This window comes from Limosilactobacillus reuteri (genome assembly GCF_002254085.1).
GTDB lineage: Bacteria > Bacillota > Bacilli > Lactobacillales > Lactobacillaceae > Limosilactobacillus > Limosilactobacillus reuteri_K.
Genome location: NZ_NGPY01000022.1, coordinates 57,672 through 115,342, shown reverse-complemented (window position 1 = coordinate 115,342; position 57,671 = coordinate 57,672). Strand labels below are relative to the sequence as shown.

Here is a 57,671-nt window from a genome sequence, read left to right as displayed (position 1 = left end):
TATTACTGCTCATATTTTCCATTTGCGTTATTGGAAGACGATGCGCGCTATCCTTGATGAGATTGTCTTGGCATTTACTACAGCTAGTTCAGAAGTTACGTTACCTCGCTTGATGAAAAAGACACACGAGATGGGGGTAAGCAAGGGGATTACAGCTTTTGTTATCCCAACCGGTTATACTTTTAATCTTGATGGATCTGCAATCTACCAATCATTAGCAGCGATCTTCTTAGCACAAGCATATGGTCTTCACCTTAGTATTTCTCATCAGATCACGTTGTTAGTAGTTTTGATGATTACTAGTAAGGGGATGGCCGGGGTTCCAGGTGCCTCCTTTGTTGTATTGCTTGCCAGTGTTTCTACAATTGGTGTGCCAATGGCTGGTTTGACATTTATTGCTGGAATTGATCGTTTCGTTGATATGGGACGAACTGCCGTAAACGTGGTTGGTAATTCAATTGCCACACTTGTTATCGGTGAATCCGAAGGTGCGCTTGACCGTGAAAAATATAATGCATATTTAGATAATTACGGAAAAGAGAAGACGCCAACAGAAACGGACGCTGAAACTGAATAATAAACATAAAAGCGAAGATGGGAAAAGTACTCACCTTCGCTTTCATATTTAAACTTCTTCTGAATCGGCAGTATCTTTTGCTGGTGCTAACTTAACTCCCCGGTGGTCCACGCTTGTACTAAATACGATTTGTGTACTTGTTTTTCCAAACCGTTGTTGAATAGTATTAATGAAGTTATCTAGATTCGTGGTAGAAGGAAAAACAACTTCCATAATTTCAGAATAATCACCAGTTACACAGTTACATTCAATTACATTGGGAATTTGTTGGATGTAGGGATAAAATTCTTGCTTTTGTCGTGGCTCGAGTTGCACCTGAATAAAAGCTTTAACATGAAAGTTAATTTTTTCCATGTTAACACTTGTATGATAGCCAGTGATAATCCCATTTCGTTCAAGTTTATTGATTCGCGCCGCAATTGCTGGTGATGAGATAAAACATTCTTTAGAGAGTTCTTTCAAAGAAGCACGGGCGTTTTTTTGAAGAAGATTAATAATCTTCCTATCGATCTTGTCCATAAGATGCGGCCTCACTTTCAAATATTAAAGGTATATTGGATATATTAAGATTACTCTAATTAAAGATTAATGTATAGTATAAATTTTAGGAAATCTTGAATTAATTGAATTTTATCTGAAGTCAGTATTATTCTGGTTTCCTTCGCTTTATTCTTCAAAAAAATGGTATAATTTAAGTAAATATATCACTTGTTTGTTTGGAGGTTCAAACCTATGGATCAAGAATATCAAAACATCCTAGTTCCAGTTGATGGTTCTCAGGAATCAGAATTTGCATTGCACCGCGCAATTGCAATCGCAAAGCGTAATGGTGCCCATATAGATATTTTAAATGTAATCGATACACGAGCAATGGCTTATAATTTTGCTGGTATGTCAGATGGAAGTATTGCCTATCAATTAGTTGATAAATCAAAGCAATACCTTGATGAATTGTTGAAAAATGCCAAGGATAAGGATGGCTTTGATAATCTTGATATCCACATTCGTCTTGGTAATCCAAAGACAATTATTTCGTTTGACTTCCCTCGTGACCACCACAACGACATGATTATTATCGGTGCTAGTGGATTATCACGGATACAACGAGCCGTAATGGGTTCAGTTACGTCATACGTAAAGCGGAATGCGCCTGTTGATGTGCTGGTTGTTCGGACTGATGTAGATCAGGTTAAATAGTCATTGAATATTAGCAATGAGGGTTAGTGGTAGATGTTACCATTAACTCTTTTTTTATAAAAAATGAAGGATGTGTTAGCGTGGCGGATGAGATTACTAAGCGAGTTTCCTTGGTAGAATTATTTTACGATTTAGTGTTCGTTTGCTAATGTCGTAACTTTAACCTAGTTTAGAATAAAAGGAACCGCTCGAATCAGAGCAGTTCTTTTTTAACAGAGAAGATATTTAATTACTTTTTACTAACTTCCATGACGATATCAGTAGTAGTTACCTTTTCACCAGCATCCTTCAATAATTTAATATCAAAGTCTTTACTGTTAGTAACGGTTACCATGACAGTATCATCAAGACCAGCTTTTTTGATTGCCGGGTCCCAGAATTCCATTAATTCGTCACCTTTATCAAAGTGTTGATCCTTATCAAAGTAACTAATGAATCCAGTACCACGAAGCTTAACGGTATCAATACCAACGTGGATCAGTAACATAATACCATTATCGGATTCCAGCCCGATTGCGTGACGAGTAGAGAAGGTTGCTCGTACTGTTCCGCTAAATGGAGCGATTACTTTACCATCAGATGGGTTTATAGCGAATCCTTTACCCATGTTACCAGAAGCGAAGTTTTCATCGTTAACGTCCTTTAAGTTAACAAGTGTACCGGCAACTGGTGATGTAATATCAGTAACACCAGGTTGTGGGGTGGAAACAGATGCTGTTTGTGGGTTGTCGCTGTCAACATCTTCAAGGTGATCTCCCCAAGTCTTTTCAAGTTCAGCAACGATCTTGGCGTGCATCTTTTCATCAAGTTTAACCTTTTTTGCAAAGATAAATACACTAATGAGGATCAAGATAGCAGGGGCTAGGAACATTACTAGCTTAAACTTAGCAGCACCTGCAGCAGTAACTGTTGCTGCAGTCGCACCAGCAGTCATTCCAGCAATAATAGTAGTTGGTCCAATAATCCATCCAGAAACAGCACCAGCGAACTTATCTAGCAGTGGACGAACTGATAATGTAAGTGATTCGTCACGATGTCCTAATTTTAGTTGACCATATTCAACAGAATCAGTAATAGTCATTAAAACAACTAAAAATACTAATGGTTGTGGAATGAAGAATAATTCTGCACCAACTAAAACTAAAATGAGTGATTTACCAGCAAATGCAAAGATTAATAAGCCGAGGAAAAGTAATGAAACTGAACCGTAAAATAATTTACGCCGACTAATTTTACCAGTAAAGAGAGGGAAAGTAAGAACGGAAATAACACCAATAACAGTGTTTAATCCACCTAGAATAGAGAAAGCCCTTGAATCACCTAAAATATAAGTAAAGTAGTAAAGCTCCATACTGTTAACTAATGTAATTCCTGTTGTATAGAATAGGTATGAGAGAGCTATAGCGAATAATTGGTCATTTTTGACAAGAATTTTATAAACGTCTTTTAGTTTAGTTTGTTCTTTGTTTTCACGAAGCAATGACTTTTCTTCATGAGTACCAAGCCCGACACCAACAGCAGTAATAGCAGCAACAGCAGCGGCAATTGCGGCAAAAATAAACCAACCACGATCATCACCGGTACCGCCATTTTGATTTGCCGAGAAGAATAAAACCATTGGCATAATAACAAAACCAACAATATTTCCTCCAACAGTAGAACCAACCCGCGCAAAAGTAGCTATTTTATCACGTTCATGGGAATCGAATGATAGCGCAGGAATCATTGACCAAAAGGCAACATCATTAAATGAATAGAAGATATCCATAATGATATATAAAATAGCAAAGATCAATAGGTATAGGTAAGGATTAGAAAGACTTAAACCGCCCATTGGTGTGAATAAGATAGCTAAAATAATTGCTGAAATGATTCCACCACCGACAACCCACGGTTTAAATTTACCCCAACGTGTGTTAGTACGATCAATTGCGTTCCCAATTAATGGGTCAACTAGCAACTCCACAATTCGTAATACAGCGATAATTGATGTAACCCATAGAACCATGTGATTGTTGAATGCTTTGTTACTAGAATTGAATAAGTGTCCAGTAACATACATAATGAAATACGTTGAAAGTAAAGCATAAAAGACATCATGCCCGAAGGCTCCCATTGAATAGGCAAAACGGGAACGGGCAACATGCTGGTTACTTTTTGCAGTATCAATTTTTGTATCCATGTTAACTCCCCTTTTCTACAACAACATATAATATCTTACACGAATAATAGTAAGCGTTTTCATAGAAAAAGTCAATGCACTTTTAGTAAAGTTTTACGAAAAAAGAAGAAATATCAAAATAATTATTAATTGAAAGCAATTGCTATAACTTGGGCTTGGGCAGTTTCTAAGTCATCTGCATTTAAATTAATATATTTATTTACAAGGCGTTCATTTGCATGAAGATCGTTGACAAGAAAATCGTGGATCGATGTAATGTTTATTCCGGCATGGCGTAAATGGAGAATTGTCATTGTAATTGCTAACTGTTCTGTTTTAGCGGCTGAAAGGGTAGCAGGGGCTGTTTCGATGACCCCTTGGTAATAGCCGCTCATAAATGTTTTATTCATGATAATCACCTCTACTCTAATCAAACCACGTTTCTATGTTCATGTTAAGAAATTTAAAATAAAAAACGACCGAGAACAGATCTCAGTCGTTAAATCAAAATTTATTTGATTATTGTTCTTCGTACCAGCTGTAGTGGAAGTTACCAGGACGGTCAGTACGTTCGTAAGTGTGAGCACCGAAGTAGTCACGTTGAGCTTGAAGCAAGTTAGCAGGAAGCACTTCTGAACGGTATGAGTCGTAGTAACTAATAGCAGCGCTAAGTGAAGGAACAGGAATACCAGCCTTAACAGCAAGAGCAACAACGTCACGAGTTGCCTTTTGGTACTTCTTGGCAATGTCCTTGAAGTAATCATCAAGAAGCAAGTTCTTCAAGTCTGGGTTCTTAGTGAAGGCATCAGTAATGTTTTGTAAGAATTGTGCACGAATAATGCATCCTGCACGCCAGATTTGAGCTAGTTCACCATACTTAAGGTTCCAGTCGTAACGTTCGGAGTCGATCCGCATTTGTTCGAAACCTTGTGCATAACTCATAAGCTTACCGAAGTAAAGAGCTTGACGTACTTTTTCAATCATTTCCTTCTTATCGTCGATTGAAATAGCTTCAGTTTCAACAGGCAATTCCTTACTTGCTTGTACACGTTCGTCCTTCATCATTGAAATGTAACGAGCATAAACAGCTTCTGTAATAACTGATTGAGGAGCACCACCATCAAGAGCAGTCATTGAACTCCACTTACCAGTACCTTTGTTAGCACCACGGTCAAGGATCATGTCAACAATAGGCTTGTTCTTGTCGTCACCAAGGTCATCCTTACGAGTAAGGATATCAGCAGTAATGTCAACAAGGTAACTGCTTAATTCACCCTTGTTCCATTCAGCAAAAGTCTTAGCAATGTCATCAACAGGCATCTTTAATACATTACGCATGATGTTGTAACTTTCATCAATTAATTCTTCATCACCGTATTCGATACCGTTGTGAACCATCTTAACATAGTGACCAGCACCATTTGGTCCAATGTAAGCAACACATGGCTTGCTATCTTCTTCAGCCTTAGCAGCAATCTTAGTAAGGATTGGAGCAACTAAGTCATAAGCTTCCTTTTGACCACCTGGCATAAGTGATGGACCGTGGAGGGCACCTAATTCACCACCGGAAACACCCATTCCAATGAAGTTGATACCAGACTTGTCTAACTTAGCGTTACGAGCCATAGTATCGTGGAAGTTAGTGTTACCACCATCGATTAAAACATCACCCTTGTCAAGTAATGGCAATAATTCGTCGATAAGAGCATCAGTTGGCTTACCGGCTTTAACCATCATAAGAATCCGACGAGGCTTTTCTAATGAGTCTACGAATTCCTTAACAGTGTAGCTAGGTACTAACTTCTTATCGCTGTGGTCGCGCATCATATCGTCAGTACGGTTACGGTGACGGTTGTATACACCAACCGTGAAGCCACGACTTTCGATGTTTAGTGCAAGGTTCTTACCCATAACAGCTAAACCAACAACACCAATTTGTGCTTTTTGATCAGACATTAAAGTCACTCTCCTCAATACTTATGTAATATAATTCACAACCTCGATTATAACAAAAATTAAAGATAGTGCAAACGCTAAACATCAATTTTTATTATAAAAAAGTAATTTACAGCACGAATGCTATAAATTACTTTTAGTAACTAATGATTTAAACGATAAACCCACTTACGTCCATCGCGAGCCAGTAGTTCGTCAGAAGCAGCTGGACCCATGGAACCAGGAGTGTAGTTAGGGAATTGAGGCTTTTCAATATCCCAAAGTTTACGGATAACGTCAACGAACTTCCAGGCATAAGCAATTTCAGCCCATGAGGCAAAGTTTGTATGGTTGCCTTCAAGTGCATCATGGAAAAGACGTTCATATGGTTCTGGAGATTCCTTCTTATCAGAATCACTTTGTAAGAAGCGTAAATCAACAGGCTCTGTTGTGAAGCCTTGACCCGCACGCTTAGCATTTAATTGGATTGCAAAACCTGAGTTAGGTTCAACAAAAATAGTTAATACGTTTGAGTTAAGAGATTGATCACTTTCAGAACGTGGGTTAGCAAAGATATCGATTAATGGCTTCTTAAAGACAACATCAATACGAGTAAATTTGTCTGCTAACTTCTTACCAGTCCGAACGTAGAATGGTACACCAGACCAACGATAGTTATCAAACATTAACTTAGCAGCAACAAAGGTTTCAGTACCAGATTCTGGATCAACACCATCTTCATGACGGTAAGCGTTAGTTCCATCACCAGCATCGTATTGTCCACGGACAAAGTTGGCAGCTGCTTCTGATGGTGTGTAGAGGCGAAGACTACGAAGAGCCTTAATCTTTTCAACTCGAACATCAGCATCAGTAAATGCAACTGGTTGTTCCATTGCTAATTGAGCAACAATTTGCATGATGTGGTTTTGTACCATATCACGTAATGCACCAGATTGGTCATAGTAACCAGCACGTTCTTCAACCCCAAGCTTTTCACTTAATGTTACTTGGATGTTGTCAATGTAACGGTTATTCCAGAGTGATTCAATCATGGTGTTACCAAAACGTAATGCTTGAATGTTTTGAACCATTTCCTTACCAAGGTAGTGGTCAATCCGGAAAATTTGATTTTCACTAAATGTTTGTGATAATTCATCGTTAAGCTTCTTGGCAGATTCAAAATCACGACCAAATGGCTTTTCAATAACAAGACGGTTAAAGCCGTTATCAGTTAATAATCCTTGCTTCTTCAAGTTCAATGCAATGGTGCCGAAGAATTGTGGTGCCATTGACATGTAGAAGAGACGGTTGCCTTCAGCGCCAAATTGTTCATCTAATTCAGCAAGGCGTTGCTTAAGGATTTCGTAATGTTCTGGCTTAGTAACATCATGTGACTTGTAGAAAAAGTGTTTTGAGAATGCTTCTGCTTGGCCATCCTCAGTTTCTGGAATGTTGCTAATAGATTCACGAACGATTTGTTGGAATTCTTCGTCAGTTAATGGACGACGGGAAGTTCCTAGTAATGCAAAATGGTCAGCTAGGTAACCCTTTTGATATAACTTGAACAAAGCAGTATAAAGTTTACGCTTTGCAAGGTCACCAGTAGCACCAAATAATGTAATGACAGCCTTATTTTCTGTAGCCAAAATGTTCACTCCTTCTGAAATTTCAGAAAATTCTTATACCGTGACAATTATATACTCTTAAAGCATAATCTGCACTATCAAAGGAAACGTTTTCTGAGAAGATATCTTAGAAAACGGAAATGGACCATTAACGATAAATGGCTTATTGATTAGTCTTTGGCAAGCGCTTGTCAATTAATGGTCTAGATCAAAAAACTTTTAAAAGAAATTTGTAATTAATTAAAATTGGAACTTACAAAGTTAAACTAAATAAAAAAGCTGAGAAATTCCTCAGCCTTAAAACGTCTCTTACACAAACTGTTTCCGTTCTGCTATTGCACCACAGATTGTAAAAAAGATAGCGGCAATAGCAATTACGACTAAACTTGCGAACCAGTTATGTGTTTGTGAATAAAGGTTACCGACAATGATCGGACCTAATGCAGAAATTAAGTATCCTACTGATTGGACCATTCCAGAAAGATTTCGTGTATCAGCGGAACTCTTGGTCTTTAGTCCGAATAAAGTCATTGCAAGAACAAAAGTGGTAGTTGTACCAGCACCAAGAAATAGGGCAACAAATATATAGTAAACAAGGGAATTTACCGGGAAGAACATCATTCCAGTTCCGATTAAAGAAATGGTTCCCGCAAATAGCATAATTGGTTGCCGATTCTTCATCTTAGTGGCAATTACGGGGATTGCAAAGGCGAATGGCATTGATAATAGTTGTAGTAATCCAGCAACTAGACTCGCATTATCACTGCTTAATCCGGCATCCATGGCAATTGTAGGCAACCAGGCAACAATACTATAGAAGACGAAACATTGTCCCCCAAAGAATAAGAGTAACCACCATGCATTTGCGTTTTTCCACATGTTAGTTCCTCGATTAGTAGAACTACTTTCGTTAATGGCACGTTGATTATAGCGTAAGTTCGGTACCCAGATAATAGCTGTAATTAAAGCAACAATGCTAATAATGATAACAGCTGTTTGCCAACTAGTAGCGTGGGTAATTGGAGTAATTGCGTAAGCGCCAATTGCAGCAAATAAAGTCATTGCGACATTATACATCCCGGTTACACTTCCAATTTGATTTGGTAGTTTATCAGAAATAATCGCAGGTAATAAGACGTTAATGCAAGTGATGGCAGCCCCGACTAATATTGTTCCGATCATTAACGATGAGAAGTTTAAAATTCGTAAATAAGAACCAATAAACATTAAAATCATTGCTAACTCAATCGTTAATTCATTACCAATTCGTTGAGCGAGTGCTGAAACTACTGATGATAGTAATCCGAAACAAAGTAGTGGAATAGTTGTTAAAATTCCTAAGCTAGTAGTTTCAACATTAAAAGTTTGTGCAATGTCTTTAATGACAGATGGTATTGCTGTAATCGGCATACGCATACAAACTCCAAGGAAAAATAGTCCGAGAATTAGAAGTGGGCTATGCTTTTTAATTTTTTCCAAAAAATTCATCCTTTCATCATAAGATTAGCTTGATAATAGACTAGACAATTATATCATAATAGGTCCCTCGTTATGATTAATATCCGGTTAGAAGTGGCTAATCCAATTGGAAGCTAGTTTGACGGAAAGCGATTCAAAATATATAATCAACAATGAATATTTTTGGAGGAACACTATGACGGCTATATACCCATACCTAACATTTGAGAATGCGAAGGAAGCAATGGCTTATTACGAACAAGACTTTGGCGCTCAAATTACATATCACGAGGCTCTGACAAAAGAGCAGGCGGAAAGTCTTGGATTACCAGTTGATCAATTGGACCAGACAACAATGCGTGGTGAATTTATGATTGCTGGTCAAAAAATTATTTGTGCAGATGCAACGATGGGCAATCCCCAAACATCTACGCTAATTTCAATCTTACTTGATTTTGAAGAAGAGGAAGATAAAGCACGTGATTTGTTTAATCGTTTAGCAAAATCAGACAATCAACGTGTGACGGTACCATTTGGTGATTGGGTCCTAAATAATGTAATGGGACAGGTTGTGGATAAGTATGGGATAACATGGCTGATAAGTGCTAATAAACAAGGCTAAAATAAAAGCGACTTGGATTGGATTTTCCAAGTCGCTTTTATTGTTAGCAGTTAAGCGTTAATTTCGCTCCACCGTTTGGCTAAGATAGTATAAATTCGCTCAATATCTTGTGAAGTGCCCCGTAATTCATAATCTGCGAGAAATGGTGCGTCAAAATCTCGCGCATATTTACGAGCAGTTAAGCAATATTGTTCGTTAAAATTCTTATTACCACTGCCTACTACACCGATACATTGTTTGGCATTATCGTTGTAGGCAATGTATTCACCTAATGCATTTGTCATAATTTCAGTGAAACCAGAATCGATCCCGTTACCACCATTTAAATATGTGGGTACGAAAGCAAAGAAGGGTTCTGTCTCATCGGCAGGAAGAGTTTGGTCGCTAACTTCTTTTAATTCGAGAAGTGGACGATCTTCGCTAATACTGTGCTGTTGTTTAGCATATCCCTGCATCCGCGTTAAGAAGGAACGGGTATTTCCCTCAAGCGAGATATAAATAATATTCATTGGTGCCATGTGAATTTCTTCCTTCTAGTTTAGATTTATTTTAATATTACAGAATTATTTTAGTAGAATTAAGGGTTAAATAAAAGGATAATCTTCTTATTGTTGCCAAAATGTAAAGTTTTATTTTGATAAAGTAGTAACGATAAAGCTATCGATATATGAATGACGATAATCTTGAATTTTTAAATCAAGGTTGGCTAGTTTGATCGTTTCCCCTTCATGAATATTATGATAATTATCTAATACGTATCCTGACAAAGTAACCACATCGCTATCTTCAGAATCTTTAAGTTCAACATGGAAGAAGCGTTCAAAGTCATAAATGGTCGTTTTTCCATCAACCTGGTATTGATTTTCACCAATCTTAGAAATCATGTTATCTGAAACATTGTCGATCTCGTCTCTCACCGTTCCAAATAATTCTTCATAAATGTCCTTGTCAGTAATAATTCCGCTAGTACCCCCATACTCATCAACAACGACGACCATCGGCACCCGGGTACTAATCATTAACTTAAGAACTTCGGTGATTGGGGTGGTCTCAGGAGTAGTAGGCATATGACGAAGAACTTTTGCTAGAGAAACATCCCCGTTAATCTGTTTTTGCCGAATTAAGTCATAGTTAAAAACATAACCTAAAATTTTATCCTTATCATTATTAGCAACCACCGGTAAGCGGCTGTATTTCGTTTTAAGATATAGTTTAATCGCGTCATTCACAGTTTTATTGATATCAATAACTGTTAATTGCGTGCGATCAATCATAATATCTTTAGCAACTTTATCGTTAAAGTCAAATGCTCGTTCCATGTACAGCAAATCATTATGTTCAAGTTCACCGCCTTTGACAGCGTTTCGAGATAGGCTAATGATCTCACTTTGCGAAAGGACGTCTTGACTCTCATCAGCTGGCTTCATGCCTAACATTTTGACAATTCCGTTGGCAGAACTATTAAGCAACCAGACGAAAGGATAAAAAGTAATGTGAAAATAGTGCAGTGGGGTGGTAACAAACATCAAAGTCTTAATTGGAATATCAATACTGATGTTTTTAGGTACGATCTCGGTTAAGACCACTTCAAAATATGTTAGAAGAAGAACTCCCACAATGGCACTTACAACATGGATTACACTATTGTTTAGTGACCAGCTTGGCAGCGAAAGAGCATCAGTTAAGAGCTCTTCAATTGTCCCTTCGCCGACCCAACCGAGGATAATTCCACAAATTGAAACTCCTACTTGAGTGGTCGAAAGATATTCCGTTAGATTGGTGACCATTTTGATTGCACGGTTTATTTTCGCAGATGGTTTATCGCGCTTTGCTTGCATTTCTTCTAGGGCCGTTACCCGTGCTTGCACTAAGGCGAACTCGGCTGCTACAAAGAATGCTGCAAAGATAAACGTAATGATGATAATTATAAAATTTGTGAATAGTTGGCCCTCATTCAAAATAACATTCCTCATTTCGATTGGTAAGTACAATTTATGTATATTATTCTACCATTCAAATAAGGCGTTATAAATTAAAGCATGTTAAAAAGAAAGACATGTTTATTTCGTTCATTACCTAAAAAATGATAAGATTAATAAAGGTAGATAGCTTAGGAAAAGAGGTTATATAGTGAGTAGTATTACAATTAATGATTTAGTCTATGATGCTAAATCAGGAGACCAATTAGATAACGTTTCATTAGAACTAAAGTCACCACAAGTAATCGGAATTTGCAGTAACGATACAGGTGCAGCAACTGCATTAGAAGATTTATTATCTGTCCGTGGAAAAATTTTAAATGGGGATGTAACAATTAACGGGGTCCCATTCAAAAAGTATAAGCGTCAAAGCAAAAATGAAATCGGCCGAATTGACGATGTAGTTTTAAAAGGGAAGACAGTGGCGAAAGCTGTTGACCACGCATTACGTCATCGTAAAAATGCTTTGAAGCCAGAACAAGCACTCCAAATGCTTAAATCATTGAAATTTAAACCTGATCAAATGATTGCTGCATTAAGTGAGGCTCAACAACTAGAACTACGGATAGCACTCCTTCTTACTTGGCAATGTTCAATCGTTATTTTGAGTGATGCCTTTGACGGCTTGGAGGAAGATAAACGGCAAATGATTGGTCACCTTGTTAAAGACTATGCTCAAAAGGTCGATGCCTTAGTGCTTTTCACAAGTAAAAATATTTCAACATTGATGCGGTTTGCTCATACTCTTTATTACTTTAATGGCAGTCATTTGACTTCTGCACGTGATTTATCGATGAATGATGGAGTAGATTGTACTGTGACGGTAATGGGAACTGGTTTCCCAATCGACAATGCAGTAAAGCTAGGGGCACACATGTTAGAAGAGGCAGGTAATGAGACCCGTTTCCTTTTCACTGGAAATATTCAAACATTATTGCCACTACTAGAGCAAAGTACCATTACTGATGTCAGAATTGAAGATGCAACGATTGAAGATGAATTGATGGCTTACTAATAGATTTGGAGGTTGTGATGGGTCGAATAGTTTTTATTAGTCACCGGCATGACGATTTAGTACCAACGATTATCAAAAAGGTTCCAGAAGCGGTTGCGCTCACTAGTTTTAAATTTGAAATTCAACGTGGGGATGTGTTGTGTTGGCTTCCTACTGTTAATGAGTATGTAGATGATGAAGTGCAAGAGTTAGCTGAATTGATCGATCATTCACTGTTTTTACCATCAAAAATAGTAATGCTTTCGATTGCAGGAACAGCAGATGATGCGACCAATCAGCAACTACAGGAATGGTATGGACAACAGGCAACTCAGGCGGTCCTTGCTCATCAATATGCGGTTAAAATGATTGATGAATTTGAGTTACCATATACTATTATTAGGGCTTTGCCAATTACTAATGAAGAAACTTCCCTTAAGGTTGTTAGTGAAGGGGAGGCTTTAGAAGGCAAAGAGATTGGATTAGGACAAGTAGCACAGATAATTGAACAAGCAGTTACTACCGATGATTTTCGGAATCAATCGATTGGAATTGCCCCATAAGAAAGCAGGTTGTGATATGGATAAATTAGAAGAATATCAACGATGGCAAAATAATTTAGCACGGGTGCGATTTCCACGATGGAAAGAATTGCCTACACTAGGTTTGTATGTTGACCAGGTGGTGGCAATTGTAAATGAACAATTGAACCATTTGGGAATTGAACCACTTACAAAATCAATGGTAAATAATTATGTAAAAAAGAAAGTTATTCAAGCACCAATCAAGAAAAAGTATGCTGTTAACCAATTAGTAGATCTTTTACTTATTGGATTATTAAAATCAAATTTTTCACTAGATGATATCCGTGCAGGAATTGCCCAGGTTACTATGAATTCTTACCCGCAAGCTGCCTATGACCGCTTTGTTGAAATTTTGAACGCACTTTTAGCTGGAGAAGAAATTCCAAGCAATAACGTGATTAATCCGCAGAATGATCGATTAATGACATTAGCACTGAAATCAGTTTTAACGCGAATGGATGCTGCTCAATTATTAACAGCAATGCAAAAAGTTGCTCAGCCGGCGCCATTGGAAAATAATTAGCTTTGAATGTTTTGTTGCAATTACAACAAAAACGTTTTAATATTGTAGACAAGGAGAATTTTTATCAATGATTGATATTTTACGTGAAATAGGGATGATTGATCGAGCCCTCGATTCGATTGCCAACATTGAGTTCAAGCAAATCGATTTAGCACGTGGTCAATACCTATATGTTGTTCGTATTTATGAGCATCCAGGAATTATTTCAGAACAATTATCAAACTTGATAAAAGTAGACCGAACAACGATTGCCCGTGCTGTTAAAAAGCTTGAGAAAAGTGGCTTTATTGAAAGAAAAAGTGATCCGACGAATAAGAAAATTAAACGACTTTATGTTACTCAAAAGGGGAAAGAAATTTATCCTTTTATTATTCGTGAAAACCAATTTTCAAATAGTGAGGCATTGAAAGGCTTCTCGGAAAAAGAGGCTCAGCAGGTTCATGATTATCTAGTTCGTATCCGGCAAAATATTGATGGTGATTGGGATACCGTAAAGCATGGGGGCAAACGTCAATACTAATTTATAAAGAGGAGAGTATTTTTATGAAGCAAGTGACGATTGATCCAAGTTTTTGGGAACTTTTTCCAGATGCACAAATAAACATCTTGTTTGCAAATGGCATTGATAACCATGATACTGATAACAACTATGATGAACGGAAGAAGCTATTAGCAAATGCTACTCATGAGGCTGATAAGTTTTTAACTAATGAAACTTTTCGTTTGAATCTAGTTGTTGATCAATGGCGTCAAGCATTTCAACAGTTTAAGAAAAAGAAAGGTGCGCGCTCATCAATTGAGGCCTTATTGAAGCGTGCCAATCAAGGACGGAAATTTGAACCAATTGAACCTCTTGTTGATGTCTACAATAGTATTTCTTTGAGCTACGGTGTTCCAGTAGGCATTGAAGACCGAAATAAGATTGCTGGCAACCTTCATTTGGGTGTTGCAAAAGGTGGCGAAGCATTTCGGCCAGTCGGTGCTGAAGAAGATGAACCTGCTTTAGAGGGCGAAGTTATTTATTATGACGATGAAGGTGCTGTTTGTCGTTGTTTAAACTGGCGTGAAGCTCAACGAACAATGTTGACAGAAGATTCTCAAAATGTAGTTGCAGTTATGGAAGCAATTAATCCAGAACAAATTGAACGCGCTAATGAAGCGATGGAAGAATTGAGCAAGTTAATTAACCAGTACTTTGGTGTAAATACATCGCAAGTTTATCGCCTGACTAAGGATCAGCCTGTTGCAGAGGTTCCAGATAATTTATAAAAATGAAAAAATGAGTGAAAAATGCTACGGTTTTTCACTCATTTTTTTGAATTGTTATTCTGTTTCTTGAATCAGCACTTAATAATTTATAAAGGGCTGCAAATAAGGGAACAGTGAACATCATTCCAAGAATTCCGGAAATTCCCCCACCAATAATAACCGCGGCAAATACCCATACACTCGGTAGCCCAATTGATCTTCCAACAACTAGTGGATAGGTAATGCGGTTATCTAACTGTTGAAGGAGAATAATAAAGATCAAGAAAATACCAGCTTGAAGTGGAGAAACAGCAAAGATGATAACTACTCCGACACTAGCTCCAAGGATGGCGCCGATGATTGGGATTAAAGCACCAAATGCAGTTACAACTCCGATCATGGCAGCATAAGGCATTCGTAAGATCGTCATTCCAATAAAACACGAGATTCCAAGAATAGCAGCATCTTTACATTGCCCAACAATATAGTTACTGTAACTTTCATCAAAAACTTTCAGAATTCTAATTATTTGTGACTGGTATCGGCTAAAGTATGTTGAAAGTAATTTAGTAAACTGACGTTGCAACATTTCTTTATAAATCAAGAGGTAGATTGAGAAGAAAGACGCAATAATTGCAGTTGTGGCAGCCGAAAATACAGATGAGGCTGTTGAAATAACCGTCCGGAAAGTTCCACCAACGCCAGACGTAAGATATTTACCAAGTTTATCCCATTGAATTTTACTAGCATCAAGATTATTGATGAAGCCTTTAAAATCACTGCTATGTTCAAAGTAATCGATAAAATGGTTGATAATGTGACTATGATTTGCAATAAGCAGTTTTACACACGTAATAAGCTCGGGAATTACTAGGGCAAAAACGACGGCGATTATTAGGATGATTGTTAAGTAAGACATCACTATTCCAACCGGTCGCTTGAATTTTTGCGCACTTGGTTTCTTGAATAAAGATAGGTAGAGGTGTTCATATTGTTTTAATAGTAAGTTAACAATATAGGCAAGGATTGCTCCTATTAAAAGCGGCACGGTTGCAGAAAAAATTGTTTGGATAAATTTAGCGACAATTTCCCAATAGGTGATTGCTAAGTAGAGGACAAATAGGGCTAATACTAAAGAAATATGACGGCGATTGATATATTGCTTCACGATAACTCTCCTCTATTATTAAGCTTTTGATAAAGTTTAAGTAAATAGTTATGACTGTCGATTTGTTCACGACAATTATTTTGATCATGTAAGTTAATTTCATAAATACTAGTAGCAGCTGGGTTTAAGTGAGGCAGAACATTAGCCCAGTCAATTTTACCGGTGCCGAGAGTAAGACTATCATGAGTTTTGCCCATTGAATCAACTAGGTGATAGTGAACAGTACGATCTTTTAAGTGTTCTAGGGATGATGCTAATTTCTGGTTGTTCCCATGAAGCTCAATAAAACAATGGGATGTATCAAAGGCAAGTCGATAATCATGCGCAAGAATTTCATCTTCTTGAAGAGGATCGCCGTAAGCAAAGACTGGTGCAATTGAATTTTCAAACATGACATGATCACCGCCAGCATCTGCAAAACGATCCAATCGACGATAAACAGCATTTCGGGCGTCTTCTACACTAGGGTATAGTGAAACAAAGTAACGTGATTCAGGACCGGCATAACCACCGTGGACCAGAACTTGAACATCGAGGTCATCGGCTAAGTAAAGGAGTTTTTCAGTTGTAAATTCGATGAAGCGGTATAGGGCGGGGTACTGTTTTTCCGGGGCTACTACCTCTGAATGATGATCTTGAAATTGCATTGGGTGATGTAGAATAATATTTTTAATACCAGCGTCTTTAACGTATTGAATTGCATCATAGAGACGATGATAACCCTCATCAGTAAAGTCGTGAGCATCAGTGTAAAATTCATAAGTAGCAGGATTATATTGTAAGCGATCATCAATTTGGTTTAGTTGACTGCTTCCCTTCAATCCTAATTGCGGTAAAAACATATACCTTACCTCCTAAAAACTAACTACTATCTTTATCTTACCAGATTTTGAACAATTTCTTATGGTAAGATACCATATTAAGGAGGTGTTTCACATGGAACAATGGTTGCCACGTCAGCCATTAATCTTGACACCAACTATTCCATTGATGTGGACAGTGGGATGGCTTTGTACAATGTCAGCATATATTATTTTAGGTGGCCAACCACCATCCCCCAATCAGTTGCAGGACTCTGTTTTACTGGTTTCAGCTGTTATTTTAGTGATGAACATTTATAACCTAATACTAATTTATCAACGATTAGAAAAATATCGAAATCTTTCCACATATGCACCAAGGGCTTTGTTATTAGCTATTATTTTAATTATTTCAATTGTCTTAGCTTGGGGACAGCCTAAAGTAGTACTAATTCCTAGCTACTTAAATATATGGGTCATGATATTTATTGTTTTAAATTGCTTGCAAGCTCTTTTGGGACAATTTTTTGCTCTCCTAGAACGACCGCAATCACGCCGAAGATTTGCTTCAATGTATTGGCCAATAGTAGTTTTATGCGCTGCAGGGATTGTAACTCCACCAAGTTTAGAATTACATAATGGTTGGACTTTACCGTTCATTATTGGTGATTGCATTTTACTCATTTTCTTTATTGCAAGAAGTTGGCAAGAGATGCCAAGAATACTTGTTAAGGTTCCAGCTAATAACAGTATTATCTATGAACTGCTAGTTGGAATTAATCTTGCAACGATAATTTCAACAGTGGTGAGTGGAGTCCTTTTTATTATGTTTAGCTTTATTAATAATGAAATGAGCGGAGTGTCGGCGTCCTTTGCTCTTAGTCCAACAATAAATGGAATTAGTGGATTAATAATAGGAGCGATGCAACGGTATAATAATGATTATCGGTATGGACATGTAAAAGGACATCCACAAAGATATATTTACTGTGGGATTTTCTTGGTGATTATTTTCTTGGGACTAGGTTTTCTTTTAAAGAAAAGCTAATAATTTATGGTAAGGAACATGATTTTTTTGTGTATTAATTTGTAAAATATTGCCGCTATTGAACAGTTAATACAATAAAGACAATAAAATGCATAATTAATGTGTTAGCATTATATGTATAGAAAACGCATACAATTTGGAAATAATATAAAAAGGTTGGTGTTTAGACATGCATGGATTTATTGGCGAATTTTTTGGCACCATGGTTTTAATCCTATTAGGAGCAGGATGTTGTGCTGGTAATAGTTTGAATAAAACATATGGGAAACAAAGTGGCTGGTGGTTTATCTGTATTTCATGGGGCTTAGCAGTTACAATGGGAGTTTATGTTGCAGGATTTCTGGGCTCATTAGGGCACTTAAATCCCGCTGTAACAATTCCTTTTGCTATTTTTGGCTTATTCCCTTGGAGTAACGTTATACCTTACTTACTTGGTCAATTTCTTGGTGCGTTTGTTGGTGCAGTATTAGTAATTATTCAATTCTATCCACAATTTAAAGTAACTCCAAATGAAGAAGAAGGAAATAATGTTGGTATTTTTGCTACTCGTCCAGCGATAAATAGTCCAATTTTTAACTTTTTCTCAGAAGTGATTGCGACCTTTGCATTTATTTTCATCTTATTAAATCTTGGTAACTTTACACAGGGATTGAAGCCATTTATTGTAGGAATGGTTATTGCAGTTGTTGGTACATGTCTTGGGACAACCACTGGCTTTGCCTTGAATCCAGCCCGTGATTGGTCACCACGGTTAGCATATACCATTTTGCCGATTCCTAATAAGGGAGCTTCAGAATGGTGGTATGCATGGGTTCCAATGTGTGGCCCAATTGTTGGCGGCCTCCTTGCGTGTGCTTTACAAACAGCGCTAGTTTAGTAAATGAAAAAGCCCGATTATTAGTTCTATACTAATAGTCGAGCTTATTTAAAATTAAATTAAATTTTAACCAACTTTAACTGGTGTATCAGCTTCTTCACCATTAATTAATTCAAGATTATTATCAAAGGCATTAAGAACCATGTTGCGGACAGCATGAGTAGTATAGAAAGCGGTATGTGGAGTAACAAGGACATTTGAACGATCGATAAGGTCTTTAAGTCGCTTGTCAGGGAACTCCTTGCCACGCCAATCTTCGTTAAAGATTCCAACTTCATCTTCGTAAGTATCCATGATAAAGCCAAAGATCTTTCCACTATCAAGTCCTTCGATTACAGCATCAGTATCAACTAATGCGCCTCGTGAACAGTTAACAATTACAACATTGTCTTTCATTTTAGCAATTGCATCTTTATCAATCATATGGAAGTTCTCTTTGGTAGCCGGAACGTGAAGAGAAACCACATCAGCTTGAGCATATAGATCATCAAGGTTGTCAACGTAATATCCTTGTTTCTTTAATTCTGGATTTTCAAATGGGTCATATGCAATTACCTTAGCACCGAAGCCTTCCATAATTTGCATATAAACACGTCCAATATGGCCAGTTCCGATAACACCAACAGTTTGGTCACGCACTTCTCGACCAATTGTTGGGGCCCAACGTAAATCGCCATTAGCAATCTTTTCATCTAAGACCTTGGTTTGGCGAAGAATTCGGGCTGTTTGAATAGCAGCATGTTCGGCAATTGCGTTTGGTGAATAAACAGGAACATTGGTAATTTCAAAACCAAGTTCTTTAGCCTTAGCCATGTCAATGTTGTCAACACCAACATTACGTAGTGACATCTTTGTAATGCCTTCGTCAGCCAGTGCTTGTAGCGTTTCTGGTGTGTAATCAAGTTGTTGGTAAACGACTACCCCATCAGCTCCTTTAGCTTTTGCGGCAGTTTCAGGAGTTAAGAGTTCATCCGTATATTCTACTTCTACTTCGGGATGATCCTTAGCCCATTCTTTAACGTAAGGTTCTTCATCTTTTCGGATACTAAAAGCAAAAATTTTTTTAACCATAAATATCTATCTTCTTTCTGTATGTGCCAAAAGTGTGTAATTGCTTTCAAATAATATTCTATCTTATACAAAAGTGTTAATCAAAGGGATTATCAGAATAAAAGCTAATTTTTTAAAAAATCTGTATAATAGTTCAAGATGACTAAAAATGGATGAAGGAAGGATTGTTTTGATACGTATAGCACGAAAAAATTTAGCCTTATGGGCAACAATTGGTGCAGTTTTCTTTTTATTAATCCAAGTTTCGTGTGACCTATACTTGCCGACAGTTACCGCCGACCTTGTTAATCGGGGAATTGTGCAAAAGGATATGGGCGTAATTTGGAATGAGGGAATTAAGATGCTGATTGTGGCTGCGATTGGATTAGTGGCAGCTGGATTAAATGTTTATTTTGCGGCGACCCAATCAATGAAGGTGGGTGAAAAGCTACGAAGCCAGATCTATCATAAGGTTTTACGTTTCTCGAATCGTGAAATGGATGAGTTTGGCGATTCATCTTTAATTACGCGATCAACCAATGATATTGTGCAGATTCAAAATGTCATGGTGCAAATGCTTCGGATGATGCTTCAATCACCTGTGATGCTTGTTGCGGCCTGTGTTCTAGCTTATGTTCGAGAACCACAACTAACTAAAGTGTTTTTTATTAGTCTGCCGATTTTAGCAATTATTGTCATGGCGGTTATGTACTTTGCGGTTCCGCTATTCAAGAGCATTCAGAAAAAAACTGATCGCATTAACTTAATCTTCCGGGAAGGACTGACAGGGGTTCGAGTTATCCGTGCTTTTCGACAGGAAGAGCGGGAACAAAATCGCTTCAAAAAAGCAAACGAGGACTACACGCAAACCGGGATCAAGGCCTTTACAATTGTTTCGACATTATTCCCAGTAGTAACGCTTATTTTAGGGATGACAAATGTTGCCATTATTTTACTGGGTGGCCATCTTGTAGCTAATATGAGCATGCAAGTAGGGGATTTAATTGCCTTTATGACATATGCAACTCAGATTATGATTAGCTTTATGATGCTTTCGATGATCTTTGTCTTTGTTCCACGAGCATCGGCATCTGCTACCCGGGTTAATGCAGTTCTGGACCAGCCGATCAGTATTCATGATGCACCGGAAAAAGATCAAGAAAAGATTTCGATTAATCAACCAGCCTCGCTTGAATTTAAGAATGTTGATTTTCGTTTCCATGGGGCGGAAAGATTGGCTTTGCATGACTTGAACTTTAAAGTTACAGCAGGTCAGACTTTAGCGATTATTGGAGGGACCGGTTCAGGTAAATCAGCTTTGGTTAACTTAATTCCGCGGTTGTTTGATATTGAAAGCGGGGAGATTAAAGTTGATGGTGTCCCAGTTAAAAAGCTTAGTCAGCATAATCTGCATGAGGTTATTTCTATTACCCAACAGCAAGCAGTTCTTTTTAGTGGGACTATTCGTTCTAACCTTCAATTTGGGTATGAGGAAGCAACAGATAACGAAATGTGGCATGCGCTTGAAATTGCGCAAGCGGCAGATTTCGTCCGTGAAGAAGGGGGATTGGACGCAGTTGTTGAGCAAAACGGGAGTAACTTTTCTGGTGGTCAACGCCAACGGTTAGCGATTGCTCGAACAATTATTAAGCCAGCGTCGATTTATGTTTTTGATGACTCATTCTCGGCTTTGGATTTTGAAACTGATGCAAAACTCCGGGCGGCCTTAGCAAAAGACCCACAAATTCAACGTGCCGTAACGGTTATCGTGGCTCAGCGAATCTCTACTGTTGTTGATGCTGACCAAATTATTGTGCTTGATGAAGGACGGGTAGTTGGTCAAGGTACTCATCAAGAATTGAAAGCACATAATGAAACTTACCAACAAATAATTAAGTCACAAGTCGAGAAAGGGGATGTTGATCGTGCGTAGAGGACCACGAGTACCTGAACAAGCTCAACACTTTTGGCTAACCACAAAGCGATTAATTGCCTATTTACGACCATGGCGAGTGGGGGTTATTTTTTCAATTCTCTTAGCCGTTATTTCCGTTATTTTGTCAATCTTAGCACCAAAAATTCTTGGGGAAGCTACGACGATCATTTATGACGGAATGCTTAAAGGGTATGCAGAAATGAAAGCTGGTGCCCACTTAAGTACCCTTCCAATTAACTTTACTCGGATTTGGCAAATTGGAATTACCGTCATTTTGCTTTATTTATTTTCTGGACTATTTAGTTTCCTCCAGTTACAAATTATGACACGGGTATCGCAACGTGTTGTTTACAATTTGCGTCAAGATTTTGAAGAGAAAATGCGCCAGGTGCCAATTAAATATTATGATACCCATAATAATGGCGATATTATGAGCCGAATGGTTAATGATATGGATAATATTGCGGGAACCCTCCAGCAAAGTTTGATTCAAATCATCACGAGTTTGTTGACGCTTGTTGGTGTTTTCATTTTAATGCTTACAATTAGTTGGAAATTAACAATCATTGCCCTTGTCACAATTCCGCTTAGTGTTCTGGTAGTTGCTTTTGTTGCTCCTACTTCACAACGACTATTTGGCCGTCAGCAAGCCGCTTTGGGAAAAATTAATGACCAAGTAGAAGAAACGTACGCTGCTCATACGATTGTGCGGACATTTAACAAGGAACAAGATGAAGAAGAAAAGTTTAATAAAGAGAATCATCAGTACTACCAAGCAGCATGGAAAGCACAATTTTTCTCTAGCTTAATGATGCCAATGATGGTCTTTATTCGGAATCTTGGGTACCTTGTTGTAGTAGTGGTTGGAGCTATTCAAGTTATTCATGGTCAGATTACTCTTGGTAATGTGCAAGCATTTCTGCAATATACCAATCAGCTTTCTCAACCAATTGCCCAAATTGCGAATTTAAGTAACACCATCCAACAAACAATTGCTTCGGCAGAACGTATTTTTGCTGTTTTGGATGAACCAGAGATGAGTGATAAGGTTGAAGATATTCCATCCCTTACTGGAAAGGATATTCCGAAAGTTGAATTTAAAGATATTAAGTTTAGCTATACTGATGAACCGCTTATTCAAGACTTTAACCTTAAAGCACCGCGAGATGAGATGGTCGCCATTGTTGGCCCAACCGGAGCAGGGAAAACGACCATTATCAATCTTTTAGAGCGTTTTTATGATCCGCAAAGTGGCCATATCTATCTTGATGGGAAAGATACGCGTTCAATGACTCGTGATGCCTTACGTAAGCATATTGCGATTGTGCTTCAAGATACTTGGCTCTTTACTGGGACGATTTTTGAAAATATTAAGTATGGGAATGAGAATGCATCGGATAAAGAAGTCTACCATGCTGCTAAGATGGCCCGGGCAGATGCTTTCATTCGTGAACTGCCTGATGGTTACCAAACGGTCTTAGACGAGTCCGCTTCTAATATTTCACAGGGACAGCGACAATTATTAACGATTGCGCGGGCATTTTTAGCTGATCCGGAAATTTTAATTCTGGATGAAGCAACTAGTTCCGTTGATACCCGAACAGAAGTCTTGATTCAAGAAGCGATGAATGCTTTACAACAAGAACGAACTAGTTTTGTTGTTGCTCACCGTCTATCAACGATTCGGAAAGCTGACCAGATTGTCGTGGTTAACCATGGAAAAATTATCGAAACAGGTAATCATGAATCATTAATGAATAAAAAAGGTTTTTACGCTAATCTTTATAATAGTCAATTTGCCGGAAATAATTAAAGAAAAATGTGAGTGTAAAACAACCTTCTCGACAAGGCGGTGGGCTAAGCTAGAATGATGATTAGCACGGCACGGGCTGATTGTCGTTCGGACTTAGCCTCGAGCCTTGTGGTTGTTTTGCACGTTATCTTGTTATTGTTCATAAAAATAGTTGAGGCTGAGAGAAAACCAGAGGGCGAGGTTATAATGCCCTAAGTTTTCTCTCAGCCTCATTTTATTTTTACAAATTCTTATCGATTTGGAATGTTAACTTAGAAAGTTCGAGTCCATTCATTACTAACTCAGCCATTAAAGCTTTTGTTCGTTTAGCCATTTCGGCAACCATTTCATGTGTCTTTGAACTTAAGAAAGCACTGACTTCAGAAGAGGACATCCCCTTAACCTGTGGAGCAACTTCATTTACCCAGCGGTAGAGATATTCACGGGCATCTTTGAGATAATCCAAGTCAGCCTTAGAAAATTCTGCATGGTGTGATTCGACAATCATTGAAAGTGCCCGATACATCCAGTAAGCACTCTTTAAATCCATATTAAGTTTCTCTGGAGTTTCCCGATAGCTTACATCGATATCTTCAGCATTACCAAAGAATGGAACGTATGGGGTAAAGGTTGGAATACCAAAGCTCATCCACATAATCGTTGAAGCGGCTTCCGGTAAGTCATTGCGGACCTGAAGAACGTGGGAATTTTGTGTCCGGTTTAGTGAAATTGGTCGGAACATGTGCTTTTGCTGGTCGGTACCTTCATGACCTAATGGATCGTAAGGGGTTCCTTGGTAGTGGCTACTAAGAATCTTTTCCACGTCTTCAAGGGTAATTCGATGATCCGTTTGCATAATAAATGGAATATCAAAATCAAGCGGATCAAATTCAGTTTCCGGATTTAACACCTTATGGCCGTACCATTGGCGTGGAGTATTGTAGTGTTGATCAAAAATATCAGCAGTTCCGAAAATATGACGGAAATTCCATTCGTACTTGTCCGGGTTAAGGTGGTTCTTTGAAACAAATTCTTGAATTCCGTCAGACCACATAAAGTTAGCCTTATCATTAAAATCAACTTGTTGAATGGCAATTCGATTTCCAGTAACAGCGTATGCATCATCTGGAATCCGTTGTGCAACCCAGTGATGTCCGGTAACGATTTCCATGTACCAAACATCATCTTTATCACTGAAAATAACCCCGTTTCCTTCCGCAGAACCGTATTTAGCGATTAATTTACCGAGGTAAGCAACCCCATCGCGTGCACTATCGATGAAAGGGAGGGTAGCGGCGACGATAAGGTCTTCGTTAATTCCTGTTTCACTATTAAGCGGATCGCAGGCTAAAACCCGTGCATTAGCATAAACACTTTCTGTGGCGCTCATCCCAACGTTCTTTTCATTAAAACCACTTTCGTCAAAGACTCCTTCAGTTTTGTAGTCGACATTAGGTGTGCCTTGGTAACGATAGCCATCAGCAGGCCGGTCAATCACACACTTATTTAAATAAGCTTTAACTTGATTGGGATGATTATGGTATGCCGGATAAGTTACAAAACGTTGTGGTGTAAGTGGAGCGAAAGTATCATCGTTCCGTGCTGCCATGGTTGAACCGTCAATTGTGGCATTACGGCCTACAAGGACGGTTGTACAAGCAGATAGATTTTTCTTCATTTTTTCAGGACCTTTCTATAATGACCTTAAATAAAACTATAGTAATAAGTTTAGTCTTCACACCTAGGGAGGTCAATCAATGGAAAACTACTTTTGTTCTAAATCAGCAAAAGTTGCATGAACTAATCCAGCTAAGTCTTCAGCGTTTAGTTTAACCGATCGACCAATTTTTCCAGATGAAACATAAATTTCACCTTGTTCTTTTGCTTCATTATCAATAAAAATCGGATATTGAAATTTTTCATAGATTCCTACAGGCGTGTTAGCACCATGAACATACCCCGTTGTCTTTAACAAGTTTTTAAGCGGAACCATATTAACTTTTTTGTTGCCGGAAACCTTAGCTAATTTCTTTTCATCAAGGTGAGTATCGACGGGGATGACGCCAACTAAGGGACCAGTCACATTACCAGTAAGAACAAGGGTTTTATAAATAATATGTTCATCAATGCCGGTGTGGTCAACGCTCATTGAACGGACATCGCCATTTTGATGCGTCGGAAATTCAGCTTGCTCATATGGAATATTATTTTTATCTAAGATTTGTTCCACCTGCGTTTTTTTCATTTTACTTTTTTTATTCTTTTTACTCATAAGAAGATCATCTCCTAAATTTATCTGGGTCGCACCAATATTTTATAAAAAGATCCCAATTTAAAATAGGTCTGCTATACTTAAAGTGTATCATTAAAATTCGAATTAAATAAATCCGAGGAGTTAATTAGATGGCAGACTTAGTATATCGCTCAGTGATGCGTGATATAAAACAAAAAATTTTAGATAATGAATACCCCGGAATGCGATTGCCGGACGAACGAAGCTTAAGTGAGATTTACGAGGTAAGCCGTAGTTCAATCAAACGAGCACTAGGTGTATTGGCGCAAGAAGGAATTATCTTCAAAAAGCGCGGATCGGGAACCTTCATTAATCCGTTATACTTAAAAAATCAATCCTTATTCCATTATGAGGGGAGTAATTTGGGAGTTACGGATAGTTTCCGTGCTGATGGGAAGAAGCAAGGGATTAAATTGCTTGATTACCAGGTTGTTCCCGCAAATAAGGATGTACAAGAAGAGTTGTTCCTCAATGATAATGACTTTGTTTACCAAATCAAACGGTTACGACTAATTGATGATCAACCTTTTATGATTGAAACTGGTTTTATCCCGATTAAGATTACACCAACCTTATCTCCTGAAATTGTTAATGGCTCTATTTTTAATTATCTTGAGGATAAGATGGGAAAACGAGTTACCAAGTCATTCATGACCATTGGTGTATCACCGTCAGATAAACAAGACCAAAAATTATTAAAGTTAAGCTCGACAGAACCGGTGGGCATAATTGATGGAATCTTCTTTTTAGATGATGGAACCCCATTTGAAGTATCAAATATGCGGATTCACTATGAATACATGAAATATAGTACCTTTGTTAGTTTAGACCAGGAAGGTTAATATTAATTTAAGTTCATTAGATTATCATAAGTTTACGCAAGATAACCGTAAAATGTGGAAAATAGTGTTAGACTAAAGATGTTAGCCGGTTTGCAAAACTAAAGAGTGGCTTAAAATTATTAATTTTTTATAATTGGACCGTATCAATTTGTAAAAAGGTTGACTTTTTGAAAAAACAGTTTATCATTAACATTGTAAATTTAATGATTTACGTTATGTTGTTAGAAAGCACAGGACGTATTGATTTATATAGAAGGAGTGTTTATTAGATGGCAGTAGATTACGATTCCAAGAAATACTTGGAAAGTGTTGATGCTTACTGGCGTGCAGCTAACTACCTTTCAGTTGGTACATTGTACTTAATGGGTGATCCATTACTTCGCCAACCATTAAAGGCAGAAGATGTTAAGCCTAAGCCAATTGGTCACTGGGGTACTATTGTTCCTCAAAACTTCATTTACGCACACTTGAACCGTGTAATTAAGAAGTATGACCTTGATATGTTCTACATCGAAGGTTCAGGTCACGGTGGCCAAGTTATGGTTAACAACTCATACTTGGATGGTTCATACACTGAAATTTATCCTGAATATACACAAGATACTAAGGGAATGGCTAAGTTATTTAAGCACTTCTCATTCCCAGGCGGTACTGCATCACACGCTGCACCTGAAACACCAGGTTCAATCCACGAAGGTGGGGAACTTGGTTACTCACTTTCACACGGTGTTGGTGCTATCTTAGATAACCCAGAAGTTATTGCCGCTGTTGAAATCGGTGATGGTGAAGCTGAAACTGGTCCATTAATGGCATCATGGTTCTCTGACAAGTTCATCAACCCAATCAAGGATGGTGCGGTATTACCAATCATCCAAGTTAACGGATTCAAGATTTCTAACCCTACTATCCTTTCACGGATGAGCGACGAAGAACTTACTAAGTACTTCGAAGGTATGGGTTGGAAGCCATACTTTGTTTCAGCTTACAAAGAAGCTGACTGTGATGGTGAATTCAAGGGTTACAAGCCTCACATGGAAGTTCACGAAGAAATGGCTAAGACTTTGGACAAGGTTGTTGAAGAAATCAAGGCTATTCAAAAGAACGCTCGTGAAAACAATGATGATTCATTACCACAATGGCCAATGATTATCTTCCGTGCACCTAAGGGTTGGACTGGTCCTAAGACTGACCTTGATGGTAACCCAATTGAAAACTCATTCCGTGCACACCAAATTCCAGTTCCAGTATCCCAAGATGACATGGAACACAAGGACATCCTTGTTGACTGGATGAAGTCATACAAGCCAGAAGAATTATTCGACGAAGATGGTCACCCAGTTGCTCTTGTTGAAGAGAACACACCAGAAGGTAACCGTCGTATGGCTATGAACCCTATCACTAATGGTGGTATCGATCCTAAGCCACTTGTATTACCAAACTACCGTGATTTTGCTATTGATGTTCAAAATCCTGGTTCTGTTGTAAAGCAAGACATGCTTGAATGGGGTAAGTACCTCAACAAGATGGCTGAATTGAACCCAACTAACTTCCGTGGATTTGGTCCTGACGAATCTAAGTCGAACCGTCTTTACGCATTCCTTGATGGTCAAAAGCGTCAATGGATGGAAAGTGTCCACGAACCAAACGACGAAAATGTGGCTCCACAAGGTCGGATTATTGATTCACAACTTTCAGAACACCAAGCTGAAGGATTCCTTGAAGGTTACACATTAACTGGTCGTCACGGATTCTTCGCAACTTACGAAGCATTCGGTCGTGTTGTTGATTCAATGCTTACTCAACACATGAAGTGGTTACGTAAGGCTAAGGATCTTTACTGGCGTCACCAATACCCAGCATTGAACTTTGTTGATACTTCAACTGTATTCCAACAAGATCACAACGGTTACACTCACCAAGATCCAGGTCTATTGACTCACTTATTTGAAAAGGAACGTCCAGACCTCGTTAAGGAATACTTGCCGGCAGATACTAACTCATTAATGGCTGTATCTAATAAGGCATTCCGTAACCAAGAATGTATCAACCTCTTCGTAACTTCTAAGCACCCACGTGCACAATGGTTCTCTATTGATGAAGCTACTCAATTGGCTGACAATGGTCTTGGCTACATTGACTGGGCATCTACTGATCAAGGTGCTGAACCAGATGTTGTATTTGCATCTTCTGGTACTGAACCTACTGAAGAAGCTCTTGCAGCTATTGACATTCTTCATGACAACTTCCCTGAATTGAAGATTCGTTACATCAACATTATCGAAATTATGCGTTTGATGAACACTGACAAGAACCCTGAAGGTTTAACTGATGCTGAATTCAATAGTTACTTCACTACTGACAAGCCAGTTATCTTTGCATGGCACGGATTCCGTGACATGATCCAAGCATTGTTCTTCGATCGTGCTAACCGTAACGTTCACATTCACTCATACGAAGAAAATGGTGATATCACCACTCCATTCGATATGCGTGTATTAAACGAACTTGACCGGTTCCACTTAGCTAAGGACGCTATCCAAAGTGTTCCTGGTTATGAACAAAAGAGTGCTGCATTTGTTGCCAAGATGGACAACATGATCAACAAGCACAACCACTACATCCGTTCAGAAGGTAAGGACTTACCAGAAGTTACTAACTGGACTTGGAAGGGTCTTAAGTAATCAGCTACTGATTGCTAATTAAACACTTAATAAATTAAGAAAAGAGATCGAGTTTAACTCGGTCTCTTTTTTCGATTCAAAATACAAAAATTGGTTAACTTGCTTACTTGTAAACCCTTTGAAATAAGAATAGAATTTAAATAAAGGTAATATTACTTTTGTTATAAAGGATAGAAGGTGGAGCTTATCAATACTAAAAAGAAAAATCCTAAAAAGTTATCGTTTATTTCAATATATTTTTTAGGTATTAATGGTGTTATTGGTTCAGGTGCTTTTTTGCTACCACAAGTTATCTATAAGGATATGAATTTAGCAAGTGTTCTTGTCTTACTCTGTGCCGCTATTACGGTCAGCATGGTTGCATTATGTTATGCGGACCTTTCTAGTCGGTTCACTGGATCGGGCGCAGCATGGCTTTATTCCTATAATGCATTTGGCCGGTTTACTGGCTATGAGCTCGGCCTCTTTACGTGGTTTCTGGGATGCTGTACTTTATCTGCCGAAGTGGTAGCTTTGTTGACTACTCTCCGAAGCTTTTTACCACTTTTTAATACTCACTGGATATACTATGTTTCTGTTTTTGGATTAATTTTATTATTCTCAATTATTAATTTCTTTGGCCGGACGCTTGTTAAGTTGGTCGATAACCTCTCTTCAGCTGCAAAAATGATTACGATCCTTGCTTTTATTGTTATTGGCGTTTTTTGTATTCATTTTGCTAATTTTTCACCGGTAATCCCTCATGCAGCGACTACCGGAGCAATGCCGCTTGCAAAGCACTTTGGAGCAGCTTTTAGTGTTGTTTTCTATATGTTTACCGGCTTTTCCTTTATTCCAATTGCCGCAAAGCAAATGACTGATCCAGAGAAAAACATTCCGCGTGTATTAATCGCCGTAATGGTTAGTGTAACGATTATGTATTCGCTAATGATGCTGGTAGCAATCGGTATTTTGGGAACTAGGATGTCAAAATATAGTACACCAATTGCAAATGCCTTTGGAACCGGCGTTGGTAAATGGGGGTATATTTTAGTGATTGTGGGAATGTTGATCAGTATTTTCGGGGTGGCATTTGCGGCCTCCTTTAACACGCCGTCATTAATTTCCTCACTAGCGAATGAACACGCGATGTTGCCAAAGTGGATTGGTAAAAAGAACCGCCATGATGCACCCTGGGTAGCAATCATCCTGACAGCCGTTGTTTCAATGTTATTAGTTACTCAATCTTACCTCTTTCTTGTTTCTTGTATTGTGCTTGCTTCGTTTGTTCAATATGTGCCGTCAATTTTAGCAGTAATTAAGTTTAAACATACTGATGAATTTCCTAATCATGGGTTTAAACTTCCCGGAAAATATATCATTCCAGTGCTGGCACTCTTAATCTCATGCTATATGGTAACCAATTTTACGATTAAGACGATTACAGTTGGGGTTGTAGTTGCCGTCCTAGCCGCGGTTTCTTACTTCTTTGTTAAGGTGGATGAGAAACACGAGACTCACCATCGTGCAATGTTGGAGAAACTAAAACACTAAGTCAAGCAGTGTATAATAGGCGAGAGGTGGTTTGATGGAAATAACACTCAAACGAGATGGCTTAAAACTATATGGCCTTCTTGAGGGAACAACGACGATTAAAAACGATACAATTGCAATTCTGATGCATGGCTTTAAGGGCAATCTGGGATATGATGATTCTAAAATTCTATATGCTCTTTCGCACCATTTAAACCAACAAGGAATTCCAACGTTACGCTTTGACTTTGATGGGACTGGCCATAGTGATGGTGAATTCAAGGATATGACAGTTTTCAGTGAAATCCTGGATGGAATGAAAATCATTGACTATGCTCACACAACTATGCAAGCAAAGAAGATTTACCTAATTGGTCATTCGCAAGGTGGGGTAGTTGCTTCTATGCTGGCGGCTTATTATCGCGATATTATTACAAAACTAGTACTGCTGGCTCCTGCTGCAACCTTGAAAGATGATGCGCTAAAAGGAGTTTGTCAGGGAAGCCAGTATGACCCTAACCATATACCAGAAACGGTTGATGTGCATGGCTTTACCGTTGGTGGCGACTACTTCCGAACGGCGCAGCTTTTACCAATTTACGAAACAGCGCAGCATTATAGTGGACCCACACTGCTAATTCATGGGTTAGCTGATAATGTGGTTTCCCCTGAAGCTTCAAAGAAATATAATGTAATCATGCCTAACAGTGAGTTGCATTTAATTCCTGAAGAAGGACATATGTTTAATGGCTCACGACGCCAAGAAATTTTGGAACTGGTAGCTAACTTTTTAAAAAATTAGTTTTAAAGGATCGTTAACATTTGAGAGAATGTAACGGTCCTTTTTGCTTGAAATGTACTTCTGCCTGGGCGCCTATTTCATGGTATAATTTAGCGTCAGATTAAATTTAGAGAAAAGGAATGAGTGATTAACTATGAGCTCAATTAAAGCAGCGTGTAAAACCTACTTGGTAATTGGGTCGCTAATTTTTGGAATGTTATTTGGGGCAGGAAATTTAATTTTTCCTGTGCATTTAGGACAATTAGCCGGTAACCAGTGGATAGCAGCAACGGGTGGATTCTTGCTTTCTGGTGTTCTTTTACCGCTATTTGCATTACTAGCGATTAGTATTACACATGCAAATGGATTATATGAACTAGCTTTACCAAATGGGAAAAGGTTTGCCCTTATTTTCCTTGTCCTGGTTCAAATAATTATTGGACCTTTATGTGCAACCCCGCGTACGGCAACTGTTCCTTATACGATTGGAGTTGCGCCATATTTAAGTAAAGGGATGCAAGGGTGGGGATTATTAGCCTATACCGGAGCATTTTTTCTAATTGTTTACTTTTTTGCAACGCGTGAGGGAAAAATCACCGAAATAATTGGTAAGGTTTTAAATCCGATTTTCCTTATTATGTTATTTTTGATCTTTCTTCTCGCCTTTATTTATCCAATGGGAAGTACAACTACTCCCCAACCAACTCCAGAATATGTTAATCATGCCTTTAGTAATGGTTTTATTCAAGGATATAATACCGTTGATGCATTAGCGGCATTGGTTTTTGGGGTTACGATTATTACCGCAATTCGCCAACTTGGTTTTAAATCTCAACAATCAGTTTCACTCGCTACTACCAAGGGTGGAATGATCGGGATTTTGGGAATTGGAATTTTATATATCGGGCTAATTTATTTGGGGACAACGAGTCGGCATCAATTCGCAATCGCAGCTAATGGGGGAACAACATTAAACCAAATTGCTCATTATTATATGGGAGATTTTGGGAATGTATTATTGCTAACCCTTGCGACAATCACGTGTATGACAACGGCGATGGGGTTAGTAGTCGCTTTTGCTCAGGACTTTCACTATCGTTTCCCCCAGATTTCTTATAAAGCCTTTTTACGAGGCAATTGCCTATTGTCATTTCTAGTTGCTAATATGGGATTAGATCGGATCGTTTCATGGTCGATACCAGTTTTAATGTTCCTTTACCCGTTAGCCATTGTGTTGATCCTACTAGGTATTTTTTCGCCCCTATTCAAGGGAGCTTCGTTAATTTACCGAATCACGACAGGTATAACAATGATTCCTGCGTTTTTTGATATGATAAATGCTTTCCCACCGGTTTTACGGGATACCACATTTAGTATGTCATTAATTCATTTTGCAGAAAAATACTTTCCCTTGTACCAACTTGGTTTTAGTTGGTTGCCTTTTACCCTGGTGGGCTTATTCATCAGTATTTGTATATGGTACCCTCAACAGCGGAGTCGTGTATAATATAAGAGAGACGAGGTGAGGAGTTATGCAACGACAGTATTTAAGTATTGATATTGGTGGGACAGAGATAAAGAGTGCTTTAATTGATCACTCTGGTAACATCTTTGAGAAAAATCACGTTCCAACTCCTCATCAAAAAGAAGCGTTTCTGGCTGCAATCTTTGCTGTTGTGGAGCCGGTTTTAGACAAGGTGACTGCGATTTGTGTCAGTCTTCCAGGAGTCGTCAATCCGGCGACGGGAGAGGTAAGGTTTACTGGTGCCCTTGGCTTTATGGGGACCTTTAATTTTGCGGCGTATCTTGAATCACGAACTCATTGCCCAGTATATGTTGGTAATGATGCTAATTGTGCGACATTGGCGGAAATGTGGCTTGGCAATCTCAATGGTATCAGTAATGGTGCTGTGATCACATTAGGAACTTCAGTTGGCGGCGGGATTGTTATTAATAACCAGCTCTTGCACGGACCACATTTTCAGGCCGGTGAATTAAGTGCCATGATCATTGATAATGATGCTCCTGAACTTCACTATTCGACAATGGGGGCTACTACTTCAGCAGTTAAGATGATTGAAACCATGGCTGACATTTGTGATATTAAGGATAAAACTGATGGCCGGCGAGTATTTAAAGAAATTAATCATCATAATCCAGTTATTTGGTCCTTATTTGAAGGCTTTTGTCGGCGAGTAGCCGTTTTGATCTTAAATATTCAGACGGTTGTTGACCTTGAACGTGTGCTCATTGGCGGTGGCATTAGTGCACAAAAAATTTTAATTGATGAAATAAAGAAGCAATTTATGATTCTGCAAAAGGGTGATTACCGTCTTCATGATGATGTCACGATGCCTGAAATAATGACCGCAAAGTTTGGCAATGAAGCTAATTTATTAGGTGCATTGTATGGATTGCTATTAACAATTGAATGAAAAAAGAGGGGTTAGAAGAAATTTTTCTTCTAGCTCCTCTTTATTTATGGCAATATCAACAACCTATTTTCTATACGGATAATGCGCCATTGCTGGGACTTCATTCCATGGAACGGGGAAACCAGCACCATGCGCACAGAAGACGGAATCAGGAGTGTTTTCTAGGTCAGCAACCGGATCATAATTAACATTTCTAATGACATCTTCAGCATTATGACATGGATAATAGCCAGCAACAACAAGCTCAAGCTGACCCTGGCCATGAGTATAGGCGCGAACGCTTTGGGCGTAATCGCGCATGCCCACAACAGGAGCGGTTCCCGTAATCAGGGTTAGGTCTTGACTATTAGCTTCATTAAGCTCGAACGTACCATGCATTTGTTGAATATCATTAATTGCACGTCCTACTTGGTCATTCGGGATTTTAAGGTGGAAAGCATACCAAGGCTCTAATAATTGACATTCGTTTTGTCCCTTCAATTCCATCAATCCTTGACGAACCGCTCGCCAACTAGCCTGACGAAAATCTCCACCAACTGTATGTTTAATATGGCCGCGACCACCAACGAGGGTGATTTTGACATCGGTAAGGGGAGCACCTGTAAGAACCCCTAAATGTTCTTTGGCCTGTAAACTAGTTAAGATCTGGTGTTGCCAATTGCGATTAAGGATATCGAGACTGCAATCACTGCTAATGGTAATTCCAGAGCCTTGTTTTCCCGGTTCTAAAAGAAGGTGGGCTTCGGCATAGTGACGTAATGGTTCAAAGTGACCGACCCCTTCAACTTTGCTAGTAATCGTTTCTTGATAGAGAACGTTTCCCTCATCGAATGTAACTTCCAATTGGTAACGTTCTTGAAGCAATTGTTGCAGGATTTGAAGTTGAACTTCTCCCATAATTTGAACGTGAATCTCTTGGATGTGAGGATGCCAAGAGATCTGTAGTTGTGGATCTTCATCTTCAAGCTCTTTTAAGGCTTTGAGACAAGCATGAAGGTCCTCTTTATCAACTTTAACGGCATAATTTAAGACTGGTTTTATGACTGGTGCCGGGAGTGGCTTTGTTTTACCAAGGCCAAGTCCAGGGGATGTAGAAGTTAATCCAGTAAGAGCACCGACTTGACCTGCGCTTAAAATCTGACTCGGGGTAAATTTAGCCCCGTTATATATTCGGATTTGGTTCACTTTTTCTTCGTTTAGTAAAACTGATTTAGCTGGAATTTTGCCACCGAATACGCGAACCCAACTAAGCCTGTTGCCCTTGTCATCATGGGAAATCTTAAATACCTGCGCCGCAAACTCATCAGCGAACTCAGGCGTAACAGTCCATTTCTCAAGTCCCTTTAAGAAATTAGTGATTCCAGTTAACTTTAGGGCTGCTCCACGATAACAGGGGAACACTTTACGTTGTTTAATCAATTGTTGAATTGTTTGATCGCTAAGGCTGCCAGTACCGAGGTAGTTTTCTAAAACTGTATCATCCTGCATGGCAATTGTTTCACGAACTTCATCAGTTAATGGATCAGCAAAATCAAGGCAAGCCGGCGAAAATTCTTTTTGCAGTTGCTCGATAACACCGCTAGAATCAGCACCAATCACGTCTTCTTTGTTAATGAAAATAAAGGTCGGGATATCATAACGTGCAAGAAGATCCCATAATGTGCGCGTGTATCCCTGAATACCATCGGTGGCTGAAACGACAAGAATTGCATAATCAAGAACTGGTAAGACTTGTTCTGTTTGACTAGCAAAATCGACGTGTCCCGGGGTATCGAGAAGGGTAAGCGCAAGGTCATTGTAAGTTAGTTCAGCTTGATGGGTAAAAAGAGTGATTCCGCGCTGCTTTTCGAGCGTATTAGGATCTAAAAAAGCATCTCCATTATCCACGCGGCCTAGCGTTCGAATAGCGCCGGTTTCATACATGAGGGCTTCGGTTAAAGTCGTTTTTCCAGCATCGACATGAGCAACGATGCCAGTAACAATTTGTTTCACCGTTTTTCACCTAGTTAACATGGTCGTTTTTGCGAACAACAAGAACATCACATTTTGCCATCCGACTAACATAGTGGGTAACAGAACCAAGAACAAAGCGTTCGAGGCCAGATACACCAGTCGCACCGAGAACAATCAAGTCAGTATTGTGGTCTGATGGAAATTCATGGGCAATAACACGTTTTGGATTTCCAAACCGGATATGAACGTTAACGTCTTCAACCCCAGCATCGACCGCGCGCTTTTTCAAGTCATCGAGTCGTTCCTTGGTGGTTTTAACAATGTTATATGTTTCTTCGCTGCTAAGGGCCGCATTACTATAGCCATCAGTTAGTTGCGTTACTTGAACAATTCGTAAGATATCAAGGCTAGCATGATTTCGTAGTGCAGAATCAATGGCACTTTCTAAGACGTTACTGGTAATTTTTGAGCCGTCGACAGCAACGAGAATGTGTTTGTATGGATAAATTTCTGTCATAATAGACACCTCCGAAAGTTTATACCTTTATTATAAAATGTTTTCGCCCTAAAAAGATGTAAAAAAGAAAGTATTTTTTACTTTGTCGATAATATATTGCAAACGCTTACTAAAAGACGTACACTACAATTGGATGACTAAATGACAAAAGTAAAACTTTAGTCTATTTATGTTGATGTTTTTATAAGAGGGTGCTAGTTATGCGTTATGTTTCAATGACTTCTCATAATATTGGAATGAATTTAGCTACAGAACAATATTTAATGAATAATAAGGATTTTGGGAAAGAGCCTTTAGTACTATTTTATTATGAAGAACCATGTATTATCGTGGGCCGGAACCAAAATACGCTTGAAGAGATTAATCATGATTATGTAAAAGAACACAATATCCGAGTAACCCGTCGTTTATCAGGCGGTGGTGCTGTTTATCAAGACTTAGGGAACCTTTGCTTTAGTTTTGTGGTTCCAAGCGATAGTGAGGAATTTGGTGACTTTAAATCGTTTACCCAGCCAATTGTTAATGTCCTTCATCAAATGGGTGCTACTAGTGCAGAAGTCAGCGGTCGTAATGATATTTTAGTTGATGGTAAGAAATTCTCGGGAAATGCGATGTATTCACGTAATGGAAAGACATTCTCCCATGGAACATTAATGCTTGACGTTGACTTAAGTGTCGTCGCGGATGCCCTTCATGTGGCAAAAGATAAGATTGCTTCAAAGGGGATCAAATCCGTTCGATCACGGGTTACGAATCTCCGCCCATACTTGGATGAAAAGTACCAAGATATTGATGTGCCAACATTTAGGGATGAATTGATAAAGGGTCTCTTCCATGTTGACGACCTTGAGGAGATTAAGGATAAGCAATACGTGGTTACCCCCGAGGATCAAAAAGAAATTGATAAGATCTATGAGCGGTACTATAACAACTGGGATTGGGTCTATGGTAAGTCGCCAGAATTTACGGTTAAGCGGCGGAAACACTTTGATATGGGGACAATTGATGCCCGCTTTGATGTTAAAGATGGCGTAATCAAAAACGTGAAATTCTATGGTGATTTCTTTGGCCCACAGGATATTAACCAATTAGCAGAAAAGCTCCAAGGGGTTAAGTATGACCATGATGAGATTGCCAAAGTCCTTGAAGAGGAAGGAACCCAACAATATATTACGGGAATTCCAACCGCTGAAGTAGCTGATTTACTCGCATAATTGAGCTTTTTAACTTAATTTAGTAAAATGGAGGCTGGGAAAAAACTTCGTTTTTTCAACAGCCTCTTTATTTATACGAACATTGTTTAAGATATCGTGGAAATTAACCACAAGGCTCGAGGCTAAGTCCGAACGATAATCAGCCCGTGCCGTGCTAATCACCGTTCTATCCTTAGCCCACCGCCTTGTCGAGAAGGTTAATTCCCACTCACTTTTCGTTAATTAAGGGATGTAAAAATATTGGTCATCCGCGGGGATAGCAAAAAAGAAAGTTGGCAAAATAAATGAAAAATAATGAAAAAGTTGTTATTGTAACATCAGTAGCAGCAGTAATTGCATTAGTCCTTGATGCTTTTATGTTTGTTCAGCATGGTCACTCGCTGACATCATCATCTGTATGGCCACGACTGCTCCTCTTTATCGTTTTAGCAATCATTGTTAACGGATTATCGTTTTTAAAGATGCGTTTTTGTGGATATGCAACGATTTTAGTAAACCTTTATTTTGCAATCGCTAGTTTAGCCGCATTTCAAATGGTAAGCCCACGAGAAAGTGCCTACGGATTATTTATTCAAGCACTAAGTATTGTTGGAATTTTAGTAGGAGCTGCTGGTGTTTATTATGGTGCAAAACAGCGTGCAGACTATACAAAAGCTAAAATTGAAAAAATGAAGGAGCAAATGAAAAAATGAAGATGTCAGTAGCTGATTATTTGTCACAGTTGACGAGCGATCAGGTTGTGACAGAAGAAGTTGAAAAAACTGCTGCTCAATCACAGCAAAAAACAGTATTAACAACTGCGATTAATTTTATGATTGAACAGCTTGATACGGGACACCTCGGTCAATATAAGATGAATATTAAAATGAAAAAAGGTGACCCGGTTAGCTTTCGCTTAGAAACCAACCTAATCAACATACCGATGGATGAGGCAGAGCGATTAGATGTTAAATTATTAGATAAAGAGATTGAGTATCCTGTTAATCTTTATTTAGTAATGGAGAGTGAAGATATTAATAAAACGGGATTGCGGATCGATGAATTAGCAAATGAAACCGATCAAGGCGGAAAGACAACTGATTTGGTTACTAAAGCTCAAGAATGGGTAGCCGAACACCTTGCAGATATAATGGAAGCAAGAGCATAAGAGTTGCATCAAGAGCTCAGATATGCTAAATTATAGTTTGCGATGAGTCGAGAGGTCTGGTAGCGACCCTAAGAGCTACCATTGACATTTTGACAAGTGGGACACATTAACTCACCGGATTGTGAGGTGTTCAGTCAATCGGCCATGTGGACAGTGCTGATTGACTTGAGATAGTATCAATACACGAAAAACCGGAATACTTAGTATGTTTAGTACTAGGTATTCCGGTTTTTTTAATTGATTAATTTTCGATAGATAAAGCCAAGCCAAGGTAGCAGAGTAATAATCGCAGTTACAAATAGTAGCCCAAGATGACTAACCGATAGATGATCAAGGTCGGCATAAAGATAATAAGTTGGAAATAGCTTTTGTATATTAGTAAAAAAATCAATAAAAGAATTAGCTGGTAAGAGGTGTTTCCACGGAGTAATAAAAGTTGCGATTATAAATAGGATTGGGGTTCCAGCGGCATCAACAGTTGGTGCATCAAAAGAAAGCCCAATTGCAAACCCGATCACGCTTAGATATATTCCGATGATATTGGTTAACAAAATACTAGTGATAGTAATAAAGTTGAACTCGATAGTATGAAGAAAAATAGCAAGAACCATAATTACGATGGTGATGAACAAATTGATGATGACTTGGGTAATTAATTGCGAAAATAAATAGTTCCACAGAGAGTAGTGACTAATGTGCGATTGAAGAATGTAGAAGTCTTTATTACTGCAAATCCGTTTGCTGAAAGTAACGATTGAATTACCGAGTATTCCCATCAGGAGAGCAAGCAAGAGTAAAGCAAGCCGGAAGTTGCCAGTGGCGGGGAGGGATGTACTAGCAACTTGAATCATAAATACATACCAAATACCTGGCAGGAGAATAGTAAAAAGAAAGAAACGACGATTGCGTAAAACTTGTTTTAGTTGAATTGCTATGATATTCATAAGAAAGCTCCTAACGATTATGTTGACGATACCATTGTTCGATTGTCTGATTATGTTGGTGGATTTCTTTAACAGGGATGTCTTGAGAGATTTGGCCATCTTTCAGGAGCAGAACACGGGAAAAGAATTTATCAATTTGATTGAAATCATGAGTAATAACTAAAATACTTCCCGAAACCTTTTCAATAAAATGCCAAAAATAGTCAATTGATTCTAAATCCATCCCAACAGTCGGCTCGTCTAGGATCAGAAGCTTGGACTGACGGAGAACGCTAAGTAAGAGCGAAAGGCGACGTTTTTGTCCACCTGATAATTTCGCAACAATTGTATTTTGCTGGGATGATAATTTAAATTGATCAAGAAGATAATTGATTCGTTGTTTTGAATCAACCTTAGTTATGGCGGCTGTCAAGATAATCTGCTCTTTAACTTTTAGGGTCGGAATTAAAACATTTTCTTGGGACATGATATTTAAAGAATTATTTTTATTAAAATACCATTTAATAGTACCTTCGTTGGGCTTCAAAGCACCTTCAATTATCTTTACTAAAGTTGTTTTACCAGCGCCATTACTACCAAGGAGGGCAATGCGTTCATTATTATGAATAGTTAAATCAAGGTTGTTGAGAACTGGTGTGTTAAAAGTTTTAACAATATTATTAAGTTTTACCAGTGGTTGATTAAAGTCGTTTGTTCCCAGAATGAGGCAGTCTAATGAAACATTAAAAACTTTGGCAAGCAAAATTAGCTTGTCGATACTTGGTTCAGCATCCCCGTTTTCCCATTTAGAGACGGCTTGGCGGGAAACGAATAGACGCGTAGCTAGTTCAGCTTGTGATAATTGTTTTTCAGTCCGTAGTTTAAGAAGTTGATGCGGAAAAGAGTACGGCATAACAAAAAGCTCCTTTTCAAAATTTATATTTAGAATTTAATTGGATCTGCTTAAAAGGTCAATAGAATCCTTAGATAACAACAATTGCTCACCCCGCTACTATTAGTTGCATATGAATTTCCTGGGAAATAAAAAAGCACAGATAGAAAAATCTGTACTCAAAGTTAAGATTAATAATTGCGCATTCCCGTATATTTTTTACTCAGGACGATGACTAGTATTGTTGCAAGAAGCCCATAGACCGCGCCAACATAACCGAGGTTTTTCATGGCAGTGAAGGTGACAGCCTGAGAGGCAGTAAAGGAGCCTAGTGAAATACCAATATTAGCAAAAATCGAGTTTAAGGATGAAGCTAAGTCAAGTGATTGAGGATATTGTTTTTCGGCAATATCAAGGAACATTAATTGGGTGGAAGAACCATAGCATGAAAAGGCAATACATAAGACAGCCACAATAATAATGGCACCCCACTTGAATGGTAAGACGGGACCAAAGATGAGGAATAAGATTGTCATTGCCGCGTAGATTCCACTGAGCCGGTGGATTCCGCCACGGTCAGCCAGGTATCCACCAAATTTATTACCAATAATAAAGAAGATTCCCATTCCGAATAGGAGCCAATTCAACCAAGTATTATCAAAGCCCATTTCGTTAGTGATTAAAGGACGAATATAGGTATAAATTGTGTAGTCAGCCGCACAAATAGCAACAATGAAACTAACACCGAGAATGATTCGTGAATCCTTAAATAACACAAACTGTTTACTAAGGGTGCTCTTAAATTGAGGCGTATCACGTGGAACGAGCCAGATCAAGGCGACAAAAACAATGATCGTAATTCCAGAAATCATCCAAAAACTGTCGTGCCAAGTAAGGGTGGTGCTGATAACTGTCCCGATTGGAATGCCGATAACTGACGCGATACTAAACCCAGCAAAAACCCATGAAACCAGGCTTGCTCTTTTTTCACGCGGCGCAACATAGCTCGCCATTACGAGGACCATTGAGATAATCGCACCGGCAACACTAGCAGTTAGAATCCGCGAAAGCAACATTGAAATAAAGTTTGGCGCCATCGCTGTCCACGTATTGCCGATAAAGAAGATGACCATGAGAACTAGTAAAACATGATGTCGTCGCCACCGATTTGCCATTGAAGTAATAATTGGAGTAAAAATAGCATAAACCAAGGCAAATACAGTTACAAGTAGGCCTAACTTACCAAGCGAATCATGGTATTCATGGGCAATATCAGGTAAAACGCCGACAATCATATATTCGTTACACCCAAGCATAAAGGCAACGAAGACAAAAATAATAGCTTGTAAACGATATTTCATAAAACGGACCCTCTCTAATAAATTAAACTCATCATACTGTAGCAAATTTCTGAATGGATTTCTACAGCAAACGCAAATAAACCTTTTGTCTTGCTAAAAAGACTGGTCTTAGGGAAAATATAGGTAACAGTTTATTCGATGGAGGGAGTAAAACATGCTTCAAGAAGTTAATGCTATTTTTCAAACTTTTGGCGCGAGTGTAGTTGTCCCAATAATAATTTTTATCATTGCTTTATTACTACGAGTGCAGCCTAAGACAGCAATGATGAGTGCCTTCTATGCTGGTGTCGGTTTAACCGGTTTTACCTGGATTATCACAGAGTTTACGCCAGTGGTGACTAAGATTGTCCGCCAAATGGTTGATAATACGGGAATTAAACTGCCGGTGGTTGATATTGGCTGGCAAGCAGGATCATTAGCAGCATTTGGCTCAACAGTTGGTTTATCGTTTTTTGTTTTTGGGTTACTAGTTGAATTAATTTTATTTGCGCTTGGTGTTACCAAAGTATTTTTGCCTTCTAATATTTGGAATAATTTTGGATATATGATTTGGGGTACGCTAGCATTTTATGTAACTCATAATTATTGGCTATCATTAGGGTTGGAATTTTTTATGCTCCTATACTCATTAGTTTTAGCTGAGATTCAAGCAGACCGGTGGGCCGACTATTATGGAATTGAGAATACCACCGTCGACTCCTTACATAATATCGAGCAAGTGATTCCAGCGATTATTTTAGATCCATTATGGAATTTATTGGGCTTTAATAAAGTGAAAATGACCCCTAAAGACTTTCAGAAAAAATTAGGTGTCTTTGGAGAACCAATTACAATGGGAATTATCCTAGGATTAATAATTGGAATCCTGGGGAATTTATCTTCACTGGGAAAAATAAGCGCGTGGGGACAAATTACTAAATTTGCGATTCAACTAGCTGCCGTTATGGCGATCTTCCCTCTCGTTACAAACGTATTCGCAAAGGCATTTATTCCCATCGCGACTGAAATTGATGAACAGCAAAAGAAGCGACATGGCGAAAATAAAAATAGCCGTTATGATAAAAAGCGGTGGTTCCTAGCCGTTGATGATGGAGTTGGTTATGGAGAATCAGCAACTTTAATTTCAGGAATCATTTTAATTCCGATTATGGTTTTAATTGCTTTTATTCTTCCTGGCAATAAGACCCTTCCGGTAGTTGATTTAATTGCGATTCCTTACATGATTGAATCAATTGTCGCGGTCACTCGTGGAAATATCTTAAAAGTAATTGCAACGGGAATTGTGTGGTTTAGTTTGGGCTTATACGCGGCCAGTTGGCTCAGTCCTGTCTATACTGCCGCAGTGGCTCACTATGGCGTTGCAATTCCAACCGGGGTGGTCTTGGTAACAAGCTTTAATTTAGTGGCACGCCCATTGAATGCATTGGTTTTTGCTGCCTTTATATCAGAAAGTCCTCTTTGGATTTCACTAGCAATTATTATTTATCTAGTGATGTTATTTGGATTACGAAAATATCGTTCGCAAATTTGGCACTACCTTAATAAGATGGCCATGAAGAATGCTTAGGCAAAGTGCTATAATAATTGTCATAAAATTAAGGAGAGCGAAAAAATGAAAGCATTAGTAGTCGAAAAAGCGGCAGATCGTTCATTGCAAGATTTGAATTTTGCGGAAGTCTCAGTTCCTACGCCAGCTGAGCATGAAGTCTTAATCAAGGTGCATGCTGCTGGACTTAATCCGGTTGACTACAAAATTGTTGAGGGCGGCGTTAGTGCTTGGCGGTATCCACATATCCTTGGATTGGACGTTGCTGGGGAGATTGTTGGTGTTGGTCAGGGGGTTAGAACTTGGCATGTTGGCGACTAGGTATCTGGACATGGTGATTTAACGCAAAATGGTTGTTTCGCCGAATATGTGACTGCCCCGACTTATGAATTAGCTAAGATTCCGGATTCTATTTCCTATGAACTTGCTGCTAGTGCTTTATGTGGGGCTTTGACAGCTTATGAAGCAATAGAACGCAAAACTAATTTTGCCAATGTTAATACCGTGTTAGTTCATGCTGGTGCGGGTGGGGTTGGGAGTATCGCTATTCAACTTGCTAAACTTCATGGCTGCAAGGTATTTACGACTGTTTCATCGAGTAAATATGACTACGTAAAGCAGCTTGCTCCAGATGCAATCGTCAACTATCAAACTGAAGATGTGGATAAAGAGTTAGTCGATCTCACCGATGGGCTTGGCGTTGATTTGATCATTGATACGGTAGGCAAAAAAGAAGCAGAACTTGATTTGCGACGGTTAGCCTATAATTGACGCTTAGTAACGATTGTTGACATTCCTTCACTTGATAATGTTCCAATGTTTGATCGCGGTCTAGGGCTGGATGTCGTTAATCTTGGTGGGGCGCATCTCAGTGGTAACCCATATCAGCAGGCTGATTTAGGCCGAATGAATGCGGAAATGTTAAAATTAATAGCTAATGGGGATGTAAAGCCTTTGATTAAGAAAGTGATTCCGTTTGATCAAATTATTGATGGTTTAACCGCGATTAAAAAGTATGAAGTGGTCGGAAAATTAGTGGCTAAAATTGATTAAATAAAAAGTTGAGGTTAAGAGAAAACTTTTGTTCTCTTTTAACCTCAACTTTTTTATTTCGCTAGATAAATCTGTTCATCAATCAAATCAAACGAGTGCAAGTTAGCATTAACTTTCTGTAATTCATCGTCTTGACTCAATTGTGCCTCATGCCAGAATTTCTTAGAGTTAGTTGCGCCATCTTTTTCGCCAATAACTAATAATTTGACTTCGGGATATGTTGAACGAAGAAGTTCCAGGACATCCCAGTCAATTTCACCTTTGTCGGGAGCCCATGACATAATGACATATTCGACCTCGTCACCGTATTTTTTGATTGCTTCTAGAGCGTCCAACTTCTCAATCTTAGTGACAGGGTGTTTGCCCGTTTCGTTTTCTTTTACCCATGCCTGACTATCGGTAGTATAAATCTTTTGGGTGGCATTGTTATTGCGTAATCCCTTAGAAATATAACCATTACCGGCCATAATCTCCAGTGTCGGCGCTCCGCCTAAATAATCAGAAAGTGCTTTGGCAAAAGGTGCATTGACGTATGACCACATTCCGTATGTTTCCTCGAGATAATCACGATAGTTGCGCAACGCCTTATCTAATTTTGGCAACGCCTCACTATATTTGTTCCAAAGTTTATCGCCGCGTGGATCACCTTGGGGGAACTGTTCATTAACCTTTTTGAAAATGGTATCTTGAATGTTATCCGGCAATAATAATTTTGGTAGAGGTTGTGGCAATAAGCCGTTTTTGAGTAGTCGATCACTTTCTAAAACGTTATTAATGAGGTATTTTACAGGAGGAAAGTCATCGAATAGGTCACGGTAAGTATTTAGTTCTTGAATATAGGAAGGCTCATTAACAATTTGATGAGCTTTTTTTACCCGCTTTTTTAGCTGTTTTAATTTTTTAGGATTCATCACAAACTCCTTATTTAAGTTTTAAATCTAGTTGTTCTTGCTTACCATAGAAGGTGTCTGTATCTCGGCGATTATGCCGTCCCTTTAAGTAACCATCAATTAGTTGGAAAATTTCATATCGATCATCACTTGAAAGTACAGTTTGATTAAACGACAGGTTCTTACTAGAGAAAAATAATTTTGCTAAATCAAAATCATCACGATCAGTTTTTCCGGTAAGATAGTCCAGACTGACATCAAAGAATTCGGCTAGTTTTCGTGCTTCAACGTATGACGGGGTCCGAATACCGCGTTCCCAGTTACCGATTTGCGAAGCAGTGTTTGGCTTTTCATTGGGGCCAAGGTTTTCATTGAGATGGGTAGCAAGCTCCTTTAAGGTTATCTTTTGTCCTTTGCGAAGTGCTCGTAGGCGTTCTGGAAACATTATTTCACTCCCTTAATATATCATTATCTATTTTAACATTAGCATCACGATTTTGAATGAAAAGAATATGCAAAATAACAGAAAGTGTGCTAAACTAGGCGCATTGATTAAATGATATAACATGGGGTTAATTATTTTGAGAACAAAGACAAAAAAGAAACAGTGGCATCCTTGGCGATGGCTCATTGGAATTGTAGTTTTAATTACAGTGGCAATCTTTGCCGCTAGTAGCTATTTTTTCTCGGTGGCAATGGTACCGGGGCATAAGGATTTTATTAATAATTCAACTAAAATTTCACGAAATGATCCATTGTATGAGCAGAAAATGTGGTTTAAGCATGCCAAAAAAGAAAAATGGACAATGAAATCGGCTAGTGGAAATTATAAACTAGTTGCTGATTACATCCCTGCTGCTAAATCGACAACTAAAAATGTGGTAATTGCCCATGGATTTATGGGTGACAAAGAGAAGATGGGCGAATATGCCGCGCTTTTCCATCAGATGGGGTATAATGTTCTAATGCCAGATGCGCGGGCTCATGGTCAAAGCCAAGGGAAATACATTGGTTATGGATGGCCAGAGCGTTATGATATTCGCAAATGGATTAATAAACTTATTCGGCATAATGGGGAAGAGAGTCAGGTAGTCTTGTTTGGGGTTAGCATGGGTGGTGCGACAACAATGATGACTAGTGGCATTAACCTTCCATCACAAGTAAAAGCGTTTGTTGAAGATTGTGGATATACGAGTCTTAATGATGAATTAAATTATGAAGCTGGTAATTTATATGGGATTCCGAAGGTTTTACGGGTGCCATTAATAAGTACGATGAGTTTAATTAATCGGGTGAAGAATGGTTTTTACATTCATGAAGCTAGCTCCTTAAATATGTTGCATCATAATCATCGCCCAATGCTATTTATCCATGGAGCAAAAGATAATTTTGTTCCAACTGAAATGGTTTATCGCAATTACCGTGCAACAAAGGGAAGTAAAGAATTGTGGGTAGTGCCAGGAGCAGCGCACGCAAAGTCATATGCGACCCATCCCAGCGAATATCACCGCCATTTGACAAAATTTTTAGATCACTATATTAAATAGTTGGAGGAAAAAAGATGCTTGCAATTATTGTTACGATGTTTGTTGCAATCGAACATTTAGGTATTATGGCCTTAGAAATCTTTGGTAACCCGGCACAGCAAGCCAAGGCGTTTGACTTACCGCTTAAGTTTACGCAACAGCATGAAGCACGGGTTTCATTCGCTAACCAGGGTATTTATAACGGAGCCTTAGGAGCAGCTATCATCGCCAGTTACTGGTTATTTAGTGGGGCAACCTTAGTATTGGTATGGCAAATGCTCTTGGTTTTTGTGATGGTTGTTGCATTATTTGGTGCGCTTACTGCAACCAAAAAAATTATTCTAATTCAATTTTTACCAGCGTTGATTGCGTTTTTACTTACATTTATTTAAACATAAAAAGGAAATTGCTTTGCAAGATTTTGCAGCAATTTCCTTTTTTAGTCTAATGATTGAGTGTAAACCAATTCATCAGTTGAGATCTGTTCGTTTAATGCGTTTGCTAATTCTTGTGAAAATTGGTCATCAGCAAGTTGCATTTGAACATAACTGTGCTCAAGCTGAAATGCCTCAATAAATAAAGAAGTAATGAGGTCGGTATCCATCGAAATATCGTGCAGGAAGAATCGTTTTCGTTGGAAGTATGTCCGTCGTACCATGGCAACTTCATTCGCGTTTTGTGGAGTTTCAATCGAATGAAGATATTTATCGATTTCACGATTAATTATTTCTAGGATCTCAGCTGTTTCAGCGCGCTGTTCCTTGGTTAATTGATATTTTGGCCCCACATTGTAGCGGGAACCTTTTTTGAGATGACGGTAGCGAATAAAACGCCATTTTAATCGGTGCCATAAGATGACCCATAATTCAAGAAAGCTGTGTTTATTTACGCGGAAAATCGACCGTGTAACAAAATTAACGAGGAATTTGGCCTCCTTGTCAGAGATTCGGCCTTCTTCGTTAAGGCGGTCTAAGGTAGCCAATTCAATTTGATGAGCTTTCCCCATTAATTGACTATAAACATTGCGATTGAATTCATGGTATTGCGTCATTTGACTACTCAATTGGTCAATAACAGCCGCTTTTTCTGGTGAATATTTTTCTGAAGTTCGTAGCTCATTAATAGCATATTGAACTGTTTTAATAAGTTCTTTTTGAAATTCACTCTTCGAATAGCTCTTAGATTTAGGCGGTAAAATAATTGGATAGCCAATTGCGCCGACAGCAATGCTAATCAAAATAACAATCGCGGCAATCAAGATCATTGAATTACGGAAGGCAAATTGATGGTTATTAATCAGTACTGGCAACGAGAATGCTAATGCCAGAGTGATCGTTCCGTGAATTCCTCCTAACGCCATTAAGAGACTATCACGGTTAAGGTTAGTCGATTGAATGTTGACGAACTTAAACCGGACCCATAAGAATCTTAAGAGGGTTGTAATAATATAGATAGCAAAGGCTAAGGCAATGATTGCACCCAGATTTTGCCAAGAAGTCCTTCCAAGTACCTGCGGAAGCATCACCCCTAAAAGGACAAATACTAACCCGTTTAACGCATCGCTAATGATGTTCCAAATAGTGGTAGTAGACATTTGCACTTTAGTAGATGTAAGTCGCATTCGATCATAGAGGATACTATGAACAACTCCCGCTGCAACGACGGCTAGGATTCCTGAAAGGTGTAGTTCTTCAGCCAACCAGTAGACAACGATGGGAGTCATTACGTTGATCGGAATAACGATGGAGCCAATATCAACGTGCTTCCGCATCAAACTAGTACGGAGACTAATTAATAGGCTTCCTAGTACTGCCCCGAAGATAATTCCGCCGAAGAAAACGTAAACAAAGATCCAGATTCCATGACTAAGCGAAAATTGTCCAGAACGGTAGGTTTCCAGCGCCAAATCTAAAAGCACAATTCCCGATGCATCATTAAAGAGGGATTCATATTCCAGAGCACCATTAACGTTTTTTGGGACCTTCATATTAGTAGTAATCGACTTTACAGCGACCGCATCAGTCGGCGTAACAATCGCGGCTAGCATAAAGGCAAGTGCTAAGGAGAACGTTTCTGGTTGAAGCAAATGTAAAAAGCTACCAGTAATCAAGACCGTTACAAGTGCTAATCCAACAGTCATTGATAGGATCGATCTGATATTGCTCGAAAGATAACGGAATGATTGGTTCTGCCCGTCATTAAACATTAAAGGAGCAATGACCACCATCATGAATAATTCTGGATGCATGGTAAAGTTAGTGGCTTCAGTAGGCAGGGATGCTAAAAGAATTCCTGCAATAATTTGATAGATGGATAGTGGAATCTTAGGGTAAACAAGATGAACAACATTAGCTGCAACAACAGCAGTCAATAGAAGAACAATGCCTAAAATCATTTCCATCGATTAATCACCTCACTTGATATTTTGGATAAAAAATGAGAGACCGGGAAAATACTAGCATTTCCTGGTCTCTACTCTCTTAACTTACTCACGGCCAATCAGCATTTTCACGGCCATGGCAATATTATAAATAAATAACAAAAGGGCTAATAAAAGAGCAAATGTTAGGAGAATTCCAAACAATGCGCCCCCGTGGAAGTTAGCGGGGTTTAATGAAAAGACACTAAAGACTAAAATTGCGCCTATTACATATAACAATGGGAAAATTTGACTCCAAAATGCATAGCGAGCGTTTTTAGCAATAGTTGGTCGATCACTGCTTTTGGCAATTATCCACACGATTAGTGGAAAGATAACTGGTAAAAATAAGATGCTTAAATAGGATAAAGTGTTAACGATCCGGTCCGTTAAATTATTATCGTTCACTATATCAGTCCTTTCTTTTTATATTATTATCGCATGAAAACTCAAGGGAGCGCAATTACAATTATCTGTACAAGGCAAATAATACTAAAAAAAGAAAGCCAATCGTGGCTGGTAATCGGGATATCCACGGTAGCTGTTCGTGCTTGTCCTTCTACGAAACCGTGTGATTCCATGGCTTGCGCTAATTGATCCGACCATTGAATTGCAACCAGAATCGCTTTGAAGTAGAGCGTTGGTGACCACCAATGTAAATTAACACCCCGCATTTGTCCTGCCGTATAAATAGTTGTAACGGCTTGTTTCATTTTTGGAATCAGATTAAGAGCAGCGAGCACCCCATAAGCATATTTGCTAGGAAGGTGACAATTTTGTTCTAATGAGCGAGCAAGCGTTAAAGTATCGGTCGTAAACGTAAAAACTGTTCCAAGGCAGACATAAACGTAGAGTCGACTGAAAAGAACGGTTCCATCGAAGAGACTATGACTAGGACTAAAGAAGACAATTGTAATAAAAATAGCTAGTGCCGGAAAGAGGGGGACAAAAGCCAACCAGCAAAATTGTCGCCAGTGAAATCGCTGATGGATAAGGATTAATAAACACACCACAATGACAATCAGGTTAATCCACAGCTTAGTCACAAAAGTTAGCTCAAGTGAAAGCAAAATAACAAGTAATAATTTTAAACTAGGATTCATAACGCCCTCCAACATAATTAAGACGTTGATGATTCATTGTAAGGTGATAGTCAATGAAACCATCAAGTCCGCTTAATTGATGACTAACAATCAGCAAAGTTTGGGGTTTCTCTTTTTGGGATGCTTTAATTAGTTGCAGGACAGTCTTTAAAGATGCTGGATCTAAACCAGTAAATGGTTCATCCAGTAATAGTGTTTCCTGTCCGCGCATTAACATCAGCAGGATTTGTAACTTTTTCTTTTGACCACCACTCAAAGAATAAACAACCTGATCTTCTCTTCCATTCAGACCAAGAGCTGCTAATGCTTCGTTGACTTGTTGCTGATTAAAATAGGGATTCTGGCAAGTTTTAAAGCCTAATGCCAGTTCTTCGCCAACGGTTACATTTAGGAATTGATCATTGGCATGTTGGAAAATCAATCCCAGATGCTTGTAATATTTCCCAGGTGATATTTTTTGAATGTTTTCCTCCGCATAGTCAATCTTTCCTTCATATTTCAAAAGTCGGGCAATTGCCTTTAGAAGGGTAGATTTACCAATCCCATTTGGTCCGGTTAATAAAGTTATTTTATTTTTAACAATGCCTAAATTGGTTGGTAAAAGTAAGGAATGATTCTCTCGTTTTATTGCTAATTCATCAAATTTGATAATCGTGGGCAAGGTTGACGGAGGAAGGGCAGTGGTAATTTGGGGAGTCGCGCTCGCTGTTAAAAGTTGGCTACTATTTTTACTGGAAAGTTGAGCAAGGTGCCCCTTAGTTAATTGCCAAACCAATGGATGTAGTCGCTTGTAACCATGCAAATCATGGTCAGTAATGATAATTGTTGTGTGATAGTCACTGTTGAGGCGGACTAATTGTTTAAGGATAAGTTGCCGGTTTTCTTCGTCAATATTGGCAAAGGGTTCGTCTAATAAAAGCACGTTCGGTTGCATTGCCGTAGCCGCTGCTAAAGCCACGCGCTGTTGTTGTCCACCGGAAAGCGTGGTGATTAACCGGTTAGCAAGGTCGTCAACTTTACCGAATCGTAAAGCTTCTTTAACGCGTTCTGGAATTTTGTCAGTTGGGACTTGGCAATTTTCCAGAGTGAATTCTAATTCGTGACGTGGCGTATCAAGAGCAAACTGCATTAACGGATCTTGGAATACCATCCCGATATGGGCATCTGTTGGTACATCGACTGCTCCAGCAACTATTTCACCACCATATTTAGGTAGGAGACCAGCGATTAACTTGAGAATGGTGGATTTACCACTCCCGGAGACTCCGGTAAGTAAGTGAATCTTTCCAACAGTGAATTTGGCGGTGATATTTTTAAGAATCGGTTGCTGATCAAAATTAAATGAAAGATCATTAAATTGTATATTTTTCATAGTCTTAGCGCTTGATTAAGTGGGCTCGTTGGAGAAGGTTAGTAATCAATTTAACCAGAATTCCAGAGAAGACAAACATTGAAATGAAACGGGCGATGAGCATAATGATTAGCATTTGTCCGCTGAAGTGGTTATAGCCATTGCGGAACCAATCCCAGCCAAAGGTAACAAATGTAAGGGTGAGGGATGAGATGAGGAGGGTCAACCAGTTATACATTTTATAGAACGTAAAAGTAAAACCTAACTCAGACCCGATACCTTGAACCGCTCCAGAAATTAGGTTGGCTGCTCCCCACTGATCGCCGAGAAGCATTTCAACGGCCGCTCCCAAAAACTCACCAAGGAAAGCTGCTCCTGGTGTCCGGAGTAAAAAGCCGGCAAGTGGTCCAGCCATACACCAGATTCCCATTGTTAAATCATTCGCCATTGGACCATAACCAATTGGTGTCAGTAGAACAGTTAAGCCGTTATAGACAAAACCGGCCGCAAAATAGATTACACCAAAAATAATTCCAATCAGGGCAAGCAAAATAATGTCACGCAAATGTAGTGAACGTTTAATCATAATAAAACTCCTTAAGATATAAGGGCAAAAAAACTCCATGACAAAAAATCATGGAGTTAATCATTAAGTTAATATCACTGAATCTCCCTTCGCTGGTATTAACCAGAGCAGGTTCAATGGGTATTATCTCAGCCGTTTGGCACCCCAGATTTGTTTTCTATTATCATAGCTAATATTATAACGGAATGCAAATCGTTAATTAGGTTACTTATTTTTAGGAAAGTGGTTTACAATTAATACTAGTTATTTAAAGGGATGGTTTTAAAATGAGTGGAGTAATTTTTATTTTATTATTGCTAGGAATTGGGATTCTTTCGGGGATTATTAGTGCAGCCGCTGGTTTAGCATCACTAGTCTCGTACCCATCACTGCTTGCACTAGGATTACCACCAGTGATGGCAAACGTAACGAGTGCTTTTTCGACAATTACGGGTAATTATAGTTCGGTCTTTTCATCGTTTAAGGAATTAGAGCATAATCGCCGGCAATTATGGATTATTTTGCCATTGGTATTTGCTGGTTCCATTATTGGAGCTTTTTTGCTATTTGCTGTCCCGAGTAAATGGTTTGCGGAACTGGTACCATTATGCATTGCGTTAGCCGGCATTATCCTGCTGTTTCCTCATCATCCGAAGCAAAGTGTGGGGACGATGGCAGGAAATAGTAAATTATTTGGTAAATCACGGATCGGTCAATTTTTATCAATCATTGGTATTTTTATTGTCGGAATCTATTCGGGCTTCTTTAATGCCGGTGCCGGAGTGTTAATGTTAACCTTGCTGACAGTGATCAATCGGCAAAAGAGCTTTGCAGTTAATAATGCGCTAAAAAATGTTGCGATGACTGTTACAAATACAACATCCTGGATAGTGTTCGCACTTGAGACGACGATTTATTGGAATTATGTTATTCCGTTGATGATTGGAAATGTAATCGGGGGCTACTTAGGACCGATTATTGTTCGCCACCTGCCTGGCCGTTTGATGCAAATAATTGTCGGGATTGGCTCATTGATTTTGGCAGTTTCATTGGTAATTCGGAATTTAATGTGAAGCAAAAGGGACTGTGACATAAGCCAAGTTATTTTCATAAAAGACAAATGGCGCAGTACACCAATGGCCTCCAACGTCCGGTAAAACCGAACATTGGAGGCCTATTGTTGCTTGCGGGGGCTCGAAAACGAAGTCACGAGTGACTTCTGTCTTGCTCCCTTTTGTTTTGTTCTTTATGAATATTATTGAGCTGTGTAGCCACCATCAGCGACAAATTCTGAACCAGTACTAAAGCTTGATTCATCTGAAGCGAGGTACAAAGCAAGGTTAGCAATCTCTTCTGGCTTTCCAAGACGGCCAAGGGGATGAAGGCTTTCTAGGTGTCCTTCTGCTTTTGGATCATCCTTGACTAAATTATCAACTAGTGGAGTTGAGATATAACCAGGATGAATTGTATTTACACGGATATCATAGCCTTTCCGGGCACAATCAAGCGCAGCGGACTTAGTTAAGAGGCGGACACCACCCTTAGAAGCATTGTATGCGAAGAGGTCAGGATCACCAATTAGTCCTTCAATGGATGACATATTGATGATCGAATTCTTTTCCCCGTTGTTCTTCATTGCTTTAATACCGAGCTTAGTTCCCCACATCGTACCGGTGAGGTTAACGGCAATTGTTTTATCCCAAATTTCAGCATTTGTCTTTTCAACATCGGCGTATTCGGCAATTCCCGCGTTGTTAACCACAATATTGAGCTTCCCAAAGACTTGGACAGTTTGACGAATTACCCGGTCCCAGTCTCCTTTCCGAGCAACGTCTTGTTGGATAAAGATCGCATTGTCACCTAGTTGGTCAGCGACTTTTTGTCCCTCATCCATCTTACGAGCGGTTAAAACAACCTTTGCGCCTTCTTCGATAAACTTTTTTGCGACAGCAGCTCCAATTCCTTTAGAACCACCAGTAATAATTGCAACTTTATTATCTAAACGACCCATTGATAAGACACTTCCTTAGTAAAACCAAAAACAATCCTTTACAAATTTTATTATAACAACTATCGAAGAAAAACAGGAGAATAACGCCTTACAAAATAAAAAGAGACTGGAGAGTTATTTTCAACAGCCTCTTAATTAAATTTAGTTTTCTTTGAAAAGCTTGTTTAAGCGGTCCATGAAGGCCTTGAGGTAACGTTCTTTGTCAACGTTAACGGCAACCTTAACATTAGGGTTAGGATCGTTTAACTTAGCGTTGTCACCGATTGTCCGACCATAGTAAGGTCCTTCTTGGTAAACAACCTTCATGAATAAGCTAATAGTTGAAACAAATGATGGATCAATACCAACACCAACAGCTAATGGATCATGGAGGGCACAACCACGCTTATCAATATCAAGGTTGTAGTAAGCATCGATGTAGAAGTCGGTAATATCAGCAAAAACCTTACCAGAAGCAGTGCCTAATTCACGCCATTGCTTTGTTTCGTTCTTAGTAAGGAGAGTTCGAAGAGTAACATCAAGACCAACCATCGTAAGTGGCAAGTTGGACTTCATTACTTCATCGGCAGCCTTTGGATCTTGGTTAATGTTAGCTTCTGCGACAGGAGTAACATTACCTTCAACAGTTAAGGCACCACCCATGAATGTGACATTACCAATCAAGTCAGCAATTTCAGGATCCTTCTTCAAGGCAGCAGCTAAGTTTGTCATTGGACCAGTAGGGATGATGATTAAGTCCTTGCCATACTTGTGAGCGGCTTCGATGTAGAAATCAACACCGGATTGTTCTTCAAGAGCCCGACTTGGCGCAGGTAATTCAACATCACCGATACCGTTATCACCGTGGATATCCTTTGAAACTTGCATTACATCAAAGTGGTCAGTAGTGCATGAATGTGGAAGACCCTTAAATACTGGAATATCAGTGTGACCTAATAATTCCAATAACTTAAGGCTGTTTTCGGCACAAACATCTAATAAGTTGTTACCGTATGAACTTACAATTCCGATTAGATCAACTTCTGGGTCAGCAAGCGCATAAGCAATAGCTAAAGCGTCATCAACACCAGTATCTAAATCAAGAATCATTTTACGTTTTGCCATAGTATTTATTCCTCCAATTTTAAGCAAAATCAATCTCTGTATATAATATGTTAATTTAAATTTGAAATAATTACAATTAAAATTTGAGACCGCTTACGAAATTTTAGAAAAATAAAGATGATATAATACTTCTAGAGATGAAAATGAAAGGATCAGAGGAGAAATGGCAGAGAAAATTTATGATGTGACAATTATTGGTGGAGGTCCAGCAGGGATGTTTGCTTCATTTTATTGTGGCCTTCATGAATTAGATGCCCAGCTGATTGAAAGCCTTCCACAGCTTGGTGGACAAGTAGGGGCACTTTACCCTGAAAAACAAGTTTGGGATGTAGCGGGAATGCCAGGCGTAACTGGACACGACCTGATCGCTAAGCTAGAAGAACAAATGGCAGTGGCACAGATTGACCAATTCCTTGGCGAAACTGTTGAGGACGTTATCAAAGAAGATGATGGAACCTTTACCATCAAATCAGCAAAGCGGGTATCCCGGTCACGAGCAGTAATCATTGCTCTTGGTAATGGAGCGTTTACTCCCCGTAAGCTCGCTTTAGAAGGAACAGCTGAGATTGAAGGCAAGCAACTTTCCTACTTTGTTAATCATAAAGCTGATTATGCGGACAAGCGGGTTGCCATTCTTGGTGGGGGAGACTCCGCGATTGATATTGCCTTGATGCTTGAACCTGTTGCCAAGGAAGTGCACCTTGTCCATCGGCGGGACCAGTTCCGCGGCCTTGAACATACCGTAACTCAGCTTAAACAGTCATCTGTGCAACTTGATACCCCATTCTTACCACGCGCATTAACGGTGGAAGATGATGAAACGGTAACGCTCGATCTTAAGAAGATGCGCAGTGACGACGAAGCACAATTGAATGTGGATAAGATTGTGGTTAACTATGGGTTTACCTCTAATAATGCGGCCTTGAATCAGTGGTCCCTTGACTTAGCAGCAGAACACAACTTGATCAAGGTTGATTCAATGATGGAAACTAGTACTGAAGGGGTATATGCGATCGGGGATGGTGTGACCTACCCGGGGAAAGTTGCATTGATTGCGGCCGGCTTTGGTGAAGCGCCGACCGCGGTAACCGCCCTAGCTAAGAAACTCTATCCCGATAAGCGAATGGCAATGCACAGCTCTTCAATGGGGATTACTAAATGAAAAAATGTCCCTACTGTAATACATTAAATCTAGACAATTCCGAAGTTAAGCTAAAGTAATCATCATAGCGTTAAGTAACAAATAAGAAAATATGAAAAGAGGGGTGAGAAAAAGTTCTGGCTTTTTCTCACCCCTCTTTTCATAAACAATAGCAAGATAACGTAGAAAATAATTACAATGTTCGAGTCTAAGTACGAATGATAACCAGCTAGTATAGCCAACCACCTATCGAGAAGATTGTTTTTCACTTACTTTATTAGTTTAAATTGCTAACAAATCAGCCGGCTTCATTAATGGAAAGTCCGCATCTTTAATACTATCGGGATTTGCGGAAGAGTAAAGGGCGCCTGCAAACTTGGCACCGGCTGCATGGGCGGCTTTCATATCATTGATTGTGTCCCCAACATAAACAGTAGTTGCGGGATCTGCTCCCATTTTATCCATTGCCGCTAAAATAGGATCTGGAGCTGGCTTATGCTTTTTAGTGTCCGCAGACGTAATGGCAACCTTAAATAACTTCGCAAAGTCATATTTGTTAACAAAGTATTCTTGGTATTCGTCAGCGAGTTTTGAAGTTGCGATGGCGATTTTTGCATCTTTACGATTGGCAAGGGTATTAAGCATTTCAGGGATTCCTTCAATCACTTTTGCCCGATCAGCACGTTGGTAAGCAAGGTCAAACCAGTCTTTTAACATTTCAGGAATTTCTTCCTCACTAATTCCAGCGAGGCGAAGAGCATCTCGACCAGTAATACCAAATAAATCATGCTTAGTTTGCTCTACTTTGTCGGGTGCAACTAAGTGACCGTGTTGAGC

The 57,671-nt window shown here is 38.9% G+C and carries 54 protein-coding genes, 1 pseudogene and 1 riboswitch (2 of these 56 cut by a window edge); of the genes and pseudogenes, 27 read left to right on the top strand and 28 right to left on the bottom strand.

Translation table 11 applies throughout. The annotated features are described in order from the left end of the window. Window positions 1-577, top strand: partial view of a cation:dicarboxylate symporter family transporter gene (locus tag CBG10_RS05575; protein ID WP_094511944.1) — the 3' end only. The gene continues 737 nt to the left of window position 1, outside the view; only the last 577 of its 1,314 coding nucleotides appear in the window; its start codon lies off the left edge, out of view; its stop codon occupies window positions 575-577. 48 nt (window positions 578-625) lie between these two features. Here CBG10_RS05575 and CBG10_RS05570 read toward each other — a convergent pair whose 3' ends face one another. Further along, complete coding sequence (locus CBG10_RS05570; RefSeq protein WP_094501543.1) at window positions 626-1,096, bottom strand: Lrp/AsnC family transcriptional regulator; 471 nt, start codon at window positions 1,094-1,096, stop codon at window positions 626-628. Window positions 1,097-1,309: 213 nt separating this feature from the next. On the opposite strand from CBG10_RS05570, the gene CBG10_RS05565 reads away from it, so the two are divergent. Then, complete coding sequence (locus CBG10_RS05565) at window positions 1,310-1,774, top strand: universal stress protein (RefSeq protein ID WP_003664953.1); 465 nt, start codon at window positions 1,310-1,312, stop codon at window positions 1,772-1,774. Between the two features lie 229 nt (window positions 1,775-2,003). Here the strand turns inward: CBG10_RS05565 and CBG10_RS05560 are convergent, their stop codons facing one another. The 5 genes from CBG10_RS05560 to CBG10_RS05540 all read right to left on the bottom strand — a co-directional run bounded on the left by CBG10_RS05560 (window position 2,004) and on the right by CBG10_RS05540 (window position 8,983). Next, window positions 2,004-3,956 carry a glycoside-pentoside-hexuronide (GPH):cation symporter gene (locus CBG10_RS05560; RefSeq protein ID WP_094511942.1) on the bottom strand — a complete coding sequence of 651 codons (1,953 nt, stop codon included), beginning with the start codon at window positions 3,954-3,956 and terminating at the stop codon, window positions 2,004-2,006. A 125-nt stretch (window positions 3,957-4,081) separates the two neighbouring features. Then, a complete protein-coding gene (locus tag CBG10_RS05555) occupies window positions 4,082-4,345 on the bottom strand; it encodes a hypothetical protein (RefSeq protein WP_094508280.1) in 264 nt (87 codons plus the stop codon). Window positions 4,346-4,454: 109 nt separating this feature from the next. Further along, window positions 4,455-5,891 carry an NADP-dependent phosphogluconate dehydrogenase gene (gene gndA / locus CBG10_RS05550; protein WP_094511940.1) on the bottom strand — a complete coding sequence of 479 codons (1,437 nt, stop codon included), beginning with the start codon at window positions 5,889-5,891 and terminating at the stop codon, window positions 4,455-4,457. Between the two features lie 143 nt (window positions 5,892-6,034). Further along, a complete protein-coding gene (gene zwf / locus CBG10_RS05545) occupies window positions 6,035-7,516 on the bottom strand; it encodes a glucose-6-phosphate dehydrogenase (RefSeq protein WP_003664946.1) in 1,482 nt (493 codons plus the stop codon). 288 nt (window positions 7,517-7,804) lie between these two features. Further along, window positions 7,805-8,983, bottom strand: coding sequence for a CynX/NimT family MFS transporter (locus tag CBG10_RS05540; RefSeq protein WP_094511939.1), 1,179 nt, complete (start codon window positions 8,981-8,983; stop codon window positions 7,805-7,807). Window positions 8,984-9,149: 166 nt separating this feature from the next. Between CBG10_RS05540 and CBG10_RS05535 the strand changes: the two genes are divergently transcribed. Beyond that, complete coding sequence (locus CBG10_RS05535; RefSeq protein ID WP_094511937.1) at window positions 9,150-9,575, top strand: VOC family protein; 426 nt, start codon at window positions 9,150-9,152, stop codon at window positions 9,573-9,575. 50 nt (window positions 9,576-9,625) lie between these two features. On the opposite strand, the gene nrdI is transcribed toward CBG10_RS05535, so the two are convergent. Together nrdI and CBG10_RS05525 are read right to left on the bottom strand one after the other, a co-directional pair. Beyond that, window positions 9,626-10,093, bottom strand: a complete 468-nt coding sequence (nrdI, locus tag CBG10_RS05530) for a class Ib ribonucleoside-diphosphate reductase assembly flavoprotein NrdI (RefSeq protein WP_019251998.1) — start codon at window positions 10,091-10,093, stop codon at window positions 9,626-9,628. Window positions 10,094-10,204: 111 nt separating this feature from the next. Continuing rightward, window positions 10,205-11,548 carry a hemolysin family protein gene (locus CBG10_RS05525; protein ID WP_094512005.1) on the bottom strand — a complete coding sequence of 448 codons (1,344 nt, stop codon included), beginning with the start codon at window positions 11,546-11,548 and terminating at the stop codon, window positions 10,205-10,207. A 157-nt stretch (window positions 11,549-11,705) separates the two neighbouring features. Between CBG10_RS05525 and CBG10_RS05520 the strand changes: the two genes are divergently transcribed. From CBG10_RS05520 to CBG10_RS05500, 5 genes are all read left to right on the top strand, one after another. Continuing rightward, complete coding sequence (locus tag CBG10_RS05520) at window positions 11,706-12,569, top strand: P-loop NTPase family protein (RefSeq protein WP_094511936.1); 864 nt, start codon at window positions 11,706-11,708, stop codon at window positions 12,567-12,569. A 17-nt stretch (window positions 12,570-12,586) separates the two neighbouring features. Then, window positions 12,587-13,111, top strand: coding sequence for an NAD(P)H-binding protein (locus tag CBG10_RS05515; RefSeq protein WP_094511934.1), 525 nt, complete (start codon window positions 12,587-12,589; stop codon window positions 13,109-13,111). Beyond that, window positions 13,074-13,655, top strand: a complete 582-nt coding sequence (locus tag CBG10_RS05510; protein ID WP_019252002.1) for a DUF1836 domain-containing protein — start codon at window positions 13,074-13,076, stop codon at window positions 13,653-13,655. The genes CBG10_RS05515 and CBG10_RS05510 overlap by 38 nt, the downstream gene beginning before the upstream one ends. Before the next feature lie 67 nt (window positions 13,656-13,722). Next, window positions 13,723-14,175, top strand: a complete 453-nt coding sequence (locus CBG10_RS05505; protein WP_094511933.1) for a MarR family winged helix-turn-helix transcriptional regulator — start codon at window positions 13,723-13,725, stop codon at window positions 14,173-14,175. Between the two features lie 23 nt (window positions 14,176-14,198). Then, window positions 14,199-14,924, top strand: a complete 726-nt coding sequence (locus tag CBG10_RS05500) for a B3/B4 domain-containing protein (protein ID WP_094511931.1) — start codon at window positions 14,199-14,201, stop codon at window positions 14,922-14,924. Between the two features lie 34 nt (window positions 14,925-14,958). Here the strand turns inward: CBG10_RS05500 and CBG10_RS05495 are convergent, their stop codons facing one another. Further along, the gene (locus tag CBG10_RS05495; RefSeq protein WP_094511930.1) at window positions 14,959-16,071 is read right to left on the bottom strand and encodes an AI-2E family transporter; all 1,113 of its coding nucleotides are present in this window, start codon (window positions 16,069-16,071) and stop codon (window positions 14,959-14,961) included. Beyond that, window positions 16,068-16,913 (bottom strand): sugar phosphate isomerase/epimerase family protein, encoded by an 846-nt coding sequence (locus CBG10_RS05490; protein WP_094511928.1) that lies wholly within the window; start codon window positions 16,911-16,913, stop codon window positions 16,068-16,070. The genes CBG10_RS05495 and CBG10_RS05490 overlap by 4 nt, the downstream gene beginning before the upstream one ends. Before the next feature lie 94 nt (window positions 16,914-17,007). Between CBG10_RS05490 and CBG10_RS05485 the strand changes: the two genes are divergently transcribed. Both CBG10_RS05485 and CBG10_RS05480 read left to right on the top strand, forming a co-directional pair. After that, complete coding sequence (locus tag CBG10_RS05485; protein WP_225361472.1) at window positions 17,008-17,919, top strand: hypothetical protein; 912 nt, start codon at window positions 17,008-17,010, stop codon at window positions 17,917-17,919. A gap of 169 nt (window positions 17,920-18,088) precedes the next feature. Further along, window positions 18,089-18,796 (top strand): MIP/aquaporin family protein, encoded by a 708-nt coding sequence (locus CBG10_RS05480; RefSeq protein WP_094501568.1) that lies wholly within the window; start codon window positions 18,089-18,091, stop codon window positions 18,794-18,796. Window positions 18,797-18,862: 66 nt separating this feature from the next. On the opposite strand, the gene CBG10_RS05475 is transcribed toward CBG10_RS05480, so the two are convergent. Further along, complete coding sequence (locus CBG10_RS05475; RefSeq protein WP_094511925.1) at window positions 18,863-19,867, bottom strand: D-2-hydroxyacid dehydrogenase; 1,005 nt, start codon at window positions 19,865-19,867, stop codon at window positions 18,863-18,865. Between the two features lie 169 nt (window positions 19,868-20,036). On the opposite strand from CBG10_RS05475, the gene CBG10_RS05470 reads away from it, so the two are divergent. Continuing rightward, window positions 20,037-21,779: an ABC transporter ATP-binding protein gene (locus tag CBG10_RS05470; protein WP_094512003.1), complete on the top strand. Its 1,743-nt coding sequence runs from the start codon at window positions 20,037-20,039 to the stop codon at window positions 21,777-21,779. Continuing rightward, a complete protein-coding gene (locus CBG10_RS05465; protein ID WP_094511923.1) occupies window positions 21,763-23,595 on the top strand; it encodes an ABC transporter ATP-binding protein in 1,833 nt (610 codons plus the stop codon). The genes CBG10_RS05470 and CBG10_RS05465 overlap by 17 nt, the downstream gene beginning before the upstream one ends. Before the next feature lie 220 nt (window positions 23,596-23,815). Here CBG10_RS05465 and CBG10_RS05460 read toward each other — a convergent pair whose 3' ends face one another. Together CBG10_RS05460 and ybaK are read right to left on the bottom strand one after the other, a co-directional pair. Next, complete coding sequence (locus CBG10_RS05460) at window positions 23,816-25,252, bottom strand: C69 family dipeptidase (RefSeq protein ID WP_019252057.1); 1,437 nt, start codon at window positions 25,250-25,252, stop codon at window positions 23,816-23,818. An 87-nt stretch (window positions 25,253-25,339) separates the two neighbouring features. Then, window positions 25,340-25,846, bottom strand: a complete 507-nt coding sequence (gene ybaK, locus CBG10_RS05455) for a Cys-tRNA(Pro) deacylase (RefSeq protein WP_094501580.1) — start codon at window positions 25,844-25,846, stop codon at window positions 25,340-25,342. A gap of 131 nt (window positions 25,847-25,977) precedes the next feature. Here ybaK and CBG10_RS05450 point away from each other — a divergent pair, with 131 nt between their 5' ends. The 6 genes from CBG10_RS05450 to CBG10_RS05425 all read left to right on the top strand — a co-directional run bounded on the left by CBG10_RS05450 (window position 25,978) and on the right by CBG10_RS05425 (window position 34,118). Then, on the top strand, window positions 25,978-26,709 hold the full coding sequence (locus tag CBG10_RS05450) for a GntR family transcriptional regulator (RefSeq protein WP_094511922.1): 732 nt from the start codon (window positions 25,978-25,980) through the stop codon (window positions 26,707-26,709). 269 nt (window positions 26,710-26,978) lie between these two features. After that, window positions 26,979-29,390: a phosphoketolase family protein gene (locus CBG10_RS05445; RefSeq protein ID WP_094511920.1), complete on the top strand. Its 2,412-nt coding sequence runs from the start codon at window positions 26,979-26,981 to the stop codon at window positions 29,388-29,390. A gap of 177 nt (window positions 29,391-29,567) precedes the next feature. After that, a complete protein-coding gene (locus tag CBG10_RS05440; protein WP_094508298.1) occupies window positions 29,568-30,923 on the top strand; it encodes an APC family permease in 1,356 nt (451 codons plus the stop codon). A gap of 34 nt (window positions 30,924-30,957) precedes the next feature. Continuing rightward, window positions 30,958-31,704 (top strand): alpha/beta hydrolase, encoded by a 747-nt coding sequence (locus tag CBG10_RS05435; protein WP_094511919.1) that lies wholly within the window; start codon window positions 30,958-30,960, stop codon window positions 31,702-31,704. 133 nt (window positions 31,705-31,837) lie between these two features. Further along, the gene (gene brnQ, locus CBG10_RS05430; RefSeq protein ID WP_094511918.1) at window positions 31,838-33,190 is read left to right on the top strand and encodes a branched-chain amino acid transport system II carrier protein; all 1,353 of its coding nucleotides are present in this window, start codon (window positions 31,838-31,840) and stop codon (window positions 33,188-33,190) included. A 25-nt stretch (window positions 33,191-33,215) separates the two neighbouring features. Further along, a complete protein-coding gene (locus CBG10_RS05425) occupies window positions 33,216-34,118 on the top strand; it encodes an ROK family protein (protein ID WP_094511916.1) in 903 nt (300 codons plus the stop codon). A 63-nt stretch (window positions 34,119-34,181) separates the two neighbouring features. On the opposite strand, the gene CBG10_RS05420 is transcribed toward CBG10_RS05425, so the two are convergent. Then, complete coding sequence (locus CBG10_RS05420; protein WP_094511914.1) at window positions 34,182-36,110, bottom strand: elongation factor G; 1,929 nt, start codon at window positions 36,108-36,110, stop codon at window positions 34,182-34,184. Window positions 36,111-36,120: 10 nt separating this feature from the next. After that, window positions 36,121-36,588, bottom strand: coding sequence for a universal stress protein (locus CBG10_RS05415; RefSeq protein WP_094511912.1), 468 nt, complete (start codon window positions 36,586-36,588; stop codon window positions 36,121-36,123). Window positions 36,589-36,788: 200 nt separating this feature from the next. Here CBG10_RS05415 and CBG10_RS05410 point away from each other — a divergent pair, with 200 nt between their 5' ends. The 3 genes from CBG10_RS05410 to CBG10_RS05400 all read left to right on the top strand — a co-directional run bounded on the left by CBG10_RS05410 (window position 36,789) and on the right by CBG10_RS05400 (window position 38,949). Beyond that, entirely contained in the window at window positions 36,789-37,802 is a 1,014-nt protein-coding gene (locus tag CBG10_RS05410; protein ID WP_094501592.1) for a lipoate--protein ligase, read from the top strand. Between the two features lie 284 nt (window positions 37,803-38,086). Then, window positions 38,087-38,494 (top strand): hypothetical protein, encoded by a 408-nt coding sequence (locus CBG10_RS05405; RefSeq protein ID WP_003669993.1) that lies wholly within the window; start codon window positions 38,087-38,089, stop codon window positions 38,492-38,494. Continuing rightward, window positions 38,491-38,949, top strand: a complete 459-nt coding sequence (locus CBG10_RS05400; protein WP_003664897.1) for a hypothetical protein — start codon at window positions 38,491-38,493, stop codon at window positions 38,947-38,949. Before CBG10_RS05405 ends, CBG10_RS05400 begins: the two co-directional genes overlap by 4 nt. A gap of 233 nt (window positions 38,950-39,182) precedes the next feature. On the opposite strand, the gene CBG10_RS05395 is transcribed toward CBG10_RS05400, so the two are convergent. The 3 genes from CBG10_RS05395 to CBG10_RS05385 all read right to left on the bottom strand — a co-directional run bounded on the left by CBG10_RS05395 (window position 39,183) and on the right by CBG10_RS05385 (window position 42,125). Next, entirely contained in the window at window positions 39,183-39,893 is a 711-nt protein-coding gene (locus CBG10_RS05395; RefSeq protein ID WP_094501594.1) for a lantibiotic ABC transporter permease, read from the bottom strand. 10 nt (window positions 39,894-39,903) lie between these two features. Beyond that, window positions 39,904-40,785 (bottom strand): XRE family transcriptional regulator, encoded by an 882-nt coding sequence (locus CBG10_RS05390; protein WP_094508308.1) that lies wholly within the window; start codon window positions 40,783-40,785, stop codon window positions 39,904-39,906. Between the two features lie 170 nt (window positions 40,786-40,955). Further along, on the bottom strand, window positions 40,956-42,125 hold the full coding sequence (locus CBG10_RS05385) for an MFS transporter (protein ID WP_019252070.1): 1,170 nt from the start codon (window positions 42,123-42,125) through the stop codon (window positions 40,956-40,958). Between the two features lie 154 nt (window positions 42,126-42,279). Here CBG10_RS05385 and CBG10_RS05380 point away from each other — a divergent pair, with 154 nt between their 5' ends. Then, a complete protein-coding gene (locus tag CBG10_RS05380) occupies window positions 42,280-43,692 on the top strand; it encodes a PTS galactitol transporter subunit IIC (RefSeq protein ID WP_094501600.1) in 1,413 nt (470 codons plus the stop codon). Window positions 43,693-43,737: 45 nt separating this feature from the next. Then, a pseudogene (locus CBG10_RS11785) lies at window positions 43,738-44,724 on the top strand (zinc-binding dehydrogenase). Between the two features lie 53 nt (window positions 44,725-44,777). On the opposite strand, the gene CBG10_RS05370 reads toward CBG10_RS11785, so the two are convergent. Both CBG10_RS05370 and CBG10_RS05365 read right to left on the bottom strand, forming a co-directional pair. Next, on the bottom strand, window positions 44,778-45,635 hold the full coding sequence (locus CBG10_RS05370) for an SAM-dependent methyltransferase (RefSeq protein ID WP_094511910.1): 858 nt from the start codon (window positions 45,633-45,635) through the stop codon (window positions 44,778-44,780). Between the two features lie 10 nt (window positions 45,636-45,645). After that, window positions 45,646-46,059, bottom strand: a complete 414-nt coding sequence (locus CBG10_RS05365; RefSeq protein WP_003664887.1) for a helix-turn-helix domain-containing protein — start codon at window positions 46,057-46,059, stop codon at window positions 45,646-45,648. A 121-nt stretch (window positions 46,060-46,180) separates the two neighbouring features. On the opposite strand from CBG10_RS05365, the gene CBG10_RS05360 reads away from it, so the two are divergent. Together CBG10_RS05360 and CBG10_RS05355 are read left to right on the top strand one after the other, a co-directional pair. Continuing rightward, entirely contained in the window at window positions 46,181-47,161 is a 981-nt protein-coding gene (locus tag CBG10_RS05360; protein ID WP_094511908.1) for an alpha/beta hydrolase, read from the top strand. 14 nt (window positions 47,162-47,175) lie between these two features. Continuing rightward, the gene (locus CBG10_RS05355; protein ID WP_019253253.1) at window positions 47,176-47,532 is read left to right on the top strand and encodes a DUF1304 domain-containing protein; all 357 of its coding nucleotides are present in this window, start codon (window positions 47,176-47,178) and stop codon (window positions 47,530-47,532) included. 47 nt (window positions 47,533-47,579) lie between these two features. On the opposite strand, the gene CBG10_RS05350 is transcribed toward CBG10_RS05355, so the two are convergent. The 5 genes from CBG10_RS05350 to CBG10_RS05330 form a co-directional block, all read right to left on the bottom strand. Further along, complete coding sequence (locus CBG10_RS05350; protein ID WP_094511907.1) at window positions 47,580-49,541, bottom strand: cation:proton antiporter; 1,962 nt, start codon at window positions 49,539-49,541, stop codon at window positions 47,580-47,582. Between the two features lie 84 nt (window positions 49,542-49,625). Further along, a complete protein-coding gene (locus CBG10_RS05345; RefSeq protein WP_003664882.1) occupies window positions 49,626-49,967 on the bottom strand; it encodes a DUF4870 domain-containing protein in 342 nt (113 codons plus the stop codon). Between the two features lie 41 nt (window positions 49,968-50,008). Beyond that, window positions 50,009-50,662 carry an energy-coupling factor transporter transmembrane component T family protein gene (locus CBG10_RS05340; protein WP_065867100.1) on the bottom strand — a complete coding sequence of 218 codons (654 nt, stop codon included), beginning with the start codon at window positions 50,660-50,662 and terminating at the stop codon, window positions 50,009-50,011. Then, window positions 50,652-52,034, bottom strand: coding sequence for an ATP-binding cassette domain-containing protein (locus tag CBG10_RS05335; RefSeq protein WP_094511906.1), 1,383 nt, complete (start codon window positions 52,032-52,034; stop codon window positions 50,652-50,654). The genes CBG10_RS05340 and CBG10_RS05335 overlap by 11 nt, the downstream gene beginning before the upstream one ends. Window positions 52,035-52,038: 4 nt before the next feature. Further along, window positions 52,039-52,599 carry an ECF transporter S component gene (locus tag CBG10_RS05330; RefSeq protein ID WP_003664879.1) on the bottom strand — a complete coding sequence of 187 codons (561 nt, stop codon included), beginning with the start codon at window positions 52,597-52,599 and terminating at the stop codon, window positions 52,039-52,041. 67 nt (window positions 52,600-52,666) lie between these two features. Then, window positions 52,667-52,756, bottom strand: a riboswitch (TPP riboswitch). 109 nt (window positions 52,757-52,865) lie between these two features. On the opposite strand from CBG10_RS05330, the gene CBG10_RS05325 reads away from it, so the two are divergent. Beyond that, window positions 52,866-53,651 carry a sulfite exporter TauE/SafE family protein gene (locus CBG10_RS05325; RefSeq protein WP_094501615.1) on the top strand — a complete coding sequence of 262 codons (786 nt, stop codon included), beginning with the start codon at window positions 52,866-52,868 and terminating at the stop codon, window positions 53,649-53,651. Window positions 53,652-53,833: 182 nt separating this feature from the next. Here CBG10_RS05325 and CBG10_RS05320 read toward each other — a convergent pair whose 3' ends face one another. Together CBG10_RS05320 and CBG10_RS05315 are read right to left on the bottom strand one after the other, a co-directional pair. Further along, entirely contained in the window at window positions 53,834-54,589 is a 756-nt protein-coding gene (locus CBG10_RS05320; RefSeq protein ID WP_094511904.1) for a glucose 1-dehydrogenase, read from the bottom strand. Window positions 54,590-54,730: 141 nt separating this feature from the next. After that, window positions 54,731-55,693, bottom strand: a complete 963-nt coding sequence (locus tag CBG10_RS05315; protein ID WP_019251525.1) for a nucleoside hydrolase — start codon at window positions 55,691-55,693, stop codon at window positions 54,731-54,733. Between the two features lie 163 nt (window positions 55,694-55,856). On the opposite strand from CBG10_RS05315, the gene CBG10_RS05310 reads away from it, so the two are divergent. Then, window positions 55,857-56,855, top strand: coding sequence for an NAD(P)/FAD-dependent oxidoreductase (locus CBG10_RS05310; protein WP_094511902.1), 999 nt, complete (start codon window positions 55,857-55,859; stop codon window positions 56,853-56,855). A 261-nt stretch (window positions 56,856-57,116) separates the two neighbouring features. Here the strand turns inward: CBG10_RS05310 and CBG10_RS05305 are convergent, their stop codons facing one another. Continuing rightward, window positions 57,117-57,671, bottom strand: the 3' portion of a protein-coding gene (locus CBG10_RS05305) for an HAD family hydrolase (RefSeq protein ID WP_094511900.1). The gene runs 102 nt beyond the window's last position; the window shows 555 of its 657 coding nt (coding positions 103-657); the start codon falls outside the window, past its right edge — the gene reads right to left on this strand; its stop codon occupies window positions 57,117-57,119.

What these genes read in the sequence shown, in the direction of transcription:
- CBG10_RS05365 (WP_003664887.1), bottom strand. Translation starts at nt 46,059, where the DNA reads ATGTTTCCAGAACGCCTACGAGCACTTCGCAAAGGACAAAAGATAACC.
- CBG10_RS05570 (WP_094501543.1), bottom strand. Translation starts at nt 1,096, where the DNA reads ATGGACAAGATCGATAGGAAGATTATTAATCTTCTTCAAAAAAACGCC.
- CBG10_RS05480 (WP_094501568.1), top strand. Translation starts at nt 18,089, where the DNA reads ATGCATGGATTTATTGGCGAATTTTTTGGCACCATGGTTTTAATCCTA.
- CBG10_RS05560 (WP_094511942.1), bottom strand. Translation starts at nt 3,956, where the DNA reads ATGGATACAAAAATTGATACTGCAAAAAGTAACCAGCATGTTGCCCGT.
- CBG10_RS05535 (WP_094511937.1), top strand. Translation starts at nt 9,150, where the DNA reads ATGACGGCTATATACCCATACCTAACATTTGAGAATGCGAAGGAAGCA.
- CBG10_RS05315 (WP_019251525.1), bottom strand. Translation starts at nt 55,693, where the DNA reads ATGGCAAAACGTAAAATGATTCTTGATTTAGATACTGGTGTTGATGAC.
- gndA (WP_094511940.1), bottom strand. Translation starts at nt 5,891, where the DNA reads ATGTCTGATCAAAAAGCACAAATTGGTGTTGTTGGTTTAGCTGTTATG.
- CBG10_RS05340 (WP_065867100.1), bottom strand. Translation starts at nt 50,662, where the DNA reads ATGAATCCTAGTTTAAAATTATTACTTGTTATTTTGCTTTCACTTGAG.
- ybaK (WP_094501580.1), bottom strand. Translation starts at nt 25,846, where the DNA reads ATGAGTAAAAAGAATAAAAAAAGTAAAATGAAAAAAACGCAGGTGGAA.
- CBG10_RS05460 (WP_019252057.1), bottom strand. Translation starts at nt 25,252, where the DNA reads ATGAAGAAAAATCTATCTGCTTGTACAACCGTCCTTGTAGGCCGTAAT.
- CBG10_RS05390 (WP_094508308.1), bottom strand. Translation starts at nt 40,785, where the DNA reads ATGCCGTACTCTTTTCCGCATCAACTTCTTAAACTACGGACTGAAAAA.
- CBG10_RS05405 (WP_003669993.1), top strand. Translation starts at nt 38,087, where the DNA reads ATGAAAAATAATGAAAAAGTTGTTATTGTAACATCAGTAGCAGCAGTA.
- CBG10_RS05370 (WP_094511910.1), bottom strand. Translation starts at nt 45,635, where the DNA reads ATGAATCCTAAAAAATTAAAACAGCTAAAAAAGCGGGTAAAAAAAGCT.
- CBG10_RS05410 (WP_094501592.1), top strand. Translation starts at nt 36,789, where the DNA reads ATGCGTTATGTTTCAATGACTTCTCATAATATTGGAATGAATTTAGCT.
- CBG10_RS05465 (WP_094511923.1), top strand. Translation starts at nt 21,763, where the DNA reads ATGTTGATCGTGCGTAGAGGACCACGAGTACCTGAACAAGCTCAACAC.
- CBG10_RS05335 (WP_094511906.1), bottom strand. Translation starts at nt 52,034, where the DNA reads ATGAAAAATATACAATTTAATGATCTTTCATTTAATTTTGATCAGCAA.
- CBG10_RS05310 (WP_094511902.1), top strand. Translation starts at nt 55,857, where the DNA reads ATGGCAGAGAAAATTTATGATGTGACAATTATTGGTGGAGGTCCAGCA.
- CBG10_RS05475 (WP_094511925.1), bottom strand. Translation starts at nt 19,867, where the DNA reads ATGGTTAAAAAAATTTTTGCTTTTAGTATCCGAAAAGATGAAGAACCT.
- CBG10_RS05490 (WP_094511928.1), bottom strand. Translation starts at nt 16,913, where the DNA reads ATGTTTTTACCGCAATTAGGATTGAAGGGAAGCAGTCAACTAAACCAA.
- CBG10_RS05435 (WP_094511919.1), top strand. Translation starts at nt 30,958, where the DNA reads ATGGAAATAACACTCAAACGAGATGGCTTAAAACTATATGGCCTTCTT.
- CBG10_RS05485 (WP_225361472.1), top strand. Translation starts at nt 17,008, where the DNA reads ATGGAACAATGGTTGCCACGTCAGCCATTAATCTTGACACCAACTATT.
- CBG10_RS05350 (WP_094511907.1), bottom strand. Translation starts at nt 49,541, where the DNA reads ATGGAAATGATTTTAGGCATTGTTCTTCTATTGACTGCTGTTGTTGCA.
- brnQ (WP_094511918.1), top strand. Translation starts at nt 31,838, where the DNA reads ATGAGCTCAATTAAAGCAGCGTGTAAAACCTACTTGGTAATTGGGTCG.
- CBG10_RS05510 (WP_019252002.1), top strand. Translation starts at nt 13,074, where the DNA reads ATGATTTTCGGAATCAATCGATTGGAATTGCCCCATAAGAAAGCAGGT.
- CBG10_RS05360 (WP_094511908.1), top strand. Translation starts at nt 46,181, where the DNA reads ATGGGGTTAATTATTTTGAGAACAAAGACAAAAAAGAAACAGTGGCAT.
- CBG10_RS05555 (WP_094508280.1), bottom strand. Translation starts at nt 4,345, where the DNA reads ATGAATAAAACATTTATGAGCGGCTATTACCAAGGGGTCATCGAAACA.
- CBG10_RS05355 (WP_019253253.1), top strand. Translation starts at nt 47,176, where the DNA reads ATGCTTGCAATTATTGTTACGATGTTTGTTGCAATCGAACATTTAGGT.
- CBG10_RS05515 (WP_094511934.1), top strand. Translation starts at nt 12,587, where the DNA reads ATGGGTCGAATAGTTTTTATTAGTCACCGGCATGACGATTTAGTACCA.
- CBG10_RS05320 (WP_094511904.1), bottom strand. Translation starts at nt 54,589, where the DNA reads ATGGGTCGTTTAGATAATAAAGTTGCAATTATTACTGGTGGTTCTAAA.
- CBG10_RS05415 (WP_094511912.1), bottom strand. Translation starts at nt 36,588, where the DNA reads ATGACAGAAATTTATCCATACAAACACATTCTCGTTGCTGTCGACGGC.
- CBG10_RS05400 (WP_003664897.1), top strand. Translation starts at nt 38,491, where the DNA reads ATGAAGATGTCAGTAGCTGATTATTTGTCACAGTTGACGAGCGATCAG.
- nrdI (WP_019251998.1), bottom strand. Translation starts at nt 10,093, where the DNA reads ATGGCACCAATGAATATTATTTATATCTCGCTTGAGGGAAATACCCGT.
- CBG10_RS05525 (WP_094512005.1), bottom strand. Translation starts at nt 11,548, where the DNA reads ATGAGGAATGTTATTTTGAATGAGGGCCAACTATTCACAAATTTTATA.
- CBG10_RS05445 (WP_094511920.1), top strand. Translation starts at nt 26,979, where the DNA reads ATGGCAGTAGATTACGATTCCAAGAAATACTTGGAAAGTGTTGATGCT.
- CBG10_RS05380 (WP_094501600.1), top strand. Translation starts at nt 42,280, where the DNA reads ATGCTTCAAGAAGTTAATGCTATTTTTCAAACTTTTGGCGCGAGTGTA.
- CBG10_RS05425 (WP_094511916.1), top strand. Translation starts at nt 33,216, where the DNA reads ATGCAACGACAGTATTTAAGTATTGATATTGGTGGGACAGAGATAAAG.
- CBG10_RS05385 (WP_019252070.1), bottom strand. Translation starts at nt 42,125, where the DNA reads ATGAAATATCGTTTACAAGCTATTATTTTTGTCTTCGTTGCCTTTATG.
- CBG10_RS05395 (WP_094501594.1), bottom strand. Translation starts at nt 39,893, where the DNA reads ATGAATATCATAGCAATTCAACTAAAACAAGTTTTACGCAATCGTCGT.
- CBG10_RS05500 (WP_094511931.1), top strand. Translation starts at nt 14,199, where the DNA reads ATGAAGCAAGTGACGATTGATCCAAGTTTTTGGGAACTTTTTCCAGAT.
- CBG10_RS05505 (WP_094511933.1), top strand. Translation starts at nt 13,723, where the DNA reads ATGATTGATATTTTACGTGAAATAGGGATGATTGATCGAGCCCTCGAT.
- CBG10_RS05325 (WP_094501615.1), top strand. Translation starts at nt 52,866, where the DNA reads ATGAGTGGAGTAATTTTTATTTTATTATTGCTAGGAATTGGGATTCTT.
- CBG10_RS05565 (WP_003664953.1), top strand. Translation starts at nt 1,310, where the DNA reads ATGGATCAAGAATATCAAAACATCCTAGTTCCAGTTGATGGTTCTCAG.
- CBG10_RS05540 (WP_094511939.1), bottom strand. Translation starts at nt 8,983, where the DNA reads ATGAATTTTTTGGAAAAAATTAAAAAGCATAGCCCACTTCTAATTCTC.
- CBG10_RS05450 (WP_094511922.1), top strand. Translation starts at nt 25,978, where the DNA reads ATGGCAGACTTAGTATATCGCTCAGTGATGCGTGATATAAAACAAAAA.
- CBG10_RS05330 (WP_003664879.1), bottom strand. Translation starts at nt 52,599, where the DNA reads ATGATTAAACGTTCACTACATTTGCGTGACATTATTTTGCTTGCCCTG.